The sequence below is a fragment of the Campylobacter sp. RM12640 genome, from assembly GCF_020137595.1.
Classification (GTDB): Bacteria; Campylobacterota; Campylobacteria; order Campylobacterales; family Campylobacteraceae; genus Campylobacter_E.
In genome coordinates this window covers 1-57,671 of record NZ_JACGAU010000010.1, presented here as the reverse complement: position 1 = coordinate 57,671, position 57,671 = coordinate 1, and the positions used below count along the sequence as shown (strand labels likewise).

Sequence of the window (57,671 nt, the reverse complement as noted above, 5' to 3'; positions counted from 1 at the left end):
TTAGCTCAGTTGGTGCAGTGCCTGATAATTTTGCTTGGAAAAGCTCTGATAATAGTCTTAATACTTTTAGCTTAGATGATTTAAAAAATCTATCTTTATTAATCGCACAAAGAACACAAGAAATTACAGCTAAATATTGGGCTTACAAAGAACAAATTAGAAATGCAACTACAAAAGAAGAATTAGATTTAATTAATATGGAGTTTTAGTATGACTAGGGTTGTTTTAAAGCCTTTTGACAAAGACAAGTTTGAGCTAATAGAAAATTACTCTTATGAATGTGGATTTGGTGTTGTTGATATTCCAACAGGTTATAAAACCAACGGGGCAAATATTCCAAGAGTGTTTTGGTCTATCTACCCACCAAATAGCCCAGAGTATCTAAGTGCTGTGGTGGTGCATGATTTTTTATGCGATAAAGCATATAAGAATGACAAAAATTATGATGACTTTATTTTAGCTGACAATATATTTTTTATTGCGTTAAAAGAATTAGGCGTTGATAGATTTAAATCAGCACTATTTTATCTATCTTGTAAGTCCTATCATTTTATGAAATATAAATTTTTAAGGAGGAACAAATGAGTGCAAATTTTGGTGTAAATGTAACCATTAGTGCTGAAGCTGCTCGTCCAATTAGTGTTCAAAGCAACACACCGATTGGGCTTGTTGGTACTAGCAACACACTTGATGTAGGCTTACATTTTTTTATGAGTATTGATGATGCGTTGAGTAAGTGTGGCAATGGTAGTATTAAAAAAGATTTAAAAGCTATAGACGAACAAGCCGTTAAAACTCAAATTATCTTAAGCGTATATGAAGATGATGAGATAAATACTATCACAAACGCTAAAGCAGCTATAAGCTTGTTTAAACAAGCTAAAGCTAAGTTTGATTATAGACCAAATTTACTTATCGCACCAATTTTAAGTGGAGAAGATGCTATAAAAAGTGAGCTTGAAAGCGTAGCAACTGCTCTTAAAGCAACTGCTATTATCGATTTAGCAGCTGAAAGTAGTGTGGATGCGATAGCTAAGATGAGAGAGTTTGGCTCTAAGCGTTTAATTGCAGCTTATCCATTTGTAAAGACTTGGAGTGATGAGCTAAATAGCTATGAATACACGCCACAAAGTGCAAGAATAGCTGGAATGATAGCTAAGACTGACGGAGAAAGCGAATTTGGTTACTCTGATAGTTATAGTAACCGCATAATGCTTGGCATTGCTGGAACTAAAGGCGATATTTATTATGAAATGGGCGAGTCTTGCGAAGCTGATGAACTAAGAAACGCTCATATTAGCACAATTATTCGTGAGCAAGGCTTTCGTACTTGGGGCGGTGAGACAAGTGATGTAGATACGATTTGGCAAGACCTAGCAAGAGTTAGAATATTTGACCGCATTAGTGAAGCGTGCCAAAAAGGTGTATTTTTTGCGATAGATAGAAAGGCTGATGAGCTTTATTTTGCTAAGCAAAGCGTAGAAGAACTTTTGCGAGGTCTGAAAGGTGCAAAAGTCTTACTAGGATATGAGCTAAGCTGGAGTGAGAAAAATACTAAAGCAACGATAACTGCAGGTAAGTTTTACCTAGATGTAAGAATGCAAAATAATCCAATAGTAAAACAACTAACGCTTGATTTTATCTATACAGATAAACACAGCGATGAATTAATGTCAATGCTTAGCAAGTAAAGGAGTTTAAATGAAAAGAAAAATACCTGACATTATAAGTGATTTAAATGTGTTTGTGGGCGGAAAAAGTTTTTTAGGAGTTTGCCCTAATTTTAAAATACCTGATATAACTCAAGTGATGGTAGAGCACAATGGGGCATTAAAGGGCAAAGTTGGCAGTGGCATTTATGAAGCACTTGAAATAACATTCAAGCTAAATGAGATTGATTTTGGTGTTTATGCTGATTTTGCAGCAAATAATAATAAAACACATATCCCACTTGCAATGCGTGAAAGCATCCATAAACAAGGCACTGGGGATTTACCACTTGCTGTGGAGCTTTTAGGAGAGTTTGAAAGCTTAGCTATAAACGAAGATAGCGTAGGAGCTACTAGAGAAATTACGCTTAAATTATATGCTGATGTATTTACTTTAAGGCAAAACGGAAAGCCAATAATTGTCTATGATAGATTAAATAGTGTTTTTGTGATTGGTGGTGTAGATATGATGAGTGAAATAAGAAAGAATTTAGAGTTATAAAAAAAGGAGTAACAATGTTAGGAAATATAGAAATAAACGGACAAAAATACGATGTAAGAAAACCAAAAGTAAAAGACATAAAAGGACTTGACTTAGCTAAAAGTGATGATGTGATGGAGCTTAGTAAACGCTGCATAATTGGACTTGCTCCAGCTGAAGTTGAAGAGTGTGAGCTAGGCGTCTTAATCAAGGCTTCAAAACTAATAGGTGAGTATGTAGAAAAAAACTTATAGGTGGGCGTGATGAAATGCGTGAGAATTATCACGCCCTTGTTAGCATAATAAGTAGGTTTTATCATTCTAGCATTGAAGTTGTAGAAAACTTGGCGCTTGATGATTTTAAAAAGTATTTTAATAACGTGCAAAATGCAGTGGAGCAGATACATTGAAAATATTAGATTTATTTAGTGGAATTGGCGGGATTAGTTTAGGTTTTGCTAGTGCAAACTTTAGCGAATATGATTTTAGCTTAAAACCTAACGAGCAAAAAGCAAAAAATGATGGATTTTTTAAAACTATTGCGTTTTGTGAGATTGAGCCGTTTTGCAAAAAAATCTTAGCAAAAAACTATCCTAACACAAAAATATATGATGATGTAAAGACCTTGCCACTTGATGAGCTACGGGGGGGGGGTAGATATAATCACTGGTGGTTTTCCTTGCCAGGACTTAAGTGTAGCAGGAGGTCAAGCTGGGCTTAAAGGTGAGCGTAGTGGGTTGTTTTATGAAATGTTAAGAATTGCAAGAGAATTAAAACCTGATTACATTTTTTTTGAAAATGTTCCACAACTTTTATATAAAGGAGAATTATTTAATGAATTTGATACAAAAGTTCGTGAAAGTGGATACAAATACAAAGCTTTCATACTATCAGCTAAAGAATGTGCCTACTTGCACGAGCGAAAAAGAGCGTTTATTATTGCCTACCCCGCTGGCAAGCGATTGCTGGTCTCTTCAGCATTTTGGAAGCAAGTCGGAGTTAAAAGCATACGAGAACAAAAAACAGAAGAGATTATCAACTTTGCTCTTAATCTCCATAAAGACTTTAAGAAAGCACCAGAGCGAACAAGAGCATTTAGCGATACTTACAAACCAATACGAACAAATGATGGGCTATCCGTTGAATTGGACCGCATAAAAGCACTAGGTAATGCTGTAGTGCCTGAAGTTGTAAGTATTTTTGCAAGAGCTATAAAAGAAAATGAGAGATTGAAGGAAAAAAATGAATAATGCGGAGTTAAAATTATATACTAAAGCTCCTTTACCCTTTCAAGGGCAAAAGAGAAATTTTATAAAAGAAATCATAGAGCTTGTGCGTTCATATAATGATGAAAACATAATTTTTATAGACGCTTTTGGCGGTTCTGGTTTAATATCAAATACAATTAAATACACTTGTCCTAAAGCCCGTGTAATTTGGAATGATTACGATAACTATCAGCAAAGACTTGATAATATAGAACAAACAAACGAAATTTTAAAGCGTTTTGAGTTTTTAAGCGTATATAAAAAGAATGAAAAAATAAGTGATGAGCATAAAGAATTAGTCTTAAAAATATGTAAAGAATATGAAGAAAAAGGATATTTTATAGATTATTTAACTATTAGCTCACAAGTTCTTTTTGGTGGGGCTTATGCTTTTAACTTTAATGATTTAAAAAGCAAAAGGTTTTTTTGCAAAGCACATTTACCTATACTTTACAACACTCAAAACTATTTAAAAAATGTTGAGCGTGTAAGCTTAGATGCGTTTGAATTGATAAATAATTATAAAGATAATCCTAATGCAATTTTAGTGCTTGACCCGCCATATTTACAAACCGATACGGGTGGATATAATATGAGTAAAAGTTGGACTTTAGCTAAGTTTTTAAAAATTATTACTATGGCACAAAGCTATCGTAATTTTATATTTTTTAGTAGTGAAAAATCACAAGCTTTAGAGTTTTTTGAATGGGCTAATTATTGCAATAATACTTTTTCAAATTTAAAAATAATTAAAAAAACACATTCAAATTTGGCTGGTGGCAAAGCAAGAAAAGGAGATTATTTGTTTCATAACCTAGCTAATTGTAAGCTAGGCGAAGTGATTTAATGTTAAAAAAAATCTTAGTTTTTAACATATTTAGTTTATGTGTTAAAAATTTTATGATTTTTTAACACGAACTACCGAGAATTGCTCGGTAGTTGCTTACTCATCATCTTTTAAATCGTTTTCAATAATCCACGATTTGCTAAAGTCTTTATCAGCAAACAATTCTTTAAGTCCTGTTTCACATTTTAAGCGAAGTAATTCTTCAGCACTCATTCCCATTTTTTTCATTATAAAGCTATCACTATGACCTGCTTTTACAAGTGCCGTAATAATCTCTTCCATTTTTTCTATAATATGAACTCCCCTTGCACGATTGTGGCGTATTGTTGAATACATTCTTTCTTCAAGTGGTTTGTCTATAACAACTACAGGCAAACATCCTTTTTCACGCTCATAAATTTCTTTATTTTTCTTCATAGTCATATATCTATGAAAGCCATCTACTATCTCATAAATATCTTTATCTTTATCATAATAGCAAACTATAGGTTGAGTGTAACCATCTTCTAAAATTGAAGTTTCAAGTAGTTTCATTTCAGGTGCTGCTACTTGATTTGGATTATATGCATTTGCTTGTATTTTATCTATGCTTACTGCTTTTACATTGTAAATTGGTGATTTCATTATAACTCCTTGTATTTTTTTTCTGCTATTTGTCTAAAGACTTGTTGTTCTTTTGTAGGTGCAAAACCCATATATTTACATACAAAATCATTTTTGAGTATGCAAACACACATTCGTTTATAACTTGGCACACTTGCAAATTCTTTCACATCTGCATCATCTGGGTAATCGCCAAATGTTACTACTTCTTTTGAACTGATTTTTGAGATTTTGCCTTTTTTCTCATACTTAATGCCTAGTTTGTCAAGTTCTGCAAGTGTTTCATCTTTTAACGCCCCACCTTTTTCAGCCCAAAACTTTAAAGAAGTATTGAATTTCTTTTGATAGCTTTCTGCTAGTTTTGGTGGTAAAGCATTTAGCAAAAACTCTAAATAAGATTTCCAAGTGTGATTTTTAGGTAGTTTGACATTACGCCACGCTACAAGCTGTGTATCTCCGTATTTACTAGCAAAATCAACTCCGTTAATTCTATGTAACATCTTTGCCCAATTATTTGGGTCAAGCACTCTAAAGAAGTTTAAAACATTTATAGCACAATCATTAAAAGCACTTGCTACTCTCATTTGTTCAGGTTTTAAACCTGCTTTAAAAAATAAATCATAAACTGGATTATATTTATAATTAAATTTAAAATTAGCTACCCAAATATCTTGTGTAGTCCAATCATAAATAGGATAAAAATTATAAAGTTTCTCACCCATTTTTGTGCTAAATTTATAACCTTTGTATGGGCTTTTGCTTTGTGCTATTGCTCTAAAACGATTTAAGCTTTCATCTGCTCTAATGCCAATTAAAAACGCTAAATCTTTTACTTTTAATTGCTCTTGTAACCAAAAAGCAAATTCAATATTAAACTCATAATCACTTATAGGATTTTCTTTATCCCAAAAAGAAAAATTATGATTTTCTTCTGTGATTGCATAAGTTGGTGGAGTAAATAGCCATTTTTCTTTATCTTTTAGTTTCCAAGGTTGCCAATATGTTTGCTCCCAGCTGATAGCACATTGTGCTTTAACAGGCATACAAATATAAAAAATTTGTTTAAAATACTTTTTATTTTCTTTAATAAAGTCTTGCACGAATGCTGTAGTTTGTGAATATTGTGCTTCATAATCCATATGGTATAAATAAATATTTGTTTTATTATCAGGGTGTTTTTTCTTATAATCTAAAACTAAATTTGCAAGTAAGGTGCTATCTTTACCACCACTAAAACTAATGCAAACATTTTTAAAATCACGCATAATAAAACTTATTCTATCACAAGCACTGTCATATACATTTTTATCTATGTATGTTTTACCTAGTGTTTTCATTACTTATCCTTTATATTTTTCAATAATGGCTAACAACTCATCAAGCTTTAAGCCCTTTTCGTAATGATACAAAAATGGCTCTACCCACGATGGGATTTCTTTATCATCTTTCCAATTAGTAGAAATACCCGTATAACTAACATTTGCAATTTCTGCGAAGTCTTTCCTACTAAGCCCTAATTCTTTAATCTTTTTGTCAAATTCTAATCTTGTCATTAAAGCCCTTTTTAGTAAATAATTAAAAAAATTATATTATTTTTTAGTAAATAACATAAAAAAGCCTTGACATTTTTAGTAAAGTATGGTAATATTATAATGTTTTTTTAGTAGATTACTAAAAAACAAAAAAATGAAAGGAGAGGCATAATGAAAAAGCTAGATAAAAAAATCAAAACTGCAACCTTGATTTTATTAGTTTTAGAAATCATTAATGCATTTATGAAGTTTCTTTCATATCTGTAAATGATTATTAGCAAGGGGGCAGGTTGCCCCACACAAAAAAGCTTAAACATTATGCTAGTCCTTATTATATCACAAGGAGTTAAAAATGGTGGAGTTTTTAGAGGTTTTACAAGTTTTGTTACTTGTATATGTAGCATTAATAATTAGTAGTAAAGGAGAAAACAAATGAACTGGAATAAAGTAGAGTGTCAAGCAAACTGCATAATACATAGCACAGGTAGAGCTGATTTGATAAAAATACCTACTACGAATTGGGAGTTTTGGCACCCATCAAAGCTAGTAAGACAATATGGCAAAAGTGGTTATATGATAAGTATAAGCTATACCGATGATTTTTCTTTTAATTTGAAAAAGAAAAGTAAAAGTGGTAAAAGTATTGTTAAAGAAATAGAAATAAGTGGCACTGCATTTGCTGATTATTTTAATAATCCTAGCGAAAATGGACTTGATTAATGGTAAAGGTCAGGTATTTAGGCATTGAAACGCATACTGAAAATGCCTTGTTAGTAAAGCTTAGCTCGGATATGTGGGTGCCTAAATCTATTGTAAAAAAACTCACAACCAAGCATATTTATTTGCCTGAGTGGTTTTGTAAAAAGTATAACATTGTTGGCGAAAGCACTTATCATAAACCACAACCAATGCAAGTAAATGAAGTAAAAGTACTTGATGAGTTGGTGTGGAATGAAAATAAATAAACTTGAAATAATCCAGCATCTTGCTGAAACTAAGCTCTCGCAATTAAGGGCGGGGGCTTTATTTATGGAAATGGGGACAGGCAAAACTAAAGTAGCACTTGATTTGGCTAAACTTAAAGAATTTTATTTTGATAAAGTTTTATGGATAGCACCAGCATCTTTACTACGCTCAAAAAATTATAAAAATGAGATAGAAAAGTGGAATAAATTAAATAAAGAAATGGTATTTTTTAGCGTTGAAAGTATAGGTTCTAGTGATAGATTATTTTTGAATATGTTTAAACTTGTTAAAAACAATAAAATATTTTGTATTGTTGATGAAAGTATAACTATAAAAAATACCGATGCAAAAAGAGTTGATAGGCTTTTACTTATGTCGCAGTTTATGGAATTTAAATTGATTTTGAATGGAACTCCGCTTTCAAAAGGACTTATTGATTTGTATTCACAAATTAAGTTTTTAAGTCCTAAAATTTTAAATATGACCGAAACACAATTTGCTAACCATTTTTTAGTTTATGAAAAAACACATTTTAGGGGTTGGCGTAGGTGGAGTAAGCCATTTAATGAAGAAGCGTTGATAAAAATAATTGAGCCGTATATTTTCAAAGCTGATTTAAATATAAATGTAAAAATACATTTTAAAACTATATATTTTAAATTAAGTAATTTGGAGCAAAGTAATTACACACACTTTAAAGAAAACTTTTTAAAAAAATGTAAAGAGCTTGATTTTTTTGCTATTAGTACTGCTTTTCAGCGTTATTATACTTATTGTAGTGCTAAAGCTAGTGGGTTTAAAAAATTAATTATGGATATAAACTCAAGGGGCGAATTTGCTCTAGTATTTGTTAAATATATTAACGAACTTGAAAAGCTTGAATTTATATTTGATAGCTTGGAGTTAAAATATAAGATTTTAAGTGGCAATAGAAAAGATGAGCTAGATGAAAGCTCTTGTATAGTTTCAACTTATGGTACTGGTAGCTTGGGTTTGAATTTGCAATATATTAATAATGTTATATTTTTTACGCCTACTTTTGATTATAAAGATGTTTTGCAAGGCTTGGCTCGTTCATATCGCACAGGACAAACAAAAGATGTTTATGTTTATCATTTTTACATAAATACAGGGCTTGATTATCTAATAAAAAGCAGTTTAAAGAAAAAAGGTCGTGTGCTTGATAATGTAAAAAGACTAATTAGCAAAACTGAAGCTTTAAAACTTTAAATAATTTAAGTTTAATATAAACTTTAATTTTAATTTGATATTTTTTATCATTTTATGCTTAGTTTTCTTAAACGCTAGTTTAAGTTTAAATTAAGCTTTTTTAATTTATATTGAAAATAGCTTGAAACTACCTTGAAATAGTGTTTTAAAGCTGTTTTGGTAAGTTAATATTTTTTAAGTTTATTTTAAGATTATTTTTGAAACCTTAAACTATATCAAAAATTATTAAAACACGATTTCAAGGGCTTTGCAATATTAATTCAATTTTGTGCATTTTGTGAGATTTGCATTTGTTACACGTGCGTATTTTTGTGCGTTGTTTTTGTGTATTTTAAAAGCTCTTTAAAACCTTATCAAATAAGACTTTAAGCAACTTTTACAATCAATTATTTTTTTTAAAAATTCGCTACTTTTGTGTGTAACATATACATCTCCCCCTTATACCAAACGACCTGCTTTAGCGTATTCATATATATTCAATAAAGACGCTTTCAATACTCAAGAAATGGAAGTAAAAAATTTAAATCATAAATCAGATTTTATATTAATTAGAATATTATTCTTTCCTATACTTATATTTTTTGTAATATTAGATATTTTATCAAGTTATTTAATATTGTTTTTCTTAAATGGTAAAAACTTAAAAACTTACACAATATATCAAACTAAAACCAAGCTAGTTTCATTGCCTTTTATTGATGATTTATCGGTTTATTTTTTATACACAGAGTTTAGACAAAAGTATTCTGCAATGAGTAAAGGTGGCTATGAAATGGAAGCAAAAGAAGAAGCACAATCGCTAGGTGAAAAATATATAGTAAAACAACAAAAGAAAATTGAAAAGATTTTAAGTGAAAAGTCTTCAAATACAATTAAATAATTTTAATTTTTATATAAATTACCTTTAAAATATAATGTATTATAAAATAAATTCTAATTCAAATCACAAGAATTTGAATTAGATATTTTTGTTAATCAAGAGAATTGATATCGCTTATTTCGTGATGGATATATCTTTCATCGTTTTCTAAGGTATCAACGCTTTTAAACATTCTTTCCCAGCGGATATTATAATCATCATCCCAGCTTAGATAAACAAACCAAGGCTTACCTTCAATATATTTATAATCTACACTTCCCCAAAAGCGGCTATCGTTTGAATGGTCACGATTATCACCCATCATAAAGTATTCATTGCTAGGCACCTTATAATAATACGCTTTAATATCACTTCTTAATTCACTAACATAAATTGGCTTCATTGCAAACTCACCCTTAGCCATAAAGTATTCTATGACCTTATCAAAATCCACTCTTTCATCATAATGAATACCCTTTTTAGTATAAGGCTCTTTTATGTATAATTTGCCTTGTAAAATCACTTGTTTATTAGCAGGATAATTTGCTCTCATATATTCATCTCCTTCGTGCATTCTTACATAAAGGGTCTTATTTGCAAATATTATCTCATCATCTCCTAAAGCAACGCAGCGTTTAACATAATGTAGCTTTGTATTATGCGGATACAAAAACACCACTATATCATCTCTTTTAGGCTTAGCATAGCTTAATAAATGCCCATCGCCTTTAAAATCAGGCAACACAGGAACTTCTAGGAATGGAATTCTAGGAGTTGGTATCCCGTAGGCGAATTTTTTTACAAATAAATGGTCTCCTACCAAAAGTGTGTTTTTCATAGAGCCACTTGGTATTGTAAAAGCTTGAGCTACGAAAAATATAAAAACAAGAACAAATACAATAGTCCCTGTCCATGAATTCCAAAAATCAACTAATTTTTGCCATTTTGTTTTATTTTCTTGCATTTTCTTCCTTTTTTAATCTTGCTTCATATGTGTTTTGCATTAGTGCATAAATAGTCATAGGTCCTACTCCGCCAGGAACTGGAGTAATCATACTAGCTTTATTACTTGTCTTAAGATAATCTCCTGATAGTTTTTTGCCATCAATTTCTTTGCAAATCCCAACATCAATTAAAATAGCTCCATTTTTTATAAAATCATCATTTATTAGATGAATTACACCTGTAGCACTTATTAAAATATCAGCGTTTAAAGTATGCTCTTTTAAATCTTTTGTATATTTGTGGCATACGCTAACACTTGCACCTTCATTAATCATCATAGCAGCAAGTGGGCGACCTACTATGATACTATCGTTTATTATGCAAATATTTTTGCCTTTTACACCGATACCATAATGCTTCATCAAAATATCAATTCCAAGCGGGGTGCAAGCATAAAAATGTGGTTTTAAATTCGCTAAGACTAAACCTAAATTAAGTGGAGTAAAACCATCTACATCTTTAATAGGATTTATAGCGTTTATGATATTGTCTTTATTAATATGATTTGGTAAAGGTAGTTGCACTAAGATAGCATCTATACTATCATCATCATTTAAATCTCTTATGATTTTTAATAATTCTTCTTCGCTAATACTACTATCTAGCTTATAATCTTTACTAATTATTCCTAATTCATTACAAGCTTTTAATTTACTTCTTACATAAACCCCACTAGCATAATCATCTCCTACTAAAATTACAGCTAAGCAAGGTTTGGTTTTTAGCTCATTAATTTTGAGTTTTAATTGTGCGTATAATTCTTTGCTTAATTTTTTTCCATCTAGTATCAATTTGTAACCTTTATAAAAATAAAGATTGTATTATAACCCTTAAAAACAACGGATTATAAAATGAAATCAAAATTAATATTATTAGTTTTTAGCGTATTTGTTTATGCTAATAGTGATTTTTTAAGCAAAGATGAATATCAATTAAGCTTGTATCAAAACCCAAGGGGAATTGGTTGTGATAAATGTCACGGGCTTGATGGAAGTGAGCAAATATTTGCTACTTATAAAGAAAATGGAAAAACCATTCAAGTAATAATCCCTAGTATTAAAAATATTAGTTATGAGAATTTTTATAAAGCCTTAGTTAGTAAAACAAGTTCAAAAAATATAATGCCAAATTATTATTTAACAAATGAAGAAATAAAAAATTTATACTTATATATCAAGAAAAAAGGAGAAAAAAATGACAAATAAAGAAGCTTTCGCACAAGCACAAACATTAATAGCAGGTGGGGTTAATTCTCCTGTAAGAGCGTTTAAAAGTGTAGGTAGTGAGCCTGTATTTATAAAAAAGGGAGATGGCGCTTATATAATTGATATTGAAGATAAAAAATACCTTGATTTAGTTCAAAGCTATGGACCTTGCATTTTAGGACACGCTGATATAAATGTAACAAACGCTATTATTAATGCAGCAAAAGATGGCACAAGTTATGGTGCTCCTACATTAGCTGAAAGCAAATTAGCACAAAAAGTTATATCATTGTATCCTGCAATAGAGCAAATTAGATTTGTAAATAGTGGCACAGAAGCTACTATGAGTGCAATTCGCTTAGCAAGAGCTTATTCTAATCGTGATGGGCTTATAAAATTTGATGGTTGTTATCACGGACACGCTGATATGCTTTTAGTAAATGCAGGAAGTGGTTTAGCTACTTTTAATACTCCAAGCTCAAGTGGAGTTAGTAAAAACGCTGTAAAAGATACTTATACAGCTAAATACAATGATATAGAAAGCGTAAAAGAGCAAATTGCTATAGCAAAGAGTAATGGTAGTGAAATAGGTGTGATTATTATTGAACCAATTGCAGGAAATATGGGTTTTGTCCCTGCTAAAAAAGAGTTTTTAGAAGACCTTAGAAAGCTTTGTGATGAATTAAAAATCGTTTTGATTTTTGATGAAGTTATGAGTGGTTTTAGAGCTGCTTTAGGTGGGGCTTTAGAGATTTATAAAGTTGTGCCTGATATGGTTTGTTTTGGCAAGGTTATTGGTGGGGGACTTCCTGTTGGAGCTTACGCTGCAAAAAAAGAAATTATGCAACTTCTAAGCCCACTAGGCGGAGTATATCAAGCAGGAACGCTAAGTGGAAATCCACTTGCAATGGCAGCAGGTATTGCAAATCTTGAGCAATTAAACGATGATATTTATAAAAAATGTGACAAATGGGCAAAAAATGCAATTAATGCTATGTTAGATGAGAGTAAAAGTGCAGGAGTGCCTTTTGTAGCTAAAAATATAGGTTCAATGTTAGGATTTTTCTTTAATGAAAAATACCCATTAAATTACGATGACGCTAAGACAAGTGATACAGCTAAGTTTTCAAGATTTCATAAAATTATGCTAGAAAATGGAGTAAATCTTGCACCATCAACCTATGAAACTGCATTTATTTGCTCTAAGTTTGAAGATAAAGAATTTGAAATATTTATAAATGCGTTCAAAAAGGCTATTCGTGCATAACGAAGAAAATAAAAGAGCTAAAAAAGTAAAAAGTGTAATAGACGCTGCAAATCATCTAAGCTTAGGCATTAGCATTGTAGTTGCAGTGCTAATTGGCGTTGGTTTAGGAATTTTACTCGCTAAGATTTATAAGCCTTTATTTTTCGTAGGACTTGCGTTTGGAATAGCAGCTGCAATTTCAAATGTATATAAGGCTTATAAATTATTATTAAAAATCAACGAAGATGATAAGAAATAAAGTCTTTTTAACCTTAAATCAAGGTTAAAAAGGCCAAATAGTTTCAACTGCTTTTGTTCCCCAAGGTTTTTTAGTAGCTTTATCAATTTCGCCTTGAGTTGAATAAAGTATTTTAGCGTCTGCTATGTATTTACTCTCAATTGTGTTTTGACCTGTTATATCATAAGGTCTAATTACTCCAGAGATTTGAACGATTTGTTTTTCTCCGTTTATTAATAATTGTCTTTTTCCTTCAATAAAATAATTTCCATTAGCCAATACCTTTATTACTCTAGCACTAATTGTTGTTTGAAATTTTTCATTTCTACTAGCTTGACCGCTACCACTAAAATCTGAATTATTTTTTGTTTGAAAGCCAATATCTGCTGATTTATTAAGACTTGATAATAATCCTGCAAAAACTCCGGAATTTAAATTAGCATTAGAAGATTTATTCGTGCTTTTACTAGCTTTGCTACTTTGGCTAGTATCTTCTTTAATAATTATCGTAACTATATCATTTACATTCATAGCTTTATTATCGCTAAAAAGTGGATTAGAGCCTTTTCCAAAAAGTGAGCCTGGACTTCCTAAATTATTATCAGCCTTAGGTTCAATTTGCTCTACATATGTTGGAGCTTTCATATCCATTTGCGGATCAGCCAAACCACAACCCGAAATTAACAAAGGGAAAACAAAATATTTTATGTAATTTTTTTTCATATTTTCTTCCTTATTTATTAATATTTTAGGCATATACTCTAGCGAAAATTAATCAATGAAGGAGTAGCAATGAATGCGATTTACTTTCAAAAACAAAGCAGGGAAAGTTTAGATAATCTTGCTATAAAATTATCAAAAAAATATTCAAATATTGTTGTTTTCCAAGCACTTGCTTGTGAAGACGGGGTGTGTGGTTTAAATAAATTATCAAAAGAGCATAATATAAAAACTGAATACTTATACGATAGTGCAACAGGCGTTAAAGAGTATTTGAAAAATGAAAATACTTTTTATAAAAATATAATCATTAAAGTTAATGAATTAAAAGCTAAATATGATTTTGTATTAGTTGCTAGTTTTGGAGTTTTTGGTGGTCTTGATACTTTTTGGATAAATCTAAAACTAAGTAAAGAGCTTAATTTAAATTATGTAATTGATAATGATTTAACCAAATTTGAGTTTGCTAAAATTCATCATAAATACGCAAGTTTATATAATGAAAATACAAGCTTAGATGAGTTATTAAATCTTAAAAAACCTGATTATATAAGTCCAATGGCATTTGAAGTTATGCTAGAGAGCAAGGCTAAAGAAAATATTAAAACCATAGTTTTACCAGAAGGAAATGACGAGCGTATTTTAAAGGCTGCTAGTATTTTATTAGAAGGTAAAGCTGTTAAATTAATTATCTTAGGAAACAATAAAGAAATAGCACAAAAAGCTAGTGATTTAGGTATAGATTTAGATGATGTTAAGACTTATAATCCAGGTAATTCATCATTAGATGATGAATGTGCAAATGCACTTTATGAAGCTAGAAAATCAAAGGGAATGAGCCTTGAGCAAGCAAAAGAACTTATAAAAGATAGAAATTATTTTGGAACTTTATTAGTTCATTTAGGCTACGCTGATGCTATGGTTAGCGGGGCTGCATGTTCAACTGCTGATACAATTCGCCCAGCTCTTCAAATAGTTAAAACTAAACCAGGTGTTAAGAGTGTAAGTGGTGGATTTTTTATGTGCTTAAGTGATAAGGTTTGGTATTTTGCTGATTGTGCAGTAAATCCTAATCCAACTCCTGAAAATCTAGCCGAAATTGCAAGTGTTAGTGCAGCTACTTATAAGGCTTTTGGTTTTGAGCCAAGAGTTGCAATGCTATCTTATTCAACTGCAAATAGCGGTAGTGGAGTAAGCGTTGATTTAGTAAAACAAGCGTGCGAATTAGCAAAAGCTTATGAGGGATTAAATTATGATGGTCCTATACAATTTGACGCAGCAGTAGATATTGCAACAGCAAGTAAAAAAATGCCTGATAGCAAAGTAGCAGGAAAGGCAAATGTATTTGTATTCCCTGATTTAAATGCAGGAAATATAGCTTATAAAGCAGTGCAAAGAAGTGCAGGGGCTATTGCGGTTGGTCCTGTTTTGCAAGGTTTAAACAAACCTATTAATGATTTAAGTAGGGGTTGTTTGGTTGAAGATATTGTAAATACATGCTTAATTAGTGCAATTCAAGCACAATAAATTATAAAAAAGGAAAAATTATGAAAAAAATATTAGTTTTAAATGCAGGTTCAAGCTCACTGAAATTCCAATTATTTTTTAATGAAGATAGTGTTGCGAGTGGTTTGGTTGAGCAAATTGGAGAAAGCAATTCAAGAGCAAAAATTAAATTTGATGGCAAAGAATTAGAGCATTTAGGTGGCATAAATAATCACGAAGATGGCTTAAAAGTAGTTCGTGATTTATTTGCTAAAAGCGGACTTTTAACTGATTTTAATGAATTAGCAGCAGTAGGTCATCGTGTAGTGCATGGTGGAGATAAATTTATTAAAGCAACATTAGTTGATGATAAATGTTTAAAAGCTTTAGATGAATTAGTAAAATTAGCACCTTTACATAATCCTGCAAATATTTCAGGAATTAAAACAATTATAAATCTTGCTCCAAGTGTTAAAAATATAGCAGTATTTGATACAGCATTTCATCAAACAATGCCAGAAATCGCATATCGCTATGCAATAGCTAATAAATATTATGAAGAAGATGGCGTTAGAAGATACGGCTTTCACGGAACATCTCATGAATTTGTAACTCGTGAAGCGGAAAAATTCTTAGGTATTAAAAACATAGATGCAATTACAGCTCACTTGGGAAATGGTGCAAGTATTAGTGCTATTAAAGATGGTAAATGCGTTGATACTTCAATGGGTCTTACTCCACTTGAAGGATTAATGATGGGAACTAGATGTGGGGATATTGATGCTGGAGCTTTATTTTATTTAGCATATAACAAAGGTTTAAGCATTGCTGAACTTGATAAAATTTGCAATAAACAAAGTGGTTTATTAGGAATTTGTGGTGCAAATGATATGCGTGAAATTGAAGAAAAAATGCAAAATGGTGATAAGAAAGCAAAATTAGCATTTGATATGTTTTGCTATAGAATTGCAAAATACATAGGCTCATACCTTGCAGTAACTCCTGCTAAGGCTCTAATTTTTACAGCAGGTATTGGTGAAAATGATGATTTAATGAGAGCTGCGGTTTGTAAGCAACTTGCACATCTTGGCTTTAGCATTGATGAAGAAAAAAATGCTAAGCGTGAAAAAGTAGCTAGAAATATAGCAAAAGCTGATTCAAAATACCCAATTTTAGTTATTCCAACTAACGAAGAATTATCAATAGTAAAACAAACAATGGAACTTATTTAATCCTATTGATTTAAATTCTTGTAAAACTATAAATAATTAAACATTATTTGTAGTTTTACTGCCATTATATCTTCTTAATTGTATTTTATTTTATATGTTGGGATCGCATAACCACACCCATCTATATAATATTCTCTCTCTTCTTTTTCCTTAGTATATGAGTTATATAACATTACTTGCATTTCATCTCCATCTATAAATTGAAATGAATTTTTATCAAAAAATCTTTTTTCAAAAAATACTAGATTATTGTTAAATTCATTAACTTCTTTTAATTCTAAACTATCTAAAGTTTTAAGAGATTTAACTTCATCAATGCTATTATAATTTTGCACTTCATATATTTTTGCATTACTTAATTTAAAATAATTTACAATTGCTCTTTTATATTTTTCTTCTTTTTCTAAATTACATTTATATCCGCTTTTAGAATAATCATATTTATAATTTGTATACTCATTTTTAAAATCCCAAAATAATAAATAGCTTTCTACTTCTAATTGCCTTTCAAGAGAGCAAAGCTCTTCTTTAGTTTTAAGAAATTTATCATAAGTTGAACTAAAGTATTTACTATAGATATCGTATGAATACTGAACAAGCATTAAAAAAGCGAAAATAGCAATGATAAAAAACGCTAAACTCAAACCAACAAATAAAGATTTTTTTTATTAATTCTTTAATAAAAGAAAACATTTAACACCTCATATTTTTAATATAATCTTGTATTCTAATTTAAATCCTTTAAGGAATTTAAATTAGATTAATTATTTTTTATTGATTATATTTTTTATGATTGTTTCTAATTTATCATTATTAAATTGTTTTTCAAAGGTAATATTTATACCTTTAAAAAGACTTTCTGCGTTAGTAATTTTCGCATTTTCATCACTTCTTAGATTGATTTTGCTATCTACGCCTTTACTTTCAAGCACAAAATAATGGATATTTTCTTTATCATCTTTTAATACATAAGCAAAATCAGGCGAATAGCTAAATCCACCCACTACAGGGATTTTTAATGAGTTTTTAGGTATTTTCATAAAGACTTGTATGCTTTTTATATCTTCTTTTATTATTTCTTGCTCAATTTTACTATCATAAAAAATCTGCTCGTATAAAAAGGTATTATTTGCTAATTCATCTCCACCTAAAACACCTATATCACTAGCATTTATTTCATTTAATATTTCACCTTTTTCATTAGTGATTTTGGTAGGATGAATGTGGTGTGAAAACTCTTCGTAAGATATGCTAAAAAGCTTACTAGAATTACTTAAAAGATAAAAATTAAATTCCTTACAAATAGCATTCAAGCTAGGCTCATTTAAATAATCATTTATGTTAAATAAACCATCTTTCATTAACTCATAAAAGGCTTTATGTAAAGTGTTTAGATTAAGACCTAATTTCGTGCTAAGTCCTAGCAAAAACTCTCCATAATTTAGAGTTTTTATATTTATTTTATTATTTAGAATATCTTTTTGGCTTTTTAATTGATTATTATTTACGCTTAATTGTGTAATTTTTATATAACTTGAATTATCTTTTGCTTTAAATTCTTTTAAAAACTCTTTAAAATTAGCTAAAAACACATTTTCAATGGCATCGTATTTTAAAAATACTTTTTTGTTTATTTCTTCCCATAAAGCCTTGATTTGTGGATATAAATTAGTTTTGATTTTTACTTTATTTTCTAATTCATTAGAGTTTTTAATCTTGCCTTTTTTAATGTTATTTTTGCTAAATGCTTTTGGATATTTTGCTTTTAAAATATCTACATTTATTATCTTACTTCGCTTGTTTATAGCACCGCATTCTAAAAGCTCATCATAAATCAAATCTTCATCTAAATCATATTCACTTAAAATTATTTTATAAATTTTCTCATCTAATAAATCATCTATTTTTATATCAAAACACTCATCACTTATCTCAATTTCATTTATAAGTTTTTGAGTAAAATCACTCTCACTAGCATCTACGAAATAATTTAAATAATATTCTTTATTAGTAATTCTATTGCCGTATTCATCAACAGGAAGCCTAAGCCCACGCCCAACTTCTTGAAGCTTACTTATCTCACTTCCGCTACTTCTAAGTTTGCAAATATTAAATACATTTGGATTATCCCAACCTTCTTTAAGCGTCCATTTTGAAAATATAAATCTTCTAGTATTATTAAGACTAAGTAGGCTCATTTTATCGTGCAAAATCTCATTTATTTCTTGCTCTATTTTATCATCTTTATCGCTATTATCTTTTGAAAAATAACCGCCGTGAGTAAGGCTAATATCGTTTAAAGATTTTTGTAAATATTCTTTATAAAATCCTGTGCTAAGCTTTAATTCTTCTTCTAGTTTGCTTTTTAATGCCTTTTCAAAATATTCTTTTAGCCTTGCGTTTTCTCCACGATAAGAATTTATATCATCTATAAAAAATAAGCTTAAAGGCTTTAATTTTATCTTTTGATTTAAAAACTCTCGCTCTAACTTAAAATGCTCATCTAAACAAGCATTTATCATTTGCTTAGCTAAATCATCATTAAAGCTAAAAGGATTAAATTTGTTATCTTTAATTAGCTCTACGCCATTTGATAAAAGCACTTTTTGCTTGCTTAAGTCTTGCACGAAAATATCTAAAAAATCATAAAAACAAGCGAAATTTTGCCCCTTGCTAAGTCTAAACTCACGCTTTTTATCATCACAAAAAATAGCTTCATTATCTACTATATCTTGAAGTTTAATATAAGCTTTATTTCCTATTTCAAATTCTTGCACGAAAGTTTTTACACCTTTAACCAAATTATCATTAAAGGCCTTAAGTGGGGTTAGGTTATAAAGTAGGTTTGAGTTTTCTTTAAAAGTCGCTCCATATCTTAATATAAATTGTGGTTTTAGTTTTAAAACATTTTCCCAAGTTTTACTAGCTTTATCAAATTTATGTGGCTCATCAATGATTAAAATACTTTTAGTATCTGCTAATGCGGGAAATATGCTAAAAAATCTATCAAAAAGATTGCTTTCAAATTCTTTTTTAAAAGTATCTGAATTAAGCATTCCTGCATTTATTAAAAGCACTCTTATAGAAGCTTTATCATCGTGATTGCAAAAATCTTTTATGCTTTGTGGCATTTGCTCTTTTTTACTTGATTTTTCGCTTTTTACTTCGTAAAAACTTAAGCTTTTTTTAAACTCATCTATAAAATGTTGGCGTGATAGCTCAAAAAAACTTTTAGTCCCTGATTTAATAGCTAAAGTTGGCACAAGCACTATAAAGCTATCATATCCATAAGTTTCATTTAGCATAAACATAGTTTTTGTGTAAGTGTAGGTTTTACCTGTGCCTGTTTGCATACAAATATCATAAGTGTTATCATTTATAAAGTTTTGGTTTTTTATACCATTAAACTCTTGAATTTCTTTAACATTTGCCTTTATATCATTACTTGAAAATATTTTTAAAACACTTTGAATAGCTATATTTTGATATTCTAAATCATTAGTATAATTAAAGCTACCCATCTTAAAATCTCACTTGTAATTTAATGCCTAATTTAATTAAAGCTTCTTTTAAACTCTTATGTTCGCTACTTGTAAAACTGGCATTGTATAAAATAACTCTTTCGCAAATTAGCTCACTATCTTGTAATTTTTGCATTAGGGTTTTTATATTTTCGCTTTTAAAATGTGGGAAAACTAAGTAAAGCAATTTATTACAATAATAAGCCTTATAATCGTTTATATTTATTATTTTAAATTCCACATCTAAAGCTATACCATCGGCTAGTTTATAGCTAGTTAGAATTTCATTTGTTTTATCGTTATTAAATGGTGCAAAAAGATTATCGCCTAAGTTTAAATCTAGTTTTTCTATTTTTTCTAGTTCTAATTCGTCCTTTGGCACTATACTAAACTCACTAAAGTCTAAATTAGTAGCGTTTGGATAATCTTGTTTGATTTTTTTCGCAGCTCTTATTAATCTTTCTTTGGTAATTGCATAAATTGTTGGCTTGCAATTAAGCTCATTTTTTACAAAATCATAAGCAATTTTACTCTTTTTCTCATCTATTGGCTCATCAAGTTGAACTAAAATAAACTTTCTATTTCCACCATCTTCGGCATTTAATTGCATAATAGCGTGTCCTGTTGTCCCACTTCCTGCAAAAAAGTCTAGGACAATATCATCTTTATCGGTTGAAATTTGTAATATTCTTTTTAATAATTTAGTTCCTTTTGGATCGTTAAAAATACCTTTACCAAGCAAAGAAGATAATTCTTCATTATTGCTATGTGTATGCCCCACTTCATCATAACTCCACACACTACCACAAGAAATTCCTTGTCTAACTTCAGTAATATAAGTTTTTTTATCTATTCCACCTTTTGAATTAAAATACAGTTCGTTATCATAAAATAGCTGTAATAACTTATCTTTAGAATATCTAGGGTATCTACCTATCGGAGCTTGCCAAGTTATTCCATTTGGAAAAGTTATACTATATTTACCCAGCTCACTTCCACTTCTTGCATGAATTGGTGTTGGTTTCCAAGCACCTTTAGGATCATTATCTCTATTTTTATATGCAGAATTTTGTTTCTCGCTTCTTGGTAATAAATTTAATTTATTATTAATCCTATTCTTAAAATAGCAAAAAATATGTTCGTGTTGATAAGACATATCTGTATCATTAGAAGTTGTGTATTTGTTATTCCAAATAAAATCAGCTACGAAATTCTCTTCACCAAAAATCTCATCACACAAGAGCTTTAATTGAGCTGCTTCATTATCATCAATTGAGATAAATATCACTCCATCATCTTTTAAAAGCTTTCTAGCTAAAAATAGCCTTGGATACATAAAGGTAAGCCACGCTGAATGTGAGCTTGATTTTTTAGTGCTAAACTCTAGCACTCTTTTAGCTTCATCTTCACTCATTCCAGCGTTTATTAAATCATCTAGCTTATAAGCTCTAGTATCATTATAGACAAAATCCTTATTAGCGGTATTATAAGGTGGGTCTATATAAATCATTTTGATTTTTTTATAATAGCTATTTTGTAAGTGTTTTAAGACTTCTAAATTATCGCCTTTTATGAGTAGATTTTGTTTTAGATTTTCATTAAATGTGCCGTTTTGTTTAAGGTAGCTTGATGGTTTTAGATTTGCTAGATATTTTGCGTGTTTTTTGCCTAAAAAATTTAAACTATAACTCTCATTTGTAAAATCCCCCCCCCGTTAGCAGCTATTTCGCTTTGGAATTTTTCTAAATTAAATTTTCCATCTTTATCAAAACATTCAGCAAAATGTTCTTTTAATATATCTAATTTGTTTTTGCAGTCCTTATGTAAAAGCTCCATTTTCTCTCCTTTTTTTCGTGGAATTTAAAATAGGAATTTCATAAAGAAATTCCTAAAATTATTTTTTATTAAACTCTTTATATAATTTTATTAGATTTGTAGTTGAGCTATCGTGCTCGTAACTTACGTCACTTCTTAGCTCTTCAAGTATTGTTTTAGCCAAAGTTTTACCTAATTCAACGCCAAATTGGTCAAAACTATTTATCCCCCAAATCACACCTTGAACGAATATTTTATGCTCATATAATGCAATTAGGCTACCTAGATTTCTAGGGCTTATTCTTTCTAATAAAATCGTATTGCTAGGGCGATTTCCCGAAAATTCTTTATGTGGGATTAGCTTTTCTATCTCACTTTCACTTAAATTACTTTTACTAAGTTCAGCTCTTACTTCATCCTTGTTTTTGCCTTTCATAAAGGCTTCAGCTTGAGCGAATACATTGCTAATTAAAATTTCGTGGTGTTCTGGCATATCGTGTGGTTTTTCAAGACTTACTATTAAATCAATCGGACTTATATGAGTTCCTTGATGAAGTAGTTGAAAAAATGCGTGTTGAGCGTTAATTCCTGTCTCACCCCAAATGATTGGAGAAGTTTCGTAATTAATTAATTCCCCATTTTTACTAACTTGTTTTCCATTACTTTCCATATCAAGTTGTTGAATAAATCTTGGAAAATGCTTTAAATATTCATCATAAGGTGCGATTATATGTGAGCCACCACCATAAAAATTAATATACCAAATACCTATTAAAGCCAAAATTACAGGCAAGTTTTTAGAATATTCAGCCGAGCTAAAATGCGAATCCATTAAATATGCACCTTCTAGCATTTGCCAAAAATGTTCTTTTCCTAAATAAATCATAATAGGAAGACCAATTGCAGACCACAAACTATAACGCCCGCCGACCCAGTTCCAAAACTCAAACATATTATTACTATCTATTCCAAATTCTTCAACAGCTTTTTTATTAGTTGAAACTGCTACGAAATGCTTAGCTACAAAGCGTTTATTAACTGCGTGATTTAAAAACCACTCTCTAGCAGTTAAAGCATTTGTTAGGGTTTCTTGAGTTATAAATGTTTTTGACGCTATTATAAAAAGTGTAGTTTCTGGATGAACGCTATCTAATACATTTTGTAATTTTGAGCCATCTACGTTTGATACAAAGTGCATTTTTAGTCTTGGGTGTGCGTATTTTTTCAAAGCATCACAAGCCATCAATGGTCCTAAATCAGAGCCACCAATTCCTATATTTACAATATCAGTTATTACTTGATTTGTATAGCCTAGCCACTCTCCTGATCTTATTGCGTGAGAGAATTTCTCCATTTTGTTTAGCACTGCATTTACATCATCCATTATGTTTTCATTATCTACATAAATAGGTGTATTTATACGATTTCTAAGAGCAATATGTAAAGCTGCTCTATTTTCTGTGGTATTAATCTTTTTACCACTAAACATATCTTTAATGTTTTGTTCTAAATTAGCTTCTTTTGCAAGATTAATAAGATTGCTTAAAATCTCTTCATCTATTCTATTTTTAGAATAATCAACCTTAATTCCACCAACTTCTAAAAAGTATTTATTCGCTCTATTATTATCATTAGCAAATAATTCTTTCATATGAGTATCTTTTGATTTGTTGTATAAAGACCATAATTTTTCATAGCTTTTTAATTTGCTTAACATTATTTATCCTTTAAATGATTTTGCAGTGCCACACTAGCGCCGTTTATACCTGGAAATTTTGATAAAACCACAAATACAGGAATTGCTGCTAAATAACTATCAAATCTACCTTTATTCTCAAATCTTGCTCTAAATGATGAGTGTTTAAAATACTCTAATATCTTAGGAATTATTCCACCACAAATATAAACACCGCCCCTAGCACCTAGAGTTAATGCCAAATTTGAAGCAATTGTTCCTAGCATTGCACAAAATATATCAAGACTTAATCTACATAAAGCTGATTTTTCGTTTAATGCTAGTTCGCTAATTTTACTAGCGTCTAAAGTATCATTTATACCTTCTTTATGTGCTAAAGCTTCATATATTAGCTCAAGTCCCATTCCGCTAAGCAATCTTTCAGCCGATACATGCCCGAATTTGTTTTTTGCATAATGCCAAATCATTGATTCAATCTCATCAAAAGGTGCAAAGCTAACATGTCCACCTTCACCTGATAGTGCAATATAACCATTTTTACTAGGGATTAATCCACTAACTCCAAGTCCTGTGCCAGGCCCTAAAACAGCTTTTACGCAATTTTCTTCAGCTTCTCTTCCACCAATTTGAACTAATTCATCACTATTTAATTTTGTAATAGCAAGTGCTTGAGCAGTAAAATCATTTAGGATTAATAAAGTATCAAATCCTAATGCAAGTCTTGTGGTATTGATTGAAAAAGCCCAATGATTATTAGTCATTTGTATAAAATCACTTGTAACAGGATTTGCCATTGCAAAAGCAGCGTGTTTTACATTTACATTTTTATCTTTTAAATATGCTCTTACAGCATCTATTATAGTATCGTAGTCTTTGCATTGTAAGACTTCTATTTTATCTATATTTCCTGATTTAAATTCTAATGCAAATCTAGCATTAGTTCCACCAATATCTGCTAATAATCTTGGATATTCATTTTGCGTAATAGACATCTAAATTTCCTTTTGAATTAATTACATAACTTATTGGATATTTTTTATTTTTTTCTTTACAAGCTAATAAAAATACTTGATATTTCTCATCTCCACTGATATTTAAAAATATTCTTTTAGCTTTTAATATGCTTTCTAAACTAAGGCTAATTCTATCGTAATTAGGAGTTTTTACTATGTGATAAGCTTGGTTTTCATCACTTAATAATTCATCTAAATTAGAAGCCGTTGGAAAGATTGATGCAGTATGAGCATCAGCTCCCATACCTAAAATCAAAATATCAGGAGTTTGATAAATATTATTAGCGTGGTTTTTTAAAGCTTCATAATCATTAATTAATTCATCTTTAATACAAGTAATTAAATTAGCCTTACTAGCGTCATTTTGTAATAGATTTTGCTTTACTAGATTTGTATTACTATCTTCGTGGTTTGTAGGCAAAATCCTTTCATCTACTAAAAATACATTTACTTTAGTCCAGTCAAGCTTTTCTTTACTTAATTTAATAAATAAATCTTTAGGACTTTTACCACCTGATACATAAAAATTTACGCTACCTTTACTATTAATACATTCATTTAATGAAAATACTAATTCTTTATATAAAGCGATTTCGCTTATGTTTTTATCATTGAATGTAAATAATCTCATCTTAGTCCTTAAAAATAATTTCATTTGTGTAGGCTTTGTATTTATGCATTGTAAAATCATCATTATCAATTACATCTTGCACCCATTTCCAAGCACTCTCTAGCTCATCTTTTTCATTAAATGAGCTTAAATCTTTATTAATTACATTTAAAAGTAATCTTTCATAAGGTGGCATTTTTTCAATATCACAAATTCCTATTTCAAATTCTTTAAATTCTTCGGCTATTTTTAAAAGGAATTTGATTTTAGGTTTTGGTTGGATTTCTATATACATTTTCCCACCATTTTTAAAGTCAATATCAAAATATACTTTATTTTCAGCCATTCTTTTGCCTGTTGCAAGTTTTATTAAAACGCCTTTATAATTTTCTTGATTTGAACTAGTTTTAATTGATACGAAAGTTTCTGTCCTACTATCTTTAGCCACATTTAATTCGTCTAAATAACTTAAGCTATCTTCATTAGCTTCATATTGAGCTTTAATTACATTTTTAAAATCAATTTTTTCAAGTGAGTTAAAAAATTCAAGCTTAGCTTTTCTAATATTAGTTGAATTAATATCAATCATAAATAAAGCTAACATTTGTAACATATGATTTTGCAACATATCTCTTAAAGCACCGCAACTATCATAAAACTCTCCACGACTTTCAACACCTAAACGCTCTAAAACATATAAATTAATGCTTTTTACATAGTCTTTATTAAGTAGTGCATTAAAATGTGGATTTTGTTTTCTAAACTCAAATAATTCTTTAACCATACTTTTACCAAGATAATGATCAATTCTATAAATTTGTTCTTCTTTATAATATTTTGCTACGCTTTCATTGATTGCTCTGCATTCATTTAAACTCATTCCTAAAGGTTTTTCAAGAACTATTCTAACATTGTCTTTATTCATATTTAATTCGCTTAAATTCTTACAGCAAGTGATGAAAAATTCAGGCGAAATTGAAAAATATATAATAGTATCTTTGCCATCTCTTAAATTGTTTTTAAGTTTTTTAAAATCTTCAAGATTATTAATATCTACGCTCTCATAAGATATTTTTTCTAAAAAATCGTTCCATTTTGTAGTATCTTTTAAATGGATTTTTGATTTGTCGTTTAATTTTTGCTTAAATTCTTCTAAGCTAAGCTTGCTTCTACCTGTAGCAAGTATTTTAAAATCTTCGTGAAGCAAGTCATTTAAAAAGGCTTCATAAAGTGAAGGAAAAAGTTTTCTAAGAGCTAAATCTCCAGTAGCTCCGAATAATAAAAAATCAAAATTAGTTTTCATAAATAATCCCTAAATAAAAATAATTTTTTAAATCTTACTAAAAAGGATTTAACATTAATAACATTTATTTATTTATAATAAATCAAATATTTTAAATGAAAGAAGCTTATTTATGACAAATAAAAAATTATTAGAAATCACTGAAAAGATTATAAAAAGAAGTGAAAAAACTAGAAAAGATTATCTTAATTTAATAGATAATGCTAATGAAAAAATCAATCGCTCAAAGCTAGGTTGTGCTAATTTAGCTCACGCTTATGCAGCAATTCCTGAAAGCGTAAGAGAAAAATTAAATAATTCAAATAGCACTCATTTAGCTATTATTTCAAGCTATAACGATGTTTTATCAGCTCACGAACCTTACAAGGATTATCCTTTAAAATTAAAGCAATCTTGTATAAAAGAAGGTGTAAGCGTTCAAGTTGCAAGCTGCACTCCTTCAATGTGTGATGGTATTACTCAAGGCTATGATGGTATGCAACTTAGCCTTTATTCTCGTGATGTAATAGCTATGAGCACAGCAATTGGATTATCTCATAATATTTTTGATGGGGCGTTTTATCTTGGAGTGTGTGATAAGATAGTTCCTGGACTTTTAATGGGAGCGTTAAGATTTGGACAATTACCTGCTATGTTTATTCCAAGTGGTCCTATGCCAACAGGACTTAGCAATTCTGATAAAAGTATTGCTAGAGAAAAATACGCTCAAGGACTTATTTCTAAGCAAGATTTATTAAATACTGAAATGAAAATGTATCATAGTTCAGGCACTTGCACCTTTTATGGAACTGCTAATTCAAATCAAGTTATGATTGAATTATTAGGTCTTCATATGCCAAATTCTGCTTTTATTAATCCAAATACAAAGCTAAGAGAAAAAATAATTGATTTTAGTGCTAGACATTTTGCAAAAGGTGTAAAAGATAAAAGCATTTTACCAATAGGCAAAATGATAGATGAAAAAAGTATAGTAAATGCAATAGTAGGGCTTATGGCAACAGGTGGCTCAACCAATCATACTTTACACTTAATTGCAATTGCAAAGGCTGCGGGAATTATTATTAATTGGGACGATTTTAATGATATTTCAAATATTACTCCACTTTTAGCTAAGGTTTATCCTAATGGTAAGGCTGATATAAATGATTTTTATGAAGCGGGTGGATTGTCGTTTGTAATTAATGAATTATTAAATAATGGTGCATTACATGATGATGTAAATACTATAGCAGGATTTGGGCTTAGTAATTATACGAAAGATCCTATCTTAAAAGATGATGAAATTACTTATGAAAAATGCCTTGAAAATAGCAGAAATGCTGAAATAATCACGACTTATGATAAGCCATTTAGCACTACAGGTGGGCTAAAAGTTTTAAGTGGAAATATTGGTCGTTCGGTAATTAAAGTAAGTGCTGTAAGCGATGATAATTTATATATTAAACAAAGAGCTATCGTATTTAACGACCAACTTGAGTTAATGAAAGCTTACGAAAAAGGCGAATTAAATAAAGACTTCATAGCAGTTGTAAAATATCAAGGCCCAAGAGCAAATGGAATGCCTGAACTTCATAAATTAATTCCACCTTTAGGGGTATTAATGTCTAAAGGATATAAAGTTGCATTAATTACTGATGGTAGAATGAGTGGGGCTAGTGGAAAAGTTCCTGCAGCAATCCATACAAGTCCTGAAGCCTTGTTAAATGGAAATATTGCTAAGATTAAAGATGGGGATTTGATAGAATTTGATGCAATCAATGGCACTTTAAATGTATTAGAAGATGATTTCTTAACTAGAGAAATTAAGCATATTGATTTAAGCGCAAATGAGTTAGGTAGTGGTAGAGAGCTTTTTAAAGCTTTAAGAAATAGTTGTTTAAGCGCCGAAGAAGGCGGAGTAAGTTTTTAAGGAAAAAATAATGAATGCAAGAGAAATTTTAAAAATAAATCCAGTAATTCCTGTGATAGCAATTGATGATATAAATGATGCCTTACCTTTAGCTAAGGCTTTAGTTTCAGGTGGAGTAAGAGTGCTTGAAATTACTCTTAGAACTCCTGCAGGGCTAAAAGCAATTGAGTTAATTAGTAAAGAAGTTCCTGAAGCAATCGTTGGAGCAGGAACAGTAATTAATGCTAAGCAATATAAAGATGTTGTTAATGCTGGTGCAAAGTTTGCAATAAGTCCAGGTATTACTGAAAAATTATTAAAAGAGATTGATTATAAAATCCCTTTAATAGCAGGTATTGCAAGTCCAGCAGAGCTAATGCTTGGGCTTGAATATGGGCTTGATACCTTTAAATTATTTCCTGCTAGTGTTGTTGGTGGAGTGCCTATGTTAAAGGCTATTTATGGGCCATTTAGTGATGTTAGATTTTGTCCTACGGGTGGTATTAGCGAAAATAATGCTAAAGAATATTTAAGCCAACCAAATGTGCTTTGTGTTGGTGGTTCTTGGCTTGCACCAAAAGAGCTAATAAAGGCTAAAAATTGGGATGAAATCACGAATATTGCAAGAAAAACTTTAGAGTTAAAAAATACTTTATAAGGCTTTATTTATAAGTAGGCTTAGTGCGAAAACTAAGCCTATAAAAATTAAATTCTTTACTTAAAAACATTAGCAAGATTAGAATTTAATTAGCATAAACCAATCAAACAAAAACTTTAATAAAATAATATTTTTAAGTTTAATTGTAAGAATTTTATAAGAAATTCAATTATCAAAATTAAATAATTTTAAGATTTATTTTGTCTTTTTTGTAACTTTTAGATTTTAAAAAAATACTATCATTAATAAATTTTTTTAAGGAGAGATTATGCAAATAAATCCTAATAATAAAAAAGATTTAATGCAAATACTAGGCGAACACGGCTTTAGTAGAAGAGATTTTTTGAAATGGTCTAGTGGAATGGCTACTATGCTAGGACTTGGAGCTACTTTTGCACCAAGTATTGCAAATGCTGTTGAAAATAATGCTAGTAACACCCCAGTAATTTGGCTTCATATGGCAGAATGTACAGGCTGTAGTGAAAGTTTATTAAGAAGTGATGCACCTACTATTGATAGTTTGATATTTGATTATTTAAATATTGAATATCACGAAACTGTTATGGCAGCAAGTGGTCATCAAGCTGATGAGAATTTAGAAAACGCTATTAAAAAACACGCAGGAAAATATGTATTATTAGTAGAAGGTGCAGTTCCTGCAGGAAGCTCTAGCTTTTATCTAACTTTAGGTGCTAAAGGGCATACAGGCGAAGAAATAGCAAAAAATGCCTGTGCTAATGCAGCTGCTATTTTAGCAATTGGCACTTGCTCAAGCTTTGGTGGTATTCAAGCAGCAGCACCAAATCCAACAAACGCAGTTCCGATTAGTAAAATCACAAATAAAAGCGTAATTAATGTCCCAGGTTGTCCGCCTAGTGAAAAAAATATCGTAGGTTCAATCTTACAAATATTATTATTTGGAACAATGCCACTTGATAATTTTAATCGTCCAAAATGGGCATACGAGCATAGAATTCACGATTATTGTGAGCGTAGGGGACATTTTGATGCGGGTGAGTTTGTAGAAAGTTTTGGCGATGAAGGTGCAAAGAAAGGCTATTGTCTTTATAAAGTAGGATGTAAAGGTCCATATACATTTAATAATTGTGCTAAGCAAAGATTTAATCAGCACATAAATTGGCCTATTGGTGCAGGGCATGGGTGTATAGGTTGCTCTGAGCCTGATTTTTGGGATAGTATGAGAACTTACGAAGAACCTTTAAAATCACATTTATTTCAAAGTGTATTTAGCGGAATGGGTGCTGATGCTATGAGTGATAAAATAGGCATTGGTGTTTTAACTCTAACAGGAGTAGCAATAGCTGCTCACGCAACAATTTCAGCAATTAAAAAAGACAAGGAATAAAAAATGCAAAAAATAGTAGTAGATCCAATTACAAGAATTGAAGGACATTTAAGAGTAGAAGTAATAGTTGATGATGCAAATGTAGTAACTGATGCTTATGCAGGTTCAACATTATGGCGTGGAATTGAAACTATTGTAAAAGGAAGAGACCCTAGAGATGTTGGCTTTATGACTCAAAGAATTTGTGGAGTTTGCACTTATTCGCATTACAGAGCAGGTATTGAAGCGGCTGAAAATGCTTTAGGTATAGTTCCACCAAAAAATGCAAAACTTACAAGAACATTAATGAATGCAGCTTTATATATGCACGATCATTGTGTGCATTTTTATCAATTACACGGGCTTGATTTTGTTGATGTAGTGAGTGCTTTAAGTGCTGACCCAGCAAAAGCTGAAGCTGAAGCTTTAAAATGGTGTGATAAGCCTTTAGTTTGTGGTGTAGGAGAACTTAAAGCAGTTCAAGAAAAATTAAAAACATTCGTAGATAAAGGAGAATTAGGAATATTTGCGAATGCTTATTGGGGACATAAAACTTATCGCTTTAGCCCAGAGCAAAACTTAGTAGCGTTAAGTCATTATTTAGAATGCTTAAAAGTGCAAAGAACAGCAGCACAATTAATGGCTATTTTTGGTGCAAAACAACCACACCCACAAAGCTTAACCGTAGGTGGTGTAACTTGCGTTATGGATATACTTGACCCTGCTAGAATTGGCGAGTATAAAACTAAATTCTTAGAAATTAGCGATTTTATTCATCGTGCTTATTTGGCTGATATTAAGATGGCTGCAGCTGTTTATAAAAATGAGCCAAGTGTAATGAATGATGTTGGTGTTGATAATTTTATGTGTGCTGATGAGTTTTATTTAGGAGATGATTATTTATTTAAAGATGGAATTGTAACTAATATGCTAAGCAATCCTGTATTAGGTGCTATTGATGAGAGCAAAATCACAGAAGAAGCAACAAGGTCTTGGTATAAAAACGATAAAGCATTACACCCTTATGATGGCGAACAAGAGCCAAATTATACAGGTCTAAAAGATGAAAAAACTCTAAACGCTAAAGGCGAATTAGAAGATTCTAAAGTATTTGATATGAATGGAAAATATAGCTGGATTAAAGCTCCAAGATATGATAATTTACCTGTTCAAGTAGGACCACTTGCTACTATAGTTGTAAATTATTTAGCTAAAAATCCAATCGTTACAAAAGAAGTTGATGCTTTATTAGCTGAATTAAATATTGAGCTTAAAGACTTACTTAGCACTTTAGGAAGAACTGCAGCAAGAATGATTGAAGCAAAAATAATAAGCGAACACGCACTTAAAGCTCTTGATAGTTTAGTTGAAAATCTAAAAGTAGATCAAAGCACTTGCGCTCCATATAAAATAGATAATTCTAAAGAATACAAAGGTCGCTTTATAGGTAATGCTCCTAGGGGAATGCTAAGTCATTGGATTAGAATTAAAGATGGTATAGTGCAAAATTATCAAGCAGTAGTTCCATCTACTTGGAACGCAAGTCCAAAAGATGCAAATGGTAAAATGGGAACTTATGAAGCTTGTTTAATTGGTCTAAAGATTGAAGATTTAACCAAGCCACTTGAAATTATTAGAAAAATCCATTCGTATGATCCTTGTATTGCTTGTGCTGTGCATGTATTAGATAAAAAAGGTAATAAGTTAGGCGAATATAAAGTAGGAGTTTGATATGAAACATTATGAGTTTTCAATAGGGCTTAGAGCAACTCATTGGCTAAGAGCATTTGCTATTTTAGCCCTTTGTATAAGTGGCTTTTATATTGCTAGTGTGTTTATTGCACCTGATAAATCAACCGAGCCAAATCTATTTATGCAGGCTAAATTTCGTTTCGTGCATAATGTAGCTGGGTTTGTTTTATTAGCTTGTTTTATTTTTAAACTTTATCTTTTTATATTTGATAAACTTAGCAAAAAAGAAAGAGTTAGTATTAAAGATTGCTTTAGTTTAAGAGTATGGATAGAGCAAATTAAGTTTTATTTGTTTTTAGGAAAACACCCACATTTAAAAGGTGTATATAATCCACTTCAATTTGTGAGTTATTTTTTCTTTTATATTGTTTTAGCATTATTAATAATCACAGGTTTTGTGTTATATATTAATGTTTATCACGAAGGTTTTGCTGGTGCAATAACTCCTTTTGTTAAACCATTTGAAGTAATGTTTGGCGGACTTGCAAATGTTAGGATAATTCATCATATTTTAACTTGGGTTACTATGATTTTTGTTGGTGTTCATATTTATATGGCAGTGTTTAATGCAATTAAAGGTAAAGATGGTGCAATGGACGCTATTTTTAGTGGATATAAATACAAATGAGAGTTTTAGTCCTAGGAATTGGAAATATTTTAATAGGAGATGAAGGAGCTGGAGTTATTTTTCTTGAGTATTTTAGGAAAAATCTAGCTCCTAATATTTATATTAAAGAAGAATTTAAAAATCAAGATTCGCATCAATTAGTATTTTTAGACGGCGGGACGATGGCTATGAATTTAGCTCATATAATTGCTGATTTTGATAAAGTTTATGTGATTGATTGTATAAATGCTGATGATTTAGAAGTGGGCGATGTTGTGTTTTTTGACTATGACAAAGTGCCAAGTAATATAAATTATCAAGGAAGTGCTCACGAACTTGAAATGCAAATGATGCTTAATTTTATGAGTTTAGTAGGCGATTTGCCAATTTGCAAAATCTTAGGCATTGTGCCTAAAAGACTTGAACCTATGAAAATATCTTTAAGCGATGAGGTTAAAAAATCTTTTGCTTTAATGCAAAAATGTCTTTTAGAAGAGCTTAAACAAGATGGATTTTTGTTAGAATTTAAAAATGATTTTAGTATAGAACAAGCGATAGAAAATTATAGGAATTTAAGCAGTGTTAATTAGATATGATTTCAAAATAAAATTAAAAGATTTCGGATTATTTTTACTAAAAATTGCCAAGATAAATAATGTAAATTATAAGCTTTATTATGAAGATGATGAGTTTTCTTTAGTTATAGATGATAATGAAGATAAAGTTTTAGCCTTTAATGAATATTTTAAAAAAATACCTTATTTTTTATTTTTAGAAGATTTTAAAATAGAGCTAGAAAATACACAAAAAACAAAAGAATTTGAAATTGAAATTCCAAGATTGCCTTTAAACTTATGTGATGAAGTTTTTGATGATTTAGGTTTAAATGAGTTAGATTATACTAAAACAACAAAAAGTGATTTTGTAATAATTGCTAATTATGAATTATTACAAAAGGCTTTTATTTGTGATAAAAATACTCAAATTTTACTTAATGCTTATGAAAAACCATTTGTGAAATTAGCTTTAAAACCACTTTATAAAAAAGCACATAATTTAGGAGATTTTTTATATGTATCATTTGCTAATAGCAAAAAGCTTTTTAATGAGTTAAAAAATGCAGATGAGCTTTATTTTGTAAAAAAGCCTAAAGATTTATTATTAATAGCTCCTTTTGCTGATACATTTTGTGTAATTAATAATCCGTATTCAAATCAATTATCAACTGCTTTTAATATTGATAAATTAAGCTTTAATGTCCCTAAAAATAAAGATGAATTAATAAAATTATTACTTAGCTTAGAACAAGGCGAAAAATTATTAAAAAATTATCAAAAAAAGTTCATTTTAAATGAGTTTAGTTTAGAAAATAAAAATATATTTTCATTAATAAAATTAGCAGATATTTTGCTAGATTCTGATATTTTAAAAGTAGTGCCAAATACTTATACAAAGGGAGTTAGAATTGATTGTGAGATTAATGAAGATGGCTTAAATGTAGCTAAGTTTATCTCATCAATTATGAGCTTTAGATTAGCAAATGCAGCTTTAATAGAAGTTGGTGTTTTTGAAGCACTTGTTTTAATGATAGGAAAACTTAATGAAAACGAGCGTGAGATTTGTTCAAAGCTTATGAATTATCAGAGTTTTTTAAATTACAATGCGTTTTTAAACAAGCAATTTAAGTTCAGTAAATGGGCTAATTGTGAGTGTTTTAATTAAGCTTAGTGGCAGGGTGCAAGGAGTTGGATTTCGCCCTGAAGTTTGCAAATTAGCCAAAGCAAAAAAGCTAAATGGCTATATCTTAAATGATACTTTAGGAGTTAGCTTAGCACTTGATTGTGATGAAAAAATAGCAAAAGTTTTTATAAAAGACTTAAAACAAATTCTTAAAAAAAATCGTCCATTAGCAAGTATAGAAAAAGTAAAAATAATTAAAACAAATGAAACTTATAATGATTTTGTTATTAAAAAACCAAGCAAAGATAAGCATAATCTAGCAGTGATTTTGCCTGATTTCGCTCCTTGTAAAGATTGTATAAAAGAGCTTAATAATCCTAAATTAAAAAGAAGATTTAATCACGCTTTTATAAATTGCACTAATTGTGGCACTAGATTTAGTGTAATTTCTAAAATCCCTTACGATAGAACAAATACTTCTATGAGTGTTTTTAAAATGTGTAAAAATTGCGATAGTGAATATAATAATCTTAATGATAGGAGATTTTACGCAGAGCCTATTGCTTGTAATGATTGTGGGGCTAAGCTTAATTTTGATTTAGCAAAGGCTGTTAAATATCTAAAAGCTGGAAAAATAGTAGCTTTAAAAGGTGTTGGTGGGTTTAATTTATTATGCAATGCTAATGATTTTAATGCGGTAAATAAATTAAGAATGCTAAAAAATAGAGCTTTAAAACCACTTGCAATAATGGTTAAAGATATAAAAATGGCGAAAAAATATGCTAGTTTTACTAAGTTTGAAGAGCGTATTTTAAAGAGCAAAGAGCGACCTATATTGTTACTAAAAAGCCTTAATCAGAGTGCTTTTAATATACATTTTGATTTTAAAAATATCGGAGTATTTTTGCCAAGTGCTCCAATATTTCATATATTATTTAAAGAGCTTGATTTTGCAATAGTAGCTACAAGTGCAAACAAAAGTGGCGAGATGATTTATTCTAAAAAAAGTGATTTTAAGATTTTAAAACCTGATTTAATAATAAATCATAATAGAAAAATAATTAACAAAATTGATGATAGTGTAGGGCAAGTTGTAGCCAATAAATACCATCATTTAAGAAGTGCTAGGGGCTTTAGACCTTTTTATTACGAGCATAAAATTAAAAAAAATATAAATATCCTAGCTCTTGGAATGGAAGAAAAAAACGAGTTTTTAATATACATAAATGGGTTTTGTATTAATTCGCCTTATATTGGGGATTTAAAGGATATTAGTGTTTATAATCATTTTGTAAAAACTCTAAGATTTTTTGTGAAAAATTATAAGATTAAATTTGATTATGTTTTGTGTGATTTACACCCACATTTCATTCATAGCGAAAAAATAACAAAAGAATTTGAAATAGGAATTAGCAAAAATACAAAGATTATAAAAATCTACCATCACGCAGCCCATGCGATGAGTATTGGACTAAGAAATATTAGAGCATTTTGTTTTGATGGAACAGGATATAAAAACAAACATCATATAAGTGGTGGCGAAGTGCTAGATATTACTAAAAACACTATAAATACAGCCTTTTGTTTTGATGAGTTTAAGCTAGTTAATGTAAAAAATAATGAATTATTAGCTTATAGTATTTTAAAAAAATACGAAATTCCGTGTGAAACTAATCTAAATTATGATATAGCATTGCAAAATTGCACTATAAATACTAGCTCATTAGGTAGAATTATTGATGCTTTTGCCTTTTTAGTTTTAGGGATTAAGAAAAATGAATTTGAAGCACATTCAGGAATGCTTATTGAGAGCTTTTATGATGAAAATATCAAAGATATTTACAAAATTGAGTTTAAAAATAATAAGATTATTTATAAGGATATTTTTGCAACTTGCTTAAATGAAAGCAAGGTTTTAGCTTGTTCAAAATTTATTAATACCATTGTTTATATTATTAAGTTTTTAAGCCCTAACAAAAGGGCGATTTTAAGTGGCGGGGTGTTTTGTAATAAAAGCATTTTAAATCTTTTGCTAAATGATAAAGAATACAAATTCTATACTCCAAAAAATGAAGCGATAAACGATGGCTGCATAGCTTTAGGGCAGTTAAACTATTTCTTAAACAATATGGATTTTAAGGATTAATTTATTATTTATTGTTAAAATCTCGCCTTTTTTTCAAGGAGAGAATATGAAAATATTACAAGAATTTAAAACATTTGCAATGCGTGGAAATGTTGTAGATTTAGCTGTGGGTGTGGTTATAGGAACTGCTTTTGGTAAGATTGTAAGCTCACTTGTGGCTGATATTATTATGCCTATTGTTGGAGTTTTAACAGGCGGAGTTGATTTTAGTGATTTAAAATTAGTTATTAAAGAAGGTGCTAAAGAAGCTGAAAATGTAACCGTTAATTATGGTTTATTTATTCAAAATATAGTTGATTTTTTAATCATTGCGTTTTCAATTTTCGTTGTTGTAAAGCTAATCAATAAGCTTAAAAAAGCAGAAAAAGAAGAAGAAAAACCAGCTCCTGCTCCTGCACCAAGCGAAGATATAGTGCTGCTAACAGAAATCAGAGATTTATTAAAAAATAAATAATTTTAAGCTAATCTTAATGATTAGCTTTTTATATTTTATTTTCTTCATTTTTCTTTAATCGGTAATTTTATAAGTTGTTAATATTTCTTACAATAAAATTTATATAAAAATAATAACTATATTTAATATATAAATATAAATGTTACAGCTTTAGTTATATAGCAAGTAGCTTATAATTTAGATAAATACACAAATATTATCAAGGTAATTTTATATATTTGATATTAAGTAGATAAATTTAACTTAAACAAATAAAAATTTATTTTAAATTTCTAAATAAGATTATTGTTAATTTTAAATCCAAATATTTTTACAAAATCGCAAAAATTATCTCATAAATTACACAAAAAGACTTAGTGTGTCTTTTGTTTTAGTTATTATTTAATTGCTTATTTTTTAATAAGAATTTATTTTAAGGAGAAGTAAATGAGATTTTCTTTAATTGAGGACAAATTTTCTATTAACGATGATGACCGTTGTCCTAATTGTGGTGAATATGGTCCTTGTAATTGTAATGATGATTATGGTGATGATGATTATGATTAAAAATAATTAGTATTAATACGCAAACTTTTAGCCAAACTTAATTTGTTTGGCTAATTTTGCGTATTTTAAATAAGGCTTGATTTATTTAGTATAAAGGAAAATAATTAAAATGAAAAAAATATTAGCAATAATTACTTTATTAACAACTACTATAAATGCTGCTTATATAGGTACATCTAGTACTTTTAGTAAACTTAAAATACAAAATCCTGAAGTAGATAAAATAGGTAGAATTAAAAATAAGAATAATAATCTTTATGATAGTTTTTATATAAATAATGTTTAAAGAATCATATAATGATTTACCTATAGGATTTGAGATATCAATTGGTGGTTCTGGATACGAAAGCGACATAATGCATCCTGAAGGTGGAGTAAAAAAAGTAGGTTATGTAAAACAAATTCATTCAAACTTCAATTTAATGTTGGCTTATAGTTTATATAACGAATTTAGCTTGTTTAAAATCAAAACAAATTTATTATTTGGCTATACTCGTACTAAATTTAAATATCACCTTGAAAAGTATGAGCTGTTAGGATATAAAATTGTTAATTTAGCTAATGAAAAAGAAAGATTAAATGGTGTGATTTATGGTTTTGATTCTATGATTTTATTTGATACTCTTTATTTGGAATTTGATTTATATGATAGGAAATATTTTAAAAATAAATATATAAAATCACTCAATAAAACTATAAAAACTCCTTTAGAATATAGTGCTACAATAGGCATTTATGATAATGAGTTATTTGGCTACAAGATAGGGTATAAAATAGGGTTAAAATATTTAAAACAATCTACTATTTATAGTAATAGACATGCTTTAGGTTTTGATTTAGCAATTAGCTTTTAACTAATTGCTAATTAATTTAATCTTCATAATTTTATCTTTTAATTTATGTAAAATTTATAAATATCTCATTTTAATCAAGTTAAAAGACATAGTATGTCTTTTGTATGTGTTAAAATATCAATACTTATTAAAGTAAGAATTTATTTTTAAGGAGAGAATATGAGTTACATTTGTTCTTATTGCGGTAATGAATATAGTTATTATGGTAAAAAATGTGTCTATAACGAAAAAGAAGGGGTTCATGTATATGTAAGAAAAAATTCTATTCCTGTATGTCGTTATTGTTGTAGGGAGGGAGATGGTATTTTTGGGAGTACATGTAGAAATAGTCCATATAGATATTGTCAAAGTATGTAAAGAGATTATTATTCATATTAGTTTAATAATTTAAGTGATACTTGATAATACAAATAGTAAGTATCATTATAGTAATTTTATTTATTTTGTTTAATTTAATAAATAAATGAAATTTTATTTTAAATTCTTTGGTTTGAAGGGTTTAAAATAAAATTATTAAGGAAAAATATGACACCATTAATCAAAATAAAAAGACCAACTTCAGAAGAAGTGAGAAAATATACTATAGAAAAAGTTGATGAGCACTATGAATTACAAGAGGTTGCCTTAAATAAATTGTTTTTCAAAACTTATCCAAAAAATGATGATATAAATGATATTTTGATAAAAGCATCATCATTAAACGATTTTTATAGCACAAATATTTTTTCAATTTTTCCTGTAGCTAAACATATAAAAGATTTAAATATTGATAAGAGTTTAGAAGATGGAGATTTAAGTTTGGTTAGTAAGATAGCAAGTGTAAATATAAATGGAGTAAATAAAAAATTTTATTCATTTGCTAGCAAATACTGCTCACATCACAAGCCAGAAAAATTTCCTATATATGATTATTATGTAGATACTATGTTAAAATATTTTCAAAAAACTGATAGTTTTTATAAGTCTAAAAAAATGGATTTAAAAAATTATGAGACTTTTTGTGATGTTATAAATGAGTTTATTAAATTTTATAGCTTAGGCGAGTTTAAAATCAAGCAAATTGATGTGTATTTGTGGCAATTAGGCAAAGCTGCGTTTCCAAGAAACTATAAAAAGAAAAGTAAGCAGTGAGATTACCAAGTACAGGAGATTTGTTAGTAGAAAGAATAATTGAGATATTAATAAGACTTTATAATAAAGAGCGTTTTAGCAAATCTGAATTAGCATTGGAATACGGAGTAAGTGAGCGAACCATTCAGCGTGATATTATGCAAAGATTAGGGCATTTATCTATTGCTAAAGATGAGAGCGGTAGGTATTACATAAAAGATAGTAAGATTTTAAAAACTTATAAAAACGACTATATAAATTTGTTAAAAAATATCATTGGGGGGGGGTATTTGCAATTGATTTTATAGAAAATTTTTCTGAGAGTAAGTATTTTCCTATAAAGTTTCAACCAATTAGTGAGGTTTGTAATATGAGTGATTTTACTAACCTATGCAGGGCTATTATCTTTCAAAAAATCATAAAAGTAAATTACGATAATAAGCTAAGAACCTTAAAACCATATAAGCTTATAAGTCGTTTAAGTACATGGTATCTACTAGCTACTGAAAATGGCACTATAAAAACCTTTGCATTATATAAATTAAAGGCTATAAATATATACAAAGATGAGTTTTCGCATGATAAAAAGGTCTTAGAAGAGCTTGAAAATGATAGTGATTTTTTTACTAGCTGTGATAGGATTGAAGCTATTTTAGAAGTTAGTGGCTTAGGAGTAGAGTATTTTTTAAACCATAAAATCCTAGCAAATCAAAAAATAATAAATAAAACTGATGATAAGCTCATAATCAGCACAATGATAAGTTATGATGATGAATTGCTTAGCGTGGTGTTTAGGTTTATACCTTATGTAAAAATTCTAGCTCCAAAAGAATTAGCACTTGAAAGTAAAAAGATAGTAAAAGAATATTTAGAGTATTTAAAATGATAATGAAATTAAGTATTTTAAAACATTAAGAATATAAAGTATTTTGCATATACTGCGAATATGTATTTCAAAATTTATTAAAAGATTATTAATATAAAAATTATTTTAATATTTGTAATTTTTAATAATTTTATATATATTTCTAATAAATTTCATAAATTATTGGCGGATTTAAATGTTAGAAAACGAAACTAGAGCAAAATACATTGATATAAAGCTAGAAAACGCTAGGTGGCTTAAGGAAAACATTAGGAAAGAGTATTATTTTACTGATGGTAGGATACTAAACTTAGTGATTATGCAATAGATTTTATGATTTAGATTTATTAGAAGGGTACAATTACTATAATAGCAAGAGTACCTTATATTCAAAAATCTAAATTTCAAACCTTTAAAGGTATTGTATAGTAAATTTAAATTCGTAATACATTATCACTTAGTTAATACCTTTAATTGAAAATACACTAATCTTATGTTTAGATGATTATTAATATATATAAGCTTTTCTATTGATATAGAACCTATATTTTTTAAAGCTACTTTTCTAATAAGATGATAATTTTCATCTTTTGAGTTTATATAATCTCTACTACCGTCCAATTTAGGTAAGAATAACGTAAAAAATAAATTTTCATCTTTAATATTTTCTATTTCTTTTTTTCTAATATCGTATATTCCACTATCATAGTTATTTTTATTGACATTTAAATAGTTTAATAAATCAGCTTTTTCAATTATACAATTCACTGTACCAATACCTTTTTTTATTTCAAAGAAGGCCTCTATGTCTTCGCAAGAATTAACACTTATATATAATTTTGCTTCCCCATGACCACAGCCATTTTTATTGTTAGGATATACAAAACAATCTGGAATTTTAATATCCTCAATACCACTATGTTTATTATATTGTTTTCCATCAATTATCTTATACATAATTCCTCCTATTTTAGTTATATTCTTATAATTATATATATAATAAGTTAATGGTGTTTATTGAGTTTTTCTATTTAAATCAACTTCGGAAATAGAATTTTATTCTTTATGATTAAAAGACAATTTTATGATAAAAATTTTTCTAACTTACATCGATTTTTAATAAATGTAAGTTAGAAAAGTACAAATAAAAACAGATATTTATCTAAATAAACTCATTTTTAAATAACACTACAAGTTTGTAAAAGTTCTAATATAACTTAGAATATGTATTTAATCGTATTTTCGTTTTTATGTTGTTTGTTAAGTTTTCTTAATTTGTAATTGGGTATATAATCATTATTTAACTTGATAAGTTTGATTATAAGTATTTAAGAGAACCTGCTAATTTATTAAATCATATAAAATCACTTATAAAAGATGAAAAAATGCATTATATTATGCTTGATGAAGTTTAGTTTTTAAAAAACTTTGAAGAGGTTTTAAACACGCTTTTATATTTTGATAATGTTGATGTGTATGTAACGGGCGGTATTCTAAGTTTTTATCAAGCGATGTTATAACGGAGTTTTGTGGTAGAGGAGATGAGCTATATTTATACCCACTTAGCTTTAAAGAATTTATGCAAACAAAAGATGATATAAATACAGCTTGGAATGAATAATAGTATGGGGCGGAATGCCATTTGTGGCGACTCTGCCTACACAAGAGCAAAAAAGTGCTTATTTGCAAAATCTTTTTAAGGAAGTTTATTTAAAAGATTTAATTGAAAGAACCAATATCAGCAAAACTTATGAACTAGAAAGCTTGTTAGATATTTTGGCTTTAAATATAGGAGCACTTGCAAACCCTAGCACCATAAAAAAAACATTTGCTAGTAAAGGCATAAAGATAAGCAATGTAACTATTAAAAATTATATAGATTTTTTACAAGATTGTTTTTTGATAAGTAGTGCAAATCGTTATGATGTAAAAGGGCGAAAATATATAGGCACTCCACTTAAATACTATTATGAAGATATAGGCTTAAGAAACGTTATGTTAAAGTATAGACAAATAAAATTAAAACACATATTAAGAAAATATAATCTACAAAGAGTTTAAATCTCGTGGATATATGGTATATGTGGGTGTGATAGAAGTGTATAAATGTAATATGGGAAAAACATTAATAAATCTTTAGAAGTTGATTTTGTAATAAACAAATCAGATGAAAGGATATATATTTAATCAGCTTTCAGTATGTCAAGCGAAGAAAAAAAAGGCTCAAGAAAAACAATCTTTAATAAACATAAAAGATAACTTTTATTAAAGTTAATCTACTTAATTTTACGATGATGATAGACTTTTACTATAAATCTACTTGATTTTTACTTGATGATAAATATTTAAAAGTATGATGGGTAAAGGACAAAAATGCAAAACAAAATAGACCAAATAACAGACATTTTAAGGCGTGATGATGGCATAAGTGGGGCTATGCATTATACGGAGCAAATTAGCTGGATACTATTTTTAAAATTCTTAGATGATTATGAAAAAGAGCTTGAAGATAAGGCGTTTTATGATGATAAAGAGTATGTAAGCATACTTGATAGCAAATTTGCTTGGAGCAGTTGGGCAGCACCTAAAAAAGAAGATGGCACACTAGATATTAAAAATGCCCTAAGCGGTGATGATTTGACTAAGTTTGTAAATAATGAGCTTTTTGTCTATTTAAAAAGCTTTAAAAATAACGATGATTTTAAAAGCATTGAGTATAAAATCGGTGGTATTTTTGAAAATATTGACAACAGAATAAGTAGCGGACACACGCTAAGAGATATCATAAATATCATTGATGAATGTAGCTTTAGCAAAGATGATGATGCGTTTGCACTAAGCCTAGTGTATGAAAAACTGCTAAAAGATATGGGGAGCGATGGGGGAAATAGTGGGGAGTTTTACACCCCAAGACCACTTATAAAAGCTATCGTTGAAGTGATAGACCCAAAGGCAAATGAGCGTGTGTATGACCCTGCCTGTGGTAGTTGTGGGTTTTTGTGTGAGAGCTTTTTGCATGTGATGAGAGATAAAACAAGCCTTAGCAATGATGAGATAGATTTTATGCAAAATGACGCCTTGCACGGCAAAGAAAAGACCCCACTAAGCTATGCAATGGGTGTGATGAATATGATTTTGCACGGCATAAAATCCCCAAATATCATTAAAACAAACACCCTAAATAAAAAAATCACCGACATAAGCGAAGATGATAGATATGAAATAATTCTAGCAAATCCACCATTTGGAGGCAAAGAAAAAGAGCAAATCCAAAACAACTTTTTAGTAAAATCAAACGCCACTGAGCTACTATTTTTACAACATATCCTAAAAAGCCTTAAGATAAACGGCAGATGTGCTGTGGTAGTGCCTGAAGGAGTGCTGTTTCAAAACTCAAACGCCTTTACAAGCGTAAAGCAAGATTTAGTAAATGAGTATAATTTAGAGTGTGTTTTAAGCCTTCCTAGTGGGGTATTTTTGCCTTATAGTGCTGTTAAAACTAATGTGCTGTTTTTCTCGCTTGGTAAAAGGTTTTTAAATGATAGTGATGAGGTGTATTATTATGAGCTAATACCACCTTATAAACTAACTAAAAATAAGCCTTTAGAGTATGAGCATTTTAAAGATTTTCTAGCTTGTGTTAAGGAGCGTAAGGTTACTAATAATTCTTGGCTTGTAAGTAAAAGCTAACTTGCTCTTAAAAACTATGATTTAAGTGCAAAAAATCCAAATATAAAAGAAGAAAAAGAGCTAAGAAGTGTAGATGAAATCCTAAAATCACTTAGCAAAAACCTAGCAAAATCAAACGAACTTTTAAAAAAGCTAGGTATTTAAGCTTTGTGGAAAAATATAATAAAAAAATCGTTGAGTGATTTTAATAAATATAAATTTTAATTATTTGCAGTGGAATTTAAAATAGGAATTTCGTTTGGTATTTGTAATTTAAGCTTATTTTGTATATGATAAATATTTTAAAAATTAAAAGGAAATAAAATGATTAAAACACCATCTAATTCAATAACTAAAAAAGTAGGTTTTATATTTTTACTTGCAATATTACTTCAAATACCATTGTTTTTCATAAACGGCATAATAAATGAGAGAAATGATACTTATGAAAATATGGTTGATACTCTAGGTAATGAATGGGGTCAAAAGCAAACAATACATGGGATTTTTCTAGTAATAAATGGCACTAAAGAACAAAATATAAAAGATGAAGAAGGCAATACGATTACGCAAAAAGTCCCTTACGAAAAAATCATAATCCCAAGCCAAATTGATGTAAAAATTGATATTTTAGATGAGGTTAGACAAAAAGGAATATATAAAGCTAGTGTTTATAACGCAAATATTAACATTGGTGGTAATTTTGCTGATTTAGATGAAAAATTACCGCAAGACTTTGATGAAATTTATTTATCTTTAGGTTTATTAGATGCAAAATCGTTAGTAAATATCTCAACTTTTAAACTAAATAGCATTGATTTAAAACCAAATGCAGGGACAAATAGTAAAAATTCTCATTTAAGATATGGAATTTCATCACTAATTAATAAAAATATGTTGAAAAATAATACACCTTTTGAAATTTCTTTCACATTAAGGGGCTCAAAAGGTATAGAGATACTTCCTTTAGCGCAAAAGAATACCTTAGATATTAATTCAAAAGAAAGCAAGCCTAGTTTTTATGGGACATTGCCTGTTAGCAAAAATCTTGATAATAACGGCTTTAATGCAAAATATGAAATTATGCCATTTACTATGAATTATCAAAAAGCTATAAATAATTCAAATCATTATCTAAATGATAATCTAATCGGTATTAATCTATACGAAGGAATTACTCATTATAGACAAGTAATAAGAGCTGCTAAATACGGCATATTATTTATAATGCTTAGCTTATTTGTGGTTTATGTTTTTGAAATTTTAGGCAAAAAACCAACTCATTATATCCAATACGGAGTTGTTGGATTTTCGCTAACTTTGTTTTATTTGGTTTTGCTTTCAATGTCAGAATATTTTAGTTTTGAACTTGCCTATATTATCGCTACATTAATGGTCGTAATACCAAACGCACTTTATATAAAAGCTCTTACAAATAGCAAAAAATTTGGCTTTGGAATGCTACTATTTTTAGGCGGTGTTTATGCAGTATTATTTTCTGTGCTTCAAATGGAGCAATTCGCACTAATTACTGGAACAATTCTTATAATGATAGTTTTATATGTTCTTATGTATATTACAAAAAATATTGATAATTTTTTGGATAAAAAGGCTGAATAATTAGGATATTAAAGGATAAAAAATATTGAAATTCCGATTTTAAATTCCGTTAAAATTTAATGTATTTTCAAGATATTTTAAAAGGAATTTAAATTAGGAATTTCAATTTTATTTTTAGTGATTTTTAAATTTAAATATTTTTGCTTTTAAGGATAACAAAATGGCTTTAAAAGGTTTTTTAGCAAAAGCTAATATGATTTTAAAAATACGCTTTTTTATCTAGCTTGGTTTTTGTTTTTTATACCATTTTATATAGGAGATTTTAGTTATATTCCTTGCTTTATATTTGCTTTTCTTTTTTCTAGGATTTATCTTTTGTTATCTCAAGATGATTTAGATAGTAAGATAATCTTGCAAGATAAGTTTTATTTACTTTTAAGACATATTTCGCTTTTTATATCGTGTGTTTGCCTTGCTAAGATTATTTATAATTTTTGTCTTTATGATAGAAGCGTTTATAAGAGCATTGATACTCTTAAAAATCTCGTGCCATTTGCGATATTTGGCTTCGTATATTTATATACTGCTAGAAAAAACTATAATGTTTATTTTAAAAAATACTTAGCTTTAACTTTGGCTATGCTTTGTGCTTGGTGGTATTATGATGATTTTTTAAAACAACCCAATGAGCTTATAACAAGGATTTTAAAATCAGACCTAAAGTGTAGTAACCTTGAAAGAGTTTGCCTTGTGCTTGATAAAAGCATATTAGATGATATAAATAATGATATAAAAGGCAAAAGCTATGATGAGATACAAAAGACTTTAAGCCAGTTAGAATTTAAAATGAAAAATGAATATTTTTATTTTACTAAAATACTTTTGGGCAAAAGTGTTAGCATTAGGCTTGAATTAGAAGATGATAAGATAATTGAGATTATAGTTTCTAGGTTTTAAATATCTAGCTAATTTTATAGTGCTAAAAATCTAAGTATAAAAGAAGAAAAATAATGAATAAATATAAAAAAATATGGCTTTCATAGAAAAGAATTTTAATAAAACTTATTCTTTATTTTCTAAATTGAAATGATTTTTGTTGCCATTGTAAATACTTTTACTTAGTAAAATGTGAAAAATTTAAGGAGTAGGTAATGAAAGTAATCATTGAAGCAAAAGCAAAAATTATGGCTGAAAACGAAAATCAAGCAAAAATCAATCAAGAGTTTTTTAAAAAATCTAATTTATATTGCCTTAATTTTATGAGCTCTCCTGGTAGTGGTAAAACCACTCTACTTGAGTATATTATAAAAAATAATTTATTAAAATTATGCGTAATTGAAGGGGATTTAGAGACTAATAAGGACGCTGATAGGATTATCAAAGCAGGTGCTAAAGCATATCAAATAAGCACAGGTCAAAGCTGTCATTTAGACGCAAAAATGATAGATTTAGCTCTAAAAAATCTTGATATTAGTAATTCAGAGTTTTGTGTAATAGAAAATATAGGCAACTTAGTATGCCCTGCATCATATAAATTGGGCGAGAATTTAAATGTTGTACTTTTATCAAGTCCTGAAGGAAGTGATAAAGTAGCAAAATATCCTGTTATGTTTAAAAGAGCTGATGTGATAGTTTTAACTAAAATGGATATAGCAAAATATTTTGATTTTAGCCTAGAAACTATCACACAAGAAGCAAAAAAATTAAATCCAAATGTAAAAATCTTTTGCGTAAGCAGCACTACAGGCGAAGGAATTACCGAGCTTTGTGAATATTTTAAATCTTTAAGGAGTTAATATGTGTTTATCTATACCATCAAAAGTTTTAAGTGTTGATGAAAATAATTTCGCCATGGTTGATACTTTAGGGATTAAGCGTGGGGTTAGCCTTGATTTGATACCTGAGCAGGTTAATGTGGGAGATTTTGTATTAATTCATGTTGGTTTTGCTATGCAAAAAATTGATGAAGCAGCTGCTAAAGAAAGCTTAGAATTATATAAGCAAATTGCAGATGAGATAGGTAGCGAAGAGATTGAAAGTAGGTTTTTATGAATTACATAAAAGAATATAAAGACGCAAATATTATTAATAATTTAAAAAAACTAATTAATAATGTTAAGCTTGATAGGGTTTATAATGTAATGGAGATTTGTGGCGGGCACACACATTCACTTATAAAATACTCAATCCCTTCTCTTTTGCCTAATATTAATTTTATTCATGGGCCAGGTTGTCCTGTTTGTGTAATGCCAAAAAGTAGGCTTGATGAAGCTATTTTTTTAGCAAGTATGGAAGGTGCTATTTTTTGCACGCTTGCTGATTTGATTAAAGTTCCTGCTAGTAATACGAGTTTAGAAAAATTAAGAGCACAAGGCAAGGATATTAGAGCGCTTTATAGCCCACTAGAAGTATTAAAAATCGCAAATGAAAATAAAGATAAAAAGATTATATTTTTTGCAATAGGTTTTGAAACTACTACTCCTATGAGTGCGGTTTTGATTGAAAAAGTGCTTGAAATGGGACTTAAAAATGTATTTTTTCATATAAATCATGTAAGAGTTCCTGAGCCTGTTGAAGCCTTATTAAATGATAAAGATTGTAATATTGATGGCTTTTTAGCCCCATCACATGTAAGCGTGATAATAGGAGAAAACGCGTATTTAAATATGGCTAATACTTATAAAAAACCATTTGCTATAAGTGGTTTTGAGCCTGTTGATTTAATGCACTCGCTATTAAATTTAAGCTTACAATTTAAGAATAAAACTCATAATGTTTATAATGAATATTCAAGATTAGTTAGTAAAAATGGTAATGAAAAAGCTAAAGAATTAATTGAAAAATACTTTAGGCGTGATGATTTTGAATTCCGTGGCTTAGGTGTTATTAGTAATGGCGGTTTGGAGCTAAAAGATGAATATGATTATATAAACGCAAAAAAAGTATTTGATATAAAAACAAATACAAAAGCAGAAAACAAAGCCTGTCTATGCCCTAAGATTTTAAAAGGACTTGCAAAGCCAACTGATTGCAAAGTTTTTGGTAATTTATGCACGCCTAATAATCCAATAGGAAGTTGTATGGTAAGTAGTGAAGGTGCTTGTGCTGCTTATTATAAATACAATAGAATTTAAATTAACTCCTTTTTATAGGAGTTAATATGATTATTTGCTTATAAATCTTAGCCAAATATAGCCTAATACAGCTGATACAAAAGAAGCACTAAGTATTGCTAATTTTGCGCTATTAAATAATTCAGGATTATTTTCAAATACAAGAGTGTTTATAAAAAAGCTCATAGTAAAACCAATACCTGTTAGTATGCAAACCCCATATAATTGAACTTTATTTGATGGTAATTTAAAGCCAAATTTACTAGCAATTAAGCAAAAGCTAAATACACCTAATTGTTTGCCTAAAAATAGACCTAAAAATACTCCAAAAAATACTGCATTAAAATCATTTAAATTAAGACCATTAATTAAAACTCCAGCATTAAATAAAGCAAATAAAGGCAATATAAAATAATTTATATAAGGTGTTAAATCGTGCATTATATGTTCTAAAAATTCTTTATTATCTTTAGTATTTAATGGTATAAAAAACGCACACGCCATACCAGCTAAAGTCGCATGAACTCCACTTTTAAGAACACAAACCCAAATAAATGCACCAATAATCACATAAAGGCTTTTTATACAAATATGCAAATAATTTAATAATAGCAAAATAGCTAAACCACAAGTAGCAAGGCTAAGACTTAAAATACTTAGCTCATTTGTATAAAATAAAGCGATTATAATAATTGCAGCAACATCATCAAATATTGCAAGGCTTAGTAAAAATATTGTTAAAGATTTTGGAATTTTATTTCCAAGTAATAATAAAACTCCTAAAGCAAAAGCAATATCAGTTGCAGTCGGTATCGCAAAGCCTTGTAAAGCAAAGCTATCGTTTATATTAATTAAACTATAAATTATAGCAGGGACAATTACTCCGCCAAGTGCTGCAATTAGTGGCAAACTAGCAGCTTTTATATTGCTTAATTCTCCTATTAGAATTTCTTTTTTAACTTCTAATCCAACCCAAAAGAAAAATATAGCCATAAGCCCATCATTTACCCATAAAGTAAGTGGTTTTATAAGGTTTAAATCTCCAAAAATCACACCTGCTTTATAATTAGTAATGAGTTCATAATAAGTGTTTAGATTTGAATTTTTAAGAGCTAAAGCAAGTATAGTCATAAAAATCAATAAAATTGGAGCAAAAAGCTCGTGAGTTATAATTTTTTTAAGCATAATATCTCCTTGTTAAAAATTATTTTTTAGCAAGAAAAGTTTGCAATACATTAAACGAAAGCTCATTTAAACATTGATAGGCAATGTTATTTTGCATTAGTTCATTTTTTGTTTTATTAGAAAATGTTTTTGTTAAAGAAAAGCAATTTTTAAAATCACTATTATTTAAACCACAAAATATTATTAATTTTTTATCATAAATGTTGCAAATTTGATTAATTTCTCCGATTACTTTTCCCATCAAACTTTGATTATCAAAAGCACCTTCTCCTGTTATTATTAAATCAGAGTTTTTAATTAACTCTTCAAGATTTAAAAGGTTTTTAATATATGAAAATCCACTTTCAAATTCTGCATTTAAAAATGCTTTAAAGCCAAAACCAAGTCCACCAGCAGCACCACAACCTTGAAATTGTGAATAATCTTTAGTTAAATATTTTTCACAAACTTTTGCAAAATTTTTTAAACCTAAATCAAGTATTTTAACTTCATTATCATTTGCACCTTTTTGCCTTGCATAGACATACGCTGCACCATTTTCTCCATATAATGGATTTTTAACATCACAAGCTATTTTAAAGCTACAGTTTTTAAGCTCTTTTAATACATTTTTATCATTTATTTTTGCAATTTTTATTAGATTTTCTCCGATAGGTTTTAAAATATTTTCAAATTCATCTAAAAACTCGTATCCTAAAGCGCTTAACATTCCTATTCCAGCATCATTTGTAGCCGAACCACCAATGCCTATTATAAACTCATTTGCACCATTATTAATAGCGTCTTTTATAGCAATACCTAGTGAAATTGTGCTAGTTTTGCAAGGATTTTTTTCATTTTCATTAAGAGCGATTAATCCTGCAAATTCTGCCATTTCAAAATATGCTTTATTTTCTTTTAAAAGATAATAACCCTTATAATCTCTAATACCATAAGCATTTTTTAAGTTTAAATAGATTTTTGTAGCATTGATTTTATCATTTATACTTTCTAAAAAACCTTCTCCACCATCAGAAATAGCTAGTTGAATTGAGTTTATATTTAATTTATCGCAAGATTTTTTGATAGCTTCGTTTGCTTGTTTTGAACTAAGAGAGCCTTTAAAACTATCACAAATAATTAATGCTTTCATTTTTTTATCCTTTTAATTACAAAATAAATTAGTAAAAAACTAAAAAATAAAGTAGCACTTATATCAAGTATAAATTCATTCATAAAAAATCTCCGTTTTTTTAGGTAGCATTAGGGTATTATCTGTGTATTTTAAATATTTTAGCTTTAGTGCATAAATTTTGTGATTTAGTGCAAAATTAGCAGCCTTATATGTATTTAAATAAAGCTTTTTTTGGGTTTCATTTGCTAATAATAATTTTCCTATTATTTGAACGCCTTTAATTGGATTGTTTGTATAAATTGCTGCACTTAATAATTCATCTAATTTAATATGCCTTGAAGTAGGCGATGAGATAAAAAGTAATGCTTCATTAATCTCATCAAATTTATAAAACAAAGTAGCCGAATAAGGCTCGTTTGTAGAAACTACGCAAATATTGTTAGAATTTAAAAACTCATTTATTTTAGATTTCAATATCAATACCAACAGGACAATGATCAGAGCCCATTACATCGCTTAATATAAAGGCGTCTTTTAAATAAGGGGTAAGATTATTTGATATGAAAAAATAATCAATTCTCCAACCAACATTTCTATTTCTAGCAGCTGCACGATAGCTCCACCACGAATATTTTTCAGGAATATCTCCGTTTATATATCTAAATGTATCAACAAATCCAGCATCAAGCAATCTATCAATCCACTCACGCTCAATTGGTAAAAATCCACTTGTTTTTTCATTAGCTTTTGGGTGAGTTAAATCTATTGGGCGGTGTGCTGTATTTACATCTCCACAAATTATGATTTTTTTGCCTTCTAATAATAATTTTTTTAAATATTCTAAAAAATCATCATAGAATTTCATTTTATAATCTAATCTTTCATCACCGCTTTGTCCGTTTGGAAAATATATATTAAACAAAACAATATCTTTAAAACTATGCTCTAAAACTCTTCCTTCATCATCAGGAAAAAATTGGGCAAATCTACTCTCGCATTCAAAATTTAAAAAGCTCATAACACCAGAGTATCCAGCTCTTTTTGCTGAATTTGATTTAATATCTTTAAAGCCTAAATTGTTTATATCTTTTGGAAATTTATCAGGTGTTGCTTTTATTTCTTGAATACCTAAAAAATCAGTAGGGTATTTTTCTAAAAATGAAAACCCATCTTTATCACAAATTGCTCTTAAACCATTTACATTCCACGAAATTAATCTCAAAACTATTCCTTAAATTAAGTTATTTATAATGATAAAAACTATACAAAAAGGTAGTAAATGTTAAAGATAAATCCAATTTTATTTAATTTTGTTTTAAGTGCATATATAATCACTTTGAATTATTTTTCTATGCTTACATTTTTGAGTAATAAAATAAGTGATATTTATTTTTTTACAATAGTAAATATTATATATTTTGCATTGATATTTTTAGTTGTTAATATATTATGTTTTTTTAGAATTTTGGCTTATATTTGTTCTATTATTTTAATAATATGCACTGGATTTAGTATATATTTTATTAAAACTTACAATGTAGTTATTGATGGAAATATGGTAGCTAATGTATTTTTAACAGACAAAAGAGAAATGAGCGATTTATTTTCTTTATCCTTTGTATTTTTTATATTATTAAGCGTTGTATTACCAATAATTTTGCTAAGATTTATTAGTATAAAAAAAGGTTGTTATATAGCTAAAATAGTTTCAATTATTTTAAGTGCTATATTGATTTTTGTCATAGTATTTACTAATTCTAGAACTTTTATACCTTTTATTAGAACTAATGATGACATAAGATATTACAATGTGCCATTTCATCAAATATATTCTGCTATTAAAATAACAAAATCAAAATTCACTCCTAAAGAAGAGATGGTAAAAATAGGGCTTGATGCTTCTATTCAAGATGATAATGAGAGTAAAACTTTTATTTTAGTAGTAGGAGAAACTGCAAGGGCAAAGAATTATTCTTTAGGCGGATATACTAAAAACGATACTAATTTTTATACTAAGAATTTAAATATTAATTATTTTAGTAATTTTACATCTTGCGGGACTGCCACTGCTCAATCTTTACCTTGTATGTTTTCATTGCATGATAGGGTGGATTTTAAAAAAGGTGAAAATTATGAGAATGTTTTAAATCTTTTAAATCGTTTTATTGATGTGCGTTGGATAGATAATAATTCTGGAGGTTGTCAAAATGTTTGTAATGACATTAATTCTATTATTAAAAGTAAAGATTATGATGGATGGTTAGTTGATGAAACTAAGAATATATTAAAAAGTAAAAAAGATAAAAATACATTAATAATAGTGCATTTGCAAGGTTCTCATGGACCAAGTTATTATCTTAGATATCCAAAAGAATTTGAAAAATTTACTCCAACTTGTAATACAAATAAATTGCAAGAATGTAGCGAAGATAATTTATATAACACTTATGATAACACCTTGCTTTATACTGATTTTATAGTGGCTAGTTTGATTGATGTTTTAAAGACTGATAATGCTGATAAAAAAGCTTTATTTTATCTAAGTGATCACGGAGAAAGTTTAGGAGAAAATGGGTTTTATTTGCACGGAATGCCATATTATTTAGCACCAAAAGAGCAAATTCAAATTCCGGCTATTTTATGGACTAATTATGAGTATAACAATAAAGATAAACTTGATTTTAAACTATCTCAAGATAATTTATTTAGTTCTTTATTAGGGTTTTTTAATATTTCTACAAAAGATTATAGGAAAAACTATGATTTATTTAGTATAGATTTAGAAAATAATTTATAAATAATATAAAAAATAAAATATTTATAAAATTTTTATTTAGTTTAATATTATTTTAATAATTGTGTGGTTATAATACGCCATTCCTTGTTTTAAAGGGTTGCAGCTAATAAATCGTTAATCATTTTTCAACTATACTCCTAAATGCAACCCTTTTAATCTCTTCAATATTTACGATTTTTACATATTATTTTTACTTTAATTTATTTGATATTTTTAAGGAGATTGTATGAGAAAAATATTATTAGCTTTAGGTATTTTGGTATCTTTAAGTGCTAATGAAAGTTTGTTTGAAAAGGGTGAATATAAAAAAGCTTATCCTAATTTTAAACAAGAATGTAATAAAGATAATTCTAATGCTTGTTATAGATTAGGAGAGATGAATGAATTTGGATTAGGAACGGGGATTTCTTATTCTTATGCTTATAAATATTATAAAAAATCTTGTGATTTGAATAATAAAAAAGCTTGTGGAAGTCTTGGAAAAATGTATTATCTAGGGCTTGGTGTTAATAAGGATATAAAAAAAGCTAATGATTTATTAGATAATGCTTGTAAGAATGACATTTATGAAGCTTGTGATAATTATGCTTATTTACAAAAAAAAGAATATAAAGAATTTAAACAAGACGAATTATTTAAAGCTTGCAATGGTGGAATTGCTAATTCTTGTATAGAACTTGCTAATAATTTAAATCCTAATCAAGGAATTGATTTTTATTTAAGAGCTTGTGGTTTAGGCGATGATTATGGTTGTCAGATGGTGTCAAATTGGTATTTAACTACCCAAGTTGTTAATAATAAAATATCTAATTTTTCTGATTTAAGCGATAAAGAGTGTAATAATAAAAATTATAAAGCTTGCAAGTCAATAGGAGATGTTTATAGATATTTAAACAATATAGAAAAAACTCAAATGTATTATGAGCAAGGTTGCGAATTAGATGATAAAGATTCTTGTGCTAGCTTAGCGGTATTACAAGAACATAATAATGATTTTGAAAAAGCTATAAAAAACTATGAAAAATCTTGTAAGATTGGCGATGGTTATTCTTGTTCTAGACTTGGATATATGTATGAAGATGGATTAAAAGATAATGATAAGACATATATCAAAACAGATTCTTCTAAATCAAAAAAATTCTTTCAAAAAGCTTGCGAATTAGGTTTTACTAAAGCTTGTAATTAATATTTTATACATTTTTTTTGCCTTTTTTTGTAAAAATTATATTTTTGCACTGAAGGGCAATAATAGAATTTATATATTTTCGTTAAATTAACCTTGTTTTGAAATTCAACAAGGAGAAATATTATGGCGGAAGCTGGAAAAATTATTAAATTAATAGGCGATGTTAAAGCTATTAATGTTAATGGTGAGAAGTCACTAAATGTAGGCGATGCAGTATCACTAAATGATACTATTAGAACAATCGGAAAAGATACAAGTGTTGATATAGAACTTAGCAGTGGCAAAGTTTTACATATTGTAGGAGATAATGTTGCAAAGATTGATAATAGTATTTTAACAAGTGAAAGCTTTGAAAATGAAGCTGCAATTGATGATAAAATCAATAACTTAATCAATAACTTAGTAAATAACAATGGAGAAATAGAATTAGACGCAACTGCTGCTGGTGAAGCTGGTGCTGCTGGTGCTACTGGAACATTAAATGATGTTGTGTTTGATCAATCAGGTAGCGAAAGCACAGTTTATGCAGATGTATTATCAAGAGAAGTTGATAATAATGTTATTACTAACTTTAACAACAACGGCTTAGGTGCTGCAAATCTTAATGATTTATTAGCACAAGGTAATCAAGTAACACCTGAAATTAATGGAGAAGCTAACAATGGCGAAATTCCTACAATTCCAGGAAATAATGGTGCTAATGACAATGTAGTTCCTGAAAATCCAGAAAACAATACAGGAAACAATACTCAACCTGAAGTTAAACCTGAAGAAGATAAAACTGAAGATAATAAACAACCAGAAGTAAAACCTGAAGAAAAACCTGAAAATACTGAAGATGTTGTAACTCCTGAAGTTAAACCTGAAGAAGATAAAACTGAAGACAATAAACAACCTGAAGTTAAACCTGAAGATAAACCTGAAAACACTGAAGATGTTGTAATTCCAGAAGTAAAACCTGAAGAAAAACCTGAAAATACTGAAGATGTTGTAACTCCTGAAGTAAAACCTGAAGAAGATAAAACTGAAGACAATAAACAACCTGAAGTAAAACCTGAAGATAAACCTGAAAATACTGAAGATGTTGTAACTCCTGAAGTTAAACCTGAACCAACTCCAGTTGTTCCTGAAGATAAACCAGTTGATAATGTTATCCCATCTACTCCATTAAACCCTGCTACTAAACTATTTACAGATATTCTTATTACTTCAATCAATGGTGATAATACAGCAGTTGATGATAGAGCAGAAGTTAGTGAAGGAAAATTAGTAATTACTGCTAAATTAGATGACTTCAAAGGCAAAGAAGGCGAATACACATTTACAGTAAATAGCAATTTAAACAATGCAGGTTTAGAGCAAAAAGTTACAGCTTATGTAAATGCTAATGGTGAATTTACATTTACAATGGATTCTAATGTTGTAAATAACGAACAAGGAATGATTAAATTAAGTATAGGTAGCGTAAGCGATACAGCAAATATATTTTATGTTCCAGCTACTCCTGATAATACAGATGATAAACCAGTTGATGTTGTAACTCCAGAAGTTAAACCTGAAGATAAACCTGAAAATACTGAAGACAATAAACAACCTGAAGTTAAACCTGAAGCTCCACTATTTGATAAACTTGTAATTACAGAAGTAAATGGAGATGAATCTTTAAGTGATAAATTAGCTAAAGTAGATAATAATGAATTAGTAATAAAAGCTAAACTAGAAGGCTTTACAGGTAATGCGGGTGATTATATATTTACAATAGGAAGCAATATAATAGGTGCTACAAATAGTGTTGTATCTAAGGCTTATGTAGATGAGAATGGTAATTTCACAATTACATTAGATTCTAATATAGTTAATCAAGAAACTGGTTTAATTAGCGTTAGTTTAGATGATAAACATGATATTGTAAGGGTTGAATATAATGCACCTGTAGTTGAGGCAGTAGATGCAGATATTAAGGTAGATATATTTGACAATAAAGGCACAAATATTGAAGATACATTAAATAACAATAAAGAATTAACAATAAGCGGTAGTGTATCTCCTGTAGATGCTAACGGAAATAAAGTTGAATTAAATCCTGATAACGCAACTATTACAATTAATGGTGAAAAAGTAAATGCTACAATCAATCCAGATGGCTCATTTACAACTACTTATACTCCAGAAAAAGATGGAGAAGTTAAGGTAGAAGTAACTTATAATGTAAATGATAAAATAGTATCTGATGTTGCTACAACGACAATAGACACTACAGCTCCATTATTAGGAGAATTAACAGGAACTCCAGATTTAAATGGTAATTATGTTGTAGAAGGTAAAACAGAGCCAAATGCAGTGGTAACAATAAATGGTAAAACTGAAGTAAAAGCTGATGCTGATGGTAACTTTAAAGCAACATTAAATGATGTAAAAGATGGTGAAAAATTAGAATTAGTAGCTAAAGATGAAGCTGGAAATATTAGTAATGTTGGCACAATAAACGCTAAGTTAGATACTAAAGAAGGCACTTTAGAATTTAAAGTATTCCAAGGTGATGAAGATGGATTCTTTAAT

The 57,671-nt window shown here is 28.7% G+C and carries 60 protein-coding genes and 2 pseudogenes (1 of these 62 running past the window's edge); 43 read left to right on the top strand and 19 right to left on the bottom strand.

Annotated elements, in window-relative coordinates; all coding sequences use genetic code 11:
• The 9 genes in view from AVBRAN12640_RS05315 to AVBRAN12640_RS05275 are tightly spaced (at most 14 nt apart) and all read left to right on the top strand, a layout consistent with a single transcriptional unit that may run on beyond the window.
• On the top strand, window positions 1-209 hold the end of the coding sequence (locus AVBRAN12640_RS05315) for a DUF4376 domain-containing protein (RefSeq protein WP_336609128.1). The gene continues 355 nt to the left of window position 1, outside the view; only the last 209 of its 564 coding nucleotides appear in the window; its start codon lies beyond the left edge, outside the window; it ends in the stop codon at window positions 207-209.
• Between the two features lies 1 nt (window position 210).
• On the top strand, window positions 211-585 hold the full coding sequence (locus tag AVBRAN12640_RS05310) for a DUF1353 domain-containing protein (RefSeq protein ID WP_336609127.1): 375 nt from the start codon (window positions 211-213) through the stop codon (window positions 583-585).
• On the top strand, window positions 582-1,691 hold the full coding sequence (locus tag AVBRAN12640_RS05305) for a phage tail sheath family protein (protein WP_336609126.1): 1,110 nt from the start codon (window positions 582-584) through the stop codon (window positions 1,689-1,691). Before AVBRAN12640_RS05310 ends, AVBRAN12640_RS05305 begins: the two co-directional genes overlap by 4 nt.
• Window positions 1,692-1,701: 10 nt before the next feature.
• Window positions 1,702-2,211 carry a phage major tail tube protein gene (locus AVBRAN12640_RS05300; protein WP_336609125.1) on the top strand — a complete coding sequence of 170 codons (510 nt, stop codon included), beginning with the start codon at window positions 1,702-1,704 and terminating at the stop codon, window positions 2,209-2,211.
• Window positions 2,212-2,225: 14 nt separating this feature from the next.
• Window positions 2,226-2,444 (top strand): hypothetical protein, encoded by a 219-nt coding sequence (locus AVBRAN12640_RS05295; protein ID WP_336609124.1) that lies wholly within the window; start codon window positions 2,226-2,228, stop codon window positions 2,442-2,444.
• A gap of 14 nt (window positions 2,445-2,458) precedes the next feature.
• Entirely contained in the window at window positions 2,459-2,599 is a 141-nt protein-coding gene (locus tag AVBRAN12640_RS05290; protein WP_336609123.1) for a hypothetical protein, read from the top strand.
• Window positions 2,596-2,910: a DNA cytosine methyltransferase gene (locus AVBRAN12640_RS05285; RefSeq protein ID WP_336612962.1), complete on the top strand. Its 315-nt coding sequence runs from the start codon at window positions 2,596-2,598 to the stop codon at window positions 2,908-2,910. The genes AVBRAN12640_RS05290 and AVBRAN12640_RS05285 overlap by 4 nt, the downstream gene beginning before the upstream one ends.
• A complete protein-coding gene (locus AVBRAN12640_RS05280; RefSeq protein ID WP_336612961.1) occupies window positions 2,825-3,439 on the top strand; it encodes a DNA cytosine methyltransferase in 615 nt (204 codons plus the stop codon). Before AVBRAN12640_RS05285 ends, AVBRAN12640_RS05280 begins: the two co-directional genes overlap by 86 nt.
• The gene (locus AVBRAN12640_RS05275; protein WP_336609121.1) at window positions 3,432-4,304 is read left to right on the top strand and encodes a hypothetical protein; all 873 of its coding nucleotides are present in this window, start codon (window positions 3,432-3,434) and stop codon (window positions 4,302-4,304) included. Before AVBRAN12640_RS05280 ends, AVBRAN12640_RS05275 begins: the two co-directional genes overlap by 8 nt.
• A 96-nt stretch (window positions 4,305-4,400) precedes the next feature.
• Here AVBRAN12640_RS05275 and AVBRAN12640_RS05270 read toward each other — a convergent pair whose 3' ends face one another.
• The 3 genes from AVBRAN12640_RS05270 to AVBRAN12640_RS05260 are packed head-to-tail and all read right to left on the bottom strand — an operon-like array spanning window position 4,401 to window position 6,460.
• Window positions 4,401-4,928: an IbrB-like domain-containing protein gene (locus AVBRAN12640_RS05270; protein ID WP_336609120.1), complete on the bottom strand. Its 528-nt coding sequence runs from the start codon at window positions 4,926-4,928 to the stop codon at window positions 4,401-4,403.
• Complete coding sequence (locus AVBRAN12640_RS05265) at window positions 4,928-6,244, bottom strand: DUF3440 domain-containing protein (RefSeq protein ID WP_336609119.1); 1,317 nt, start codon at window positions 6,242-6,244, stop codon at window positions 4,928-4,930. The genes AVBRAN12640_RS05270 and AVBRAN12640_RS05265 overlap by 1 nt, the downstream gene beginning before the upstream one ends.
• A gap of 3 nt (window positions 6,245-6,247) precedes the next feature.
• Window positions 6,248-6,460, bottom strand: a complete 213-nt coding sequence (locus AVBRAN12640_RS05260) for a hypothetical protein (protein WP_336609130.1) — start codon at window positions 6,458-6,460, stop codon at window positions 6,248-6,250.
• 411 nt (window positions 6,461-6,871) lie between these two features.
• On the opposite strand from AVBRAN12640_RS05260, the gene AVBRAN12640_RS05255 reads away from it, so the two are divergent.
• From AVBRAN12640_RS05255 to AVBRAN12640_RS05240, 4 genes are all read left to right on the top strand, one after another.
• On the top strand, window positions 6,872-7,159 hold the full coding sequence (locus AVBRAN12640_RS05255; RefSeq protein ID WP_336608657.1) for a hypothetical protein: 288 nt from the start codon (window positions 6,872-6,874) through the stop codon (window positions 7,157-7,159).
• Window positions 7,159-7,404, top strand: coding sequence for a hypothetical protein (locus tag AVBRAN12640_RS05250; protein ID WP_336608658.1), 246 nt, complete (start codon window positions 7,159-7,161; stop codon window positions 7,402-7,404). The genes AVBRAN12640_RS05255 and AVBRAN12640_RS05250 overlap by 1 nt, the downstream gene beginning before the upstream one ends.
• A complete protein-coding gene (locus tag AVBRAN12640_RS05245) occupies window positions 7,391-8,635 on the top strand; it encodes an SNF2-related protein (protein ID WP_336608659.1) in 1,245 nt (414 codons plus the stop codon). Before AVBRAN12640_RS05250 ends, AVBRAN12640_RS05245 begins: the two co-directional genes overlap by 14 nt.
• Before the next feature lie 505 nt (window positions 8,636-9,140).
• Window positions 9,141-9,515, top strand: coding sequence for a hypothetical protein (locus tag AVBRAN12640_RS05240; protein ID WP_336608660.1), 375 nt, complete (start codon window positions 9,141-9,143; stop codon window positions 9,513-9,515).
• Window positions 9,516-9,606: 91 nt separating this feature from the next.
• Here AVBRAN12640_RS05240 and lepB read toward each other — a convergent pair whose 3' ends face one another.
• The gene (lepB, locus tag AVBRAN12640_RS05235) at window positions 9,607-10,458 is read right to left on the bottom strand and encodes a signal peptidase I (protein WP_336608661.1); all 852 of its coding nucleotides are present in this window, start codon (window positions 10,456-10,458) and stop codon (window positions 9,607-9,609) included.
• On the bottom strand, window positions 10,445-11,290 hold the full coding sequence (locus AVBRAN12640_RS05230; protein ID WP_336608662.1) for a bifunctional 5,10-methylenetetrahydrofolate dehydrogenase/5,10-methenyltetrahydrofolate cyclohydrolase: 846 nt from the start codon (window positions 11,288-11,290) through the stop codon (window positions 10,445-10,447). The genes lepB and AVBRAN12640_RS05230 overlap by 14 nt, the downstream gene beginning before the upstream one ends.
• A 60-nt stretch (window positions 11,291-11,350) precedes the next feature.
• On the opposite strand from AVBRAN12640_RS05230, the gene AVBRAN12640_RS05225 reads away from it, so the two are divergent.
• Genes AVBRAN12640_RS05225 through AVBRAN12640_RS05215 form a run of 3 tightly spaced genes read left to right on the top strand, consistent with a single transcriptional unit; the run spans window position 11,351 to window position 13,209 of the window.
• Complete coding sequence (locus tag AVBRAN12640_RS05225) at window positions 11,351-11,704, top strand: hypothetical protein (RefSeq protein WP_214120453.1); 354 nt, start codon at window positions 11,351-11,353, stop codon at window positions 11,702-11,704.
• On the top strand, window positions 11,694-12,971 hold the full coding sequence (gene hemL / locus AVBRAN12640_RS05220) for a glutamate-1-semialdehyde 2,1-aminomutase (protein ID WP_214117917.1): 1,278 nt from the start codon (window positions 11,694-11,696) through the stop codon (window positions 12,969-12,971). Before AVBRAN12640_RS05225 ends, hemL begins: the two co-directional genes overlap by 11 nt.
• A complete protein-coding gene (locus AVBRAN12640_RS05215; protein WP_336608663.1) occupies window positions 12,964-13,209 on the top strand; it encodes an AtpZ/AtpI family protein in 246 nt (81 codons plus the stop codon). The genes hemL and AVBRAN12640_RS05215 overlap by 8 nt, the downstream gene beginning before the upstream one ends.
• A gap of 24 nt (window positions 13,210-13,233) precedes the next feature.
• Here AVBRAN12640_RS05215 and flgH read toward each other — a convergent pair whose 3' ends face one another.
• Window positions 13,234-13,911: a flagellar basal body L-ring protein FlgH gene (gene flgH, locus AVBRAN12640_RS05210; RefSeq protein ID WP_214117919.1), complete on the bottom strand. Its 678-nt coding sequence runs from the start codon at window positions 13,909-13,911 to the stop codon at window positions 13,234-13,236.
• A gap of 69 nt (window positions 13,912-13,980) precedes the next feature.
• On the opposite strand from flgH, the gene pta reads away from it, so the two are divergent.
• Together pta and AVBRAN12640_RS05200 are read left to right on the top strand one after the other, a co-directional pair.
• Window positions 13,981-15,435, top strand: coding sequence for a phosphate acetyltransferase (pta, locus tag AVBRAN12640_RS05205; RefSeq protein WP_336608664.1), 1,455 nt, complete (start codon window positions 13,981-13,983; stop codon window positions 15,433-15,435).
• A gap of 20 nt (window positions 15,436-15,455) precedes the next feature.
• Complete coding sequence (locus AVBRAN12640_RS05200; RefSeq protein WP_214117921.1) at window positions 15,456-16,625, top strand: acetate kinase; 1,170 nt, start codon at window positions 15,456-15,458, stop codon at window positions 16,623-16,625.
• A gap of 74 nt (window positions 16,626-16,699) precedes the next feature.
• On the opposite strand, the gene AVBRAN12640_RS05195 is transcribed toward AVBRAN12640_RS05200, so the two are convergent.
• The 8 genes from AVBRAN12640_RS05195 to AVBRAN12640_RS05160 all read right to left on the bottom strand — a co-directional run bounded on the left by AVBRAN12640_RS05195 (window position 16,700) and on the right by AVBRAN12640_RS05160 (window position 26,583).
• On the bottom strand, window positions 16,700-17,227 hold the full coding sequence (locus AVBRAN12640_RS05195; RefSeq protein ID WP_336608665.1) for a hypothetical protein: 528 nt from the start codon (window positions 17,225-17,227) through the stop codon (window positions 16,700-16,702).
• Window positions 17,228-17,389: 162 nt separating this feature from the next.
• Entirely contained in the window at window positions 17,390-20,146 is a 2,757-nt protein-coding gene (locus tag AVBRAN12640_RS05190; protein ID WP_336608666.1) for a type III restriction-modification system endonuclease, read from the bottom strand.
• 1 nt (window position 20,147) lies between these two features.
• Window positions 20,148-21,656, bottom strand: coding sequence for a site-specific DNA-methyltransferase (locus AVBRAN12640_RS05185; protein WP_336612960.1), 1,509 nt, complete (start codon window positions 21,654-21,656; stop codon window positions 20,148-20,150).
• A gap of 167 nt (window positions 21,657-21,823) precedes the next feature.
• Window positions 21,824-21,982: a hypothetical protein gene (locus AVBRAN12640_RS05180; protein ID WP_336612959.1), complete on the bottom strand. Its 159-nt coding sequence runs from the start codon at window positions 21,980-21,982 to the stop codon at window positions 21,824-21,826.
• 58 nt (window positions 21,983-22,040) lie between these two features.
• Window positions 22,041-23,678, bottom strand: coding sequence for a glucose-6-phosphate isomerase (pgi, locus tag AVBRAN12640_RS05175; protein WP_336608668.1), 1,638 nt, complete (start codon window positions 23,676-23,678; stop codon window positions 22,041-22,043).
• Complete coding sequence (locus tag AVBRAN12640_RS05170; protein WP_336608669.1) at window positions 23,678-24,649, bottom strand: glucokinase; 972 nt, start codon at window positions 24,647-24,649, stop codon at window positions 23,678-23,680. The genes pgi and AVBRAN12640_RS05170 overlap by 1 nt, the downstream gene beginning before the upstream one ends.
• Window positions 24,630-25,301: a 6-phosphogluconolactonase gene (gene pgl, locus AVBRAN12640_RS05165; protein WP_214117927.1), complete on the bottom strand. Its 672-nt coding sequence runs from the start codon at window positions 25,299-25,301 to the stop codon at window positions 24,630-24,632. Before pgl ends, AVBRAN12640_RS05170 begins: the two co-directional genes overlap by 20 nt.
• Before the next feature lies 1 nt (window position 25,302).
• Window positions 25,303-26,583 carry a glucose-6-phosphate dehydrogenase gene (locus AVBRAN12640_RS05160; RefSeq protein WP_214120225.1) on the bottom strand — a complete coding sequence of 427 codons (1,281 nt, stop codon included), beginning with the start codon at window positions 26,581-26,583 and terminating at the stop codon, window positions 25,303-25,305.
• A 112-nt stretch (window positions 26,584-26,695) separates the two neighbouring features.
• Between AVBRAN12640_RS05160 and edd the strand changes: the two genes are divergently transcribed.
• The 15 genes and pseudogenes from edd to AVBRAN12640_RS05085 form a co-directional block, all read left to right on the top strand.
• Window positions 26,696-28,492: a phosphogluconate dehydratase gene (gene edd / locus AVBRAN12640_RS05155; RefSeq protein ID WP_336608670.1), complete on the top strand. Its 1,797-nt coding sequence runs from the start codon at window positions 26,696-26,698 to the stop codon at window positions 28,490-28,492.
• 10 nt (window positions 28,493-28,502) lie between these two features.
• Window positions 28,503-29,129, top strand: coding sequence for a bifunctional 4-hydroxy-2-oxoglutarate aldolase/2-dehydro-3-deoxy-phosphogluconate aldolase (locus AVBRAN12640_RS05150; RefSeq protein ID WP_336608671.1), 627 nt, complete (start codon window positions 28,503-28,505; stop codon window positions 29,127-29,129).
• Between the two features lie 268 nt (window positions 29,130-29,397).
• Entirely contained in the window at window positions 29,398-30,495 is a 1,098-nt protein-coding gene (locus AVBRAN12640_RS05145; protein WP_214117931.1) for a hydrogenase small subunit, read from the top strand.
• 3 nt (window positions 30,496-30,498) lie between these two features.
• On the top strand, window positions 30,499-32,205 hold the full coding sequence (locus AVBRAN12640_RS05140) for a nickel-dependent hydrogenase large subunit (protein WP_336608672.1): 1,707 nt from the start codon (window positions 30,499-30,501) through the stop codon (window positions 32,203-32,205).
• A gap of 1 nt (window position 32,206) precedes the next feature.
• The gene (cybH, locus tag AVBRAN12640_RS05135) at window positions 32,207-32,854 is read left to right on the top strand and encodes a Ni/Fe-hydrogenase, b-type cytochrome subunit (protein WP_214120222.1); all 648 of its coding nucleotides are present in this window, start codon (window positions 32,207-32,209) and stop codon (window positions 32,852-32,854) included.
• On the top strand, window positions 32,851-33,423 hold the full coding sequence (locus tag AVBRAN12640_RS05130; protein WP_214120221.1) for a HyaD/HybD family hydrogenase maturation endopeptidase: 573 nt from the start codon (window positions 32,851-32,853) through the stop codon (window positions 33,421-33,423). Before cybH ends, AVBRAN12640_RS05130 begins: the two co-directional genes overlap by 4 nt.
• Complete coding sequence (locus AVBRAN12640_RS05125; protein ID WP_267524024.1) at window positions 33,413-34,555, top strand: hypothetical protein; 1,143 nt, start codon at window positions 33,413-33,415, stop codon at window positions 34,553-34,555. Before AVBRAN12640_RS05130 ends, AVBRAN12640_RS05125 begins: the two co-directional genes overlap by 11 nt.
• Window positions 34,539-36,659, top strand: a complete 2,121-nt coding sequence (gene hypF / locus AVBRAN12640_RS05120; RefSeq protein WP_336608673.1) for a carbamoyltransferase HypF — start codon at window positions 34,539-34,541, stop codon at window positions 36,657-36,659. Before AVBRAN12640_RS05125 ends, hypF begins: the two co-directional genes overlap by 17 nt.
• A gap of 46 nt (window positions 36,660-36,705) precedes the next feature.
• Window positions 36,706-37,113, top strand: a complete 408-nt coding sequence (gene mscL / locus AVBRAN12640_RS05115; RefSeq protein WP_214117937.1) for a large-conductance mechanosensitive channel protein MscL — start codon at window positions 36,706-36,708, stop codon at window positions 37,111-37,113.
• 655 nt (window positions 37,114-37,768) lie between these two features.
• The gene (locus AVBRAN12640_RS05110; RefSeq protein ID WP_336608674.1) at window positions 37,769-37,945 is read left to right on the top strand and encodes a hypothetical protein; all 177 of its coding nucleotides are present in this window, start codon (window positions 37,769-37,771) and stop codon (window positions 37,943-37,945) included.
• Window positions 37,938-38,513 carry a hypothetical protein gene (locus AVBRAN12640_RS05105; RefSeq protein ID WP_336608675.1) on the top strand — a complete coding sequence of 192 codons (576 nt, stop codon included), beginning with the start codon at window positions 37,938-37,940 and terminating at the stop codon, window positions 38,511-38,513. The genes AVBRAN12640_RS05110 and AVBRAN12640_RS05105 overlap by 8 nt, the downstream gene beginning before the upstream one ends.
• A gap of 525 nt (window positions 38,514-39,038) precedes the next feature.
• Window positions 39,039-39,644, top strand: coding sequence for a hypothetical protein (locus tag AVBRAN12640_RS05100; RefSeq protein ID WP_336608676.1), 606 nt, complete (start codon window positions 39,039-39,041; stop codon window positions 39,642-39,644).
• Complete coding sequence (locus AVBRAN12640_RS05095) at window positions 39,641-39,931, top strand: HTH domain-containing protein (RefSeq protein WP_336608677.1); 291 nt, start codon at window positions 39,641-39,643, stop codon at window positions 39,929-39,931. The genes AVBRAN12640_RS05100 and AVBRAN12640_RS05095 overlap by 4 nt, the downstream gene beginning before the upstream one ends.
• A 62-nt stretch (window positions 39,932-39,993) precedes the next feature.
• On the top strand, window positions 39,994-40,509 hold the full coding sequence (locus AVBRAN12640_RS05090; protein WP_336608678.1) for a WYL domain-containing protein: 516 nt from the start codon (window positions 39,994-39,996) through the stop codon (window positions 40,507-40,509).
• A 175-nt stretch (window positions 40,510-40,684) separates the two neighbouring features.
• Window positions 40,685-40,795 (top strand): annotated as a pseudogene (locus AVBRAN12640_RS05085) (DEAD/DEAH box helicase family protein); the annotation flags it as partial.
• Between the two features lie 146 nt (window positions 40,796-40,941).
• On the opposite strand, the gene AVBRAN12640_RS05080 reads toward AVBRAN12640_RS05085, so the two are convergent.
• Entirely contained in the window at window positions 40,942-41,445 is a 504-nt protein-coding gene (locus AVBRAN12640_RS05080; protein ID WP_336608680.1) for a hypothetical protein, read from the bottom strand.
• Window positions 41,446-42,123: 678 nt separating this feature from the next.
• Here AVBRAN12640_RS05080 and AVBRAN12640_RS05075 point away from each other — a divergent pair.
• The 7 genes and pseudogenes from AVBRAN12640_RS05075 to hypD all read left to right on the top strand — a co-directional run bounded on the left by AVBRAN12640_RS05075 (window position 42,124) and on the right by hypD (window position 48,851).
• Window positions 42,124-42,549 (top strand): DUF4143 domain-containing protein, encoded by a 426-nt coding sequence (locus AVBRAN12640_RS05075; RefSeq protein WP_336608681.1) that lies wholly within the window; start codon window positions 42,124-42,126, stop codon window positions 42,547-42,549.
• A 312-nt stretch (window positions 42,550-42,861) separates the two neighbouring features.
• Window positions 42,862-44,322: pseudogene (locus AVBRAN12640_RS05070) on the top strand (type I restriction-modification system subunit M).
• Window positions 44,323-44,481: 159 nt separating this feature from the next.
• Window positions 44,482-45,777, top strand: a complete 1,296-nt coding sequence (gene creD, locus AVBRAN12640_RS05065; RefSeq protein ID WP_336608682.1) for a cell envelope integrity protein CreD — start codon at window positions 44,482-44,484, stop codon at window positions 45,775-45,777.
• Between the two features lie 315 nt (window positions 45,778-46,092).
• Window positions 46,093-46,674: a hypothetical protein gene (locus tag AVBRAN12640_RS05060; RefSeq protein WP_336608683.1), complete on the top strand. Its 582-nt coding sequence runs from the start codon at window positions 46,093-46,095 to the stop codon at window positions 46,672-46,674.
• Between the two features lie 194 nt (window positions 46,675-46,868).
• Window positions 46,869-47,513, top strand: a complete 645-nt coding sequence (gene hypB / locus AVBRAN12640_RS05055) for a hydrogenase nickel incorporation protein HypB (RefSeq protein ID WP_336608684.1) — start codon at window positions 46,869-46,871, stop codon at window positions 47,511-47,513.
• A 1-nt stretch (window position 47,514) separates the two neighbouring features.
• Window positions 47,515-47,769, top strand: a complete 255-nt coding sequence (locus tag AVBRAN12640_RS05050) for a HypC/HybG/HupF family hydrogenase formation chaperone (protein WP_239802676.1) — start codon at window positions 47,515-47,517, stop codon at window positions 47,767-47,769.
• Window positions 47,766-48,851 carry a hydrogenase formation protein HypD gene (gene hypD / locus AVBRAN12640_RS05045; protein WP_214120190.1) on the top strand — a complete coding sequence of 362 codons (1,086 nt, stop codon included), beginning with the start codon at window positions 47,766-47,768 and terminating at the stop codon, window positions 48,849-48,851. The genes AVBRAN12640_RS05050 and hypD overlap by 4 nt, the downstream gene beginning before the upstream one ends.
• 30 nt (window positions 48,852-48,881) lie before the next feature.
• On the opposite strand, the gene nhaA is transcribed toward hypD, so the two are convergent.
• From nhaA to AVBRAN12640_RS05025, 4 genes are all read right to left on the bottom strand, one after another.
• On the bottom strand, window positions 48,882-50,015 hold the full coding sequence (nhaA, locus tag AVBRAN12640_RS05040; protein WP_214117954.1) for a Na+/H+ antiporter NhaA: 1,134 nt from the start codon (window positions 50,013-50,015) through the stop codon (window positions 48,882-48,884).
• Between the two features lie 19 nt (window positions 50,016-50,034).
• A complete protein-coding gene (locus tag AVBRAN12640_RS05035) occupies window positions 50,035-51,147 on the bottom strand; it encodes a glycerate kinase family protein (protein WP_336608685.1) in 1,113 nt (370 codons plus the stop codon).
• A gap of 75 nt (window positions 51,148-51,222) precedes the next feature.
• The gene (locus tag AVBRAN12640_RS05030; protein ID WP_214117956.1) at window positions 51,223-51,603 is read right to left on the bottom strand and encodes a hypothetical protein; all 381 of its coding nucleotides are present in this window, start codon (window positions 51,601-51,603) and stop codon (window positions 51,223-51,225) included.
• Window positions 51,593-52,351 (bottom strand): exodeoxyribonuclease III, encoded by a 759-nt coding sequence (locus AVBRAN12640_RS05025; RefSeq protein WP_214117957.1) that lies wholly within the window; start codon window positions 52,349-52,351, stop codon window positions 51,593-51,595. Before AVBRAN12640_RS05025 ends, AVBRAN12640_RS05030 begins: the two co-directional genes overlap by 11 nt.
• A 57-nt stretch (window positions 52,352-52,408) precedes the next feature.
• Between AVBRAN12640_RS05025 and AVBRAN12640_RS05020 the strand changes: the two genes are divergently transcribed.
• The 3 genes from AVBRAN12640_RS05020 to AVBRAN12640_RS05010 form a co-directional block, all read left to right on the top strand.
• Entirely contained in the window at window positions 52,409-53,926 is a 1,518-nt protein-coding gene (locus AVBRAN12640_RS05020) for a phosphoethanolamine transferase (RefSeq protein ID WP_336608686.1), read from the top strand.
• 226 nt (window positions 53,927-54,152) lie between these two features.
• Complete coding sequence (locus AVBRAN12640_RS05015) at window positions 54,153-55,112, top strand: tetratricopeptide repeat protein (RefSeq protein ID WP_214117959.1); 960 nt, start codon at window positions 54,153-54,155, stop codon at window positions 55,110-55,112.
• A gap of 123 nt (window positions 55,113-55,235) precedes the next feature.
• A partial coding sequence (locus tag AVBRAN12640_RS05010) for an Ig-like domain-containing protein (protein ID WP_336608687.1) occupies window positions 55,236-57,671 on the top strand: 2,436 nt, incomplete at its 3' end.

What these genes read in the sequence shown, in the direction of transcription:
- AVBRAN12640_RS05265 (WP_336609119.1), bottom strand. Translation starts at nt 6,244, where the DNA reads ATGAAAACACTAGGTAAAACATACATAGATAAAAATGTATATGACAGT.
- hemL (WP_214117917.1), top strand. Translation starts at nt 11,694, where the DNA reads ATGACAAATAAAGAAGCTTTCGCACAAGCACAAACATTAATAGCAGGT.
- AVBRAN12640_RS05160 (WP_214120225.1), bottom strand. Translation starts at nt 26,583, where the DNA reads ATGAAAACTAATTTTGATTTTTTATTATTCGGAGCTACTGGAGATTTA.
- AVBRAN12640_RS05255 (WP_336608657.1), top strand. Translation starts at nt 6,872, where the DNA reads ATGAACTGGAATAAAGTAGAGTGTCAAGCAAACTGCATAATACATAGC.
- creD (WP_336608682.1), top strand. Translation starts at nt 44,482, where the DNA reads ATGATTAAAACACCATCTAATTCAATAACTAAAAAAGTAGGTTTTATA.
- AVBRAN12640_RS05185 (WP_336612960.1), bottom strand. Translation starts at nt 21,656, where the DNA reads ATGATTTATATAGACCCACCTTATAATACCGCTAATAAGGATTTTGTC.
- cybH (WP_214120222.1), top strand. Translation starts at nt 32,207, where the DNA reads ATGAAACATTATGAGTTTTCAATAGGGCTTAGAGCAACTCATTGGCTA.
- mscL (WP_214117937.1), top strand. Translation starts at nt 36,706, where the DNA reads ATGAAAATATTACAAGAATTTAAAACATTTGCAATGCGTGGAAATGTT.
- hypD (WP_214120190.1), top strand. Translation starts at nt 47,766, where the DNA reads ATGAATTACATAAAAGAATATAAAGACGCAAATATTATTAATAATTTA.
- AVBRAN12640_RS05200 (WP_214117921.1), top strand. Translation starts at nt 15,456, where the DNA reads ATGAAAAAAATATTAGTTTTAAATGCAGGTTCAAGCTCACTGAAATTC.
- AVBRAN12640_RS05280 (WP_336612961.1), top strand. Translation starts at nt 2,825, where the DNA reads ATGAGCTACGGGGGGGGGGTAGATATAATCACTGGTGGTTTTCCTTGC.
- AVBRAN12640_RS05130 (WP_214120221.1), top strand. Translation starts at nt 32,851, where the DNA reads ATGAGAGTTTTAGTCCTAGGAATTGGAAATATTTTAATAGGAGATGAA.
- AVBRAN12640_RS05240 (WP_336608660.1), top strand. Translation starts at nt 9,141, where the DNA reads ATGGAAGTAAAAAATTTAAATCATAAATCAGATTTTATATTAATTAGA.
- AVBRAN12640_RS05305 (WP_336609126.1), top strand. Translation starts at nt 582, where the DNA reads ATGAGTGCAAATTTTGGTGTAAATGTAACCATTAGTGCTGAAGCTGCT.
- AVBRAN12640_RS05080 (WP_336608680.1), bottom strand. Translation starts at nt 41,445, where the DNA reads ATGTATAAGATAATTGATGGAAAACAATATAATAAACATAGTGGTATT.
- AVBRAN12640_RS05105 (WP_336608675.1), top strand. Translation starts at nt 37,938, where the DNA reads ATGTTTAAAGAATCATATAATGATTTACCTATAGGATTTGAGATATCA.
- AVBRAN12640_RS05260 (WP_336609130.1), bottom strand. Translation starts at nt 6,460, where the DNA reads ATGACAAGATTAGAATTTGACAAAAAGATTAAAGAATTAGGGCTTAGT.
- flgH (WP_214117919.1), bottom strand. Translation starts at nt 13,911, where the DNA reads ATGAAAAAAAATTACATAAAATATTTTGTTTTCCCTTTGTTAATTTCG.
- AVBRAN12640_RS05035 (WP_336608685.1), bottom strand. Translation starts at nt 51,147, where the DNA reads ATGAAAGCATTAATTATTTGTGATAGTTTTAAAGGCTCTCTTAGTTCA.
- AVBRAN12640_RS05090 (WP_336608678.1), top strand. Translation starts at nt 39,994, where the DNA reads ATGAGTGATTTTACTAACCTATGCAGGGCTATTATCTTTCAAAAAATC.
- hypB (WP_336608684.1), top strand. Translation starts at nt 46,869, where the DNA reads ATGAAAGTAATCATTGAAGCAAAAGCAAAAATTATGGCTGAAAACGAA.
- AVBRAN12640_RS05050 (WP_239802676.1), top strand. Translation starts at nt 47,515, where the DNA reads ATGTGTTTATCTATACCATCAAAAGTTTTAAGTGTTGATGAAAATAAT.
- AVBRAN12640_RS05170 (WP_336608669.1), bottom strand. Translation starts at nt 24,649, where the DNA reads ATGTCTATTACGCAAAATGAATATCCAAGATTATTAGCAGATATTGGT.
- AVBRAN12640_RS05290 (WP_336609123.1), top strand. Translation starts at nt 2,459, where the DNA reads ATGCGTGAGAATTATCACGCCCTTGTTAGCATAATAAGTAGGTTTTAT.
- lepB (WP_336608661.1), bottom strand. Translation starts at nt 10,458, where the DNA reads ATGCAAGAAAATAAAACAAAATGGCAAAAATTAGTTGATTTTTGGAAT.
- pgl (WP_214117927.1), bottom strand. Translation starts at nt 25,301, where the DNA reads ATGAGATTATTTACATTCAATGATAAAAACATAAGCGAAATCGCTTTA.
- AVBRAN12640_RS05110 (WP_336608674.1), top strand. Translation starts at nt 37,769, where the DNA reads ATGAAAAAAATATTAGCAATAATTACTTTATTAACAACTACTATAAAT.
- AVBRAN12640_RS05015 (WP_214117959.1), top strand. Translation starts at nt 54,153, where the DNA reads ATGAGAAAAATATTATTAGCTTTAGGTATTTTGGTATCTTTAAGTGCT.
- AVBRAN12640_RS05310 (WP_336609127.1), top strand. Translation starts at nt 211, where the DNA reads ATGACTAGGGTTGTTTTAAAGCCTTTTGACAAAGACAAGTTTGAGCTA.
- AVBRAN12640_RS05275 (WP_336609121.1), top strand. Translation starts at nt 3,432, where the DNA reads ATGAATAATGCGGAGTTAAAATTATATACTAAAGCTCCTTTACCCTTT.
- nhaA (WP_214117954.1), bottom strand. Translation starts at nt 50,015, where the DNA reads ATGCTTAAAAAAATTATAACTCACGAGCTTTTTGCTCCAATTTTATTG.
- AVBRAN12640_RS05075 (WP_336608681.1), top strand. Translation starts at nt 42,124, where the DNA reads ATGCCATTTGTGGCGACTCTGCCTACACAAGAGCAAAAAAGTGCTTAT.
- AVBRAN12640_RS05180 (WP_336612959.1), bottom strand. Translation starts at nt 21,982, where the DNA reads ATGGAGCTTTTACATAAGGACTGCAAAAACAAATTAGATATATTAAAA.
- AVBRAN12640_RS05020 (WP_336608686.1), top strand. Translation starts at nt 52,409, where the DNA reads ATGTTAAAGATAAATCCAATTTTATTTAATTTTGTTTTAAGTGCATAT.
- AVBRAN12640_RS05150 (WP_336608671.1), top strand. Translation starts at nt 28,503, where the DNA reads ATGAATGCAAGAGAAATTTTAAAAATAAATCCAGTAATTCCTGTGATA.
- AVBRAN12640_RS05300 (WP_336609125.1), top strand. Translation starts at nt 1,702, where the DNA reads ATGAAAAGAAAAATACCTGACATTATAAGTGATTTAAATGTGTTTGTG.
- pgi (WP_336608668.1), bottom strand. Translation starts at nt 23,678, where the DNA reads ATGTTAAGCAAATTAAAAAGCTATGAAAAATTATGGTCTTTATACAAC.
- pta (WP_336608664.1), top strand. Translation starts at nt 13,981, where the DNA reads ATGAATGCGATTTACTTTCAAAAACAAAGCAGGGAAAGTTTAGATAAT.
- edd (WP_336608670.1), top strand. Translation starts at nt 26,696, where the DNA reads ATGACAAATAAAAAATTATTAGAAATCACTGAAAAGATTATAAAAAGA.
- AVBRAN12640_RS05190 (WP_336608666.1), bottom strand. Translation starts at nt 20,146, where the DNA reads ATGGGTAGCTTTAATTATACTAATGATTTAGAATATCAAAATATAGCT.
- AVBRAN12640_RS05195 (WP_336608665.1), bottom strand. Translation starts at nt 17,227, where the DNA reads ATGCTTGTTCAGTATTCATACGATATCTATAGTAAATACTTTAGTTCA.
- AVBRAN12640_RS05245 (WP_336608659.1), top strand. Translation starts at nt 7,391, where the DNA reads ATGAAAATAAATAAACTTGAAATAATCCAGCATCTTGCTGAAACTAAG.
- AVBRAN12640_RS05270 (WP_336609120.1), bottom strand. Translation starts at nt 4,928, where the DNA reads ATGAAATCACCAATTTACAATGTAAAAGCAGTAAGCATAGATAAAATA.
- AVBRAN12640_RS05140 (WP_336608672.1), top strand. Translation starts at nt 30,499, where the DNA reads ATGCAAAAAATAGTAGTAGATCCAATTACAAGAATTGAAGGACATTTA.
- AVBRAN12640_RS05295 (WP_336609124.1), top strand. Translation starts at nt 2,226, where the DNA reads ATGTTAGGAAATATAGAAATAAACGGACAAAAATACGATGTAAGAAAA.
- AVBRAN12640_RS05250 (WP_336608658.1), top strand. Translation starts at nt 7,159, where the DNA reads ATGGTAAAGGTCAGGTATTTAGGCATTGAAACGCATACTGAAAATGCC.
- AVBRAN12640_RS05145 (WP_214117931.1), top strand. Translation starts at nt 29,398, where the DNA reads ATGCAAATAAATCCTAATAATAAAAAAGATTTAATGCAAATACTAGGC.
- AVBRAN12640_RS05225 (WP_214120453.1), top strand. Translation starts at nt 11,351, where the DNA reads ATGAAATCAAAATTAATATTATTAGTTTTTAGCGTATTTGTTTATGCT.
- AVBRAN12640_RS05100 (WP_336608676.1), top strand. Translation starts at nt 39,039, where the DNA reads ATGACACCATTAATCAAAATAAAAAGACCAACTTCAGAAGAAGTGAGA.